This window comes from Winogradskyella costae (assembly GCF_013403865.1).
Classification (GTDB): domain Bacteria; phylum Bacteroidota; class Bacteroidia; order Flavobacteriales; family Flavobacteriaceae; genus Winogradskyella; species Winogradskyella costae.
In genome coordinates this window covers 1038086-1095756 of sequence record NZ_JABFDK010000001.1, presented here as the reverse complement: position 1 = coordinate 1095756, position 57671 = coordinate 1038086, and the positions used below count along the sequence as shown (strand labels likewise).

At 33.7% G+C, this 57671-nt stretch carries 50 protein-coding genes, 1 tRNA gene and 1 pseudogene (2 of these 52 running past the window's edge); 21 read left to right on the top strand and 31 right to left on the bottom strand.

The genetic code is table 11. From position 1 onward, the window contains the following. The 3 genes from HM986_RS04650 to HM986_RS04640 all read right to left on the bottom strand — a co-directional run. Positions 1 to 2355, bottom strand: the 5' portion of a protein-coding gene (locus tag HM986_RS04650) for a hybrid sensor histidine kinase/response regulator (RefSeq protein ID WP_179333892.1). It extends 9 nt beyond the left edge of the window; 2355 of the gene's 2364 nt are visible here — the first part of the coding sequence; its start codon is at positions 2353 to 2355; its stop codon lies off the left edge, out of view. 410 nt (positions 2356 to 2765) lie between these two features. Next, a tRNA-Ala gene (locus HM986_RS04645) sits at positions 2766 to 2842 on the bottom strand. A gap of 17 nt (positions 2843 to 2859) precedes the next feature. Continuing rightward, a complete protein-coding gene (locus HM986_RS04640) occupies positions 2860 to 3657 on the bottom strand; it encodes a universal stress protein (RefSeq protein WP_179333891.1) in 798 nt (265 codons plus the stop codon). Between the two features lie 40 nt (positions 3658 to 3697). On the opposite strand from HM986_RS04640, the gene HM986_RS04635 reads away from it, so the two are divergent. Next, positions 3698 to 4198, top strand: a complete 501-nt coding sequence (locus tag HM986_RS04635; RefSeq protein WP_179333890.1) for a GNAT family N-acetyltransferase — start codon at positions 3698 to 3700, stop codon at positions 4196 to 4198. A gap of 15 nt (positions 4199 to 4213) precedes the next feature. On the opposite strand, the gene HM986_RS04630 is transcribed toward HM986_RS04635, so the two are convergent. From HM986_RS04630 to HM986_RS04575, 14 genes are all read right to left on the bottom strand, one after another. Beyond that, positions 4214 to 5275: a polysaccharide lyase family 7 protein gene (locus HM986_RS04630; protein WP_179333889.1), complete on the bottom strand. Its 1062-nt coding sequence runs from the start codon at positions 5273 to 5275 to the stop codon at positions 4214 to 4216. Positions 5276 to 5313: 38 nt separating this feature from the next. Beyond that, positions 5314 to 6141 (bottom strand): hypothetical protein, encoded by an 828-nt coding sequence (locus HM986_RS04625; RefSeq protein WP_179333888.1) that lies wholly within the window; start codon positions 6139 to 6141, stop codon positions 5314 to 5316. A gap of 13 nt (positions 6142 to 6154) precedes the next feature. Continuing rightward, positions 6155 to 7912, bottom strand: a complete 1758-nt coding sequence (locus HM986_RS04620; protein ID WP_179333887.1) for a sodium:solute symporter family transporter — start codon at positions 7910 to 7912, stop codon at positions 6155 to 6157. Between the two features lie 12 nt (positions 7913 to 7924). Continuing rightward, complete coding sequence (locus HM986_RS04615; RefSeq protein WP_179333886.1) at positions 7925 to 9061, bottom strand: Gfo/Idh/MocA family protein; 1137 nt, start codon at positions 9059 to 9061, stop codon at positions 7925 to 7927. 88 nt (positions 9062 to 9149) lie between these two features. Further along, entirely contained in the window at positions 9150 to 9287 is a 138-nt protein-coding gene (locus tag HM986_RS17640) for a hypothetical protein (protein ID WP_218841390.1), read from the bottom strand. Positions 9288 to 9385: 98 nt separating this feature from the next. Then, the gene (locus HM986_RS04610; RefSeq protein WP_179333885.1) at positions 9386 to 10351 is read right to left on the bottom strand and encodes a leucine-rich repeat domain-containing protein; all 966 of its coding nucleotides are present in this window, start codon (positions 10349 to 10351) and stop codon (positions 9386 to 9388) included. 108 nt (positions 10352 to 10459) lie between these two features. Continuing rightward, entirely contained in the window at positions 10460 to 11212 is a 753-nt protein-coding gene (locus HM986_RS04605; RefSeq protein WP_179333884.1) for an SDR family NAD(P)-dependent oxidoreductase, read from the bottom strand. Between the two features lie 43 nt (positions 11213 to 11255). Next, positions 11256 to 11972, bottom strand: coding sequence for a FadR/GntR family transcriptional regulator (locus HM986_RS04600; protein WP_179333883.1), 717 nt, complete (start codon positions 11970 to 11972; stop codon positions 11256 to 11258). Between the two features lie 111 nt (positions 11973 to 12083). Further along, positions 12084 to 13463, bottom strand: coding sequence for a RagB/SusD family nutrient uptake outer membrane protein (locus HM986_RS04595; protein ID WP_179333882.1), 1380 nt, complete (start codon positions 13461 to 13463; stop codon positions 12084 to 12086). Between the two features lie 16 nt (positions 13464 to 13479). Next, a complete protein-coding gene (locus HM986_RS04590; RefSeq protein WP_179333881.1) occupies positions 13480 to 16539 on the bottom strand; it encodes a SusC/RagA family TonB-linked outer membrane protein in 3060 nt (1019 codons plus the stop codon). Between the two features lie 429 nt (positions 16540 to 16968). Continuing rightward, complete coding sequence (gene manD, locus HM986_RS04585) at positions 16969 to 18186, bottom strand: D-mannonate dehydratase ManD (RefSeq protein ID WP_179333880.1); 1218 nt, start codon at positions 18184 to 18186, stop codon at positions 16969 to 16971. Positions 18187 to 18644: 458 nt separating this feature from the next. Beyond that, complete coding sequence (gndA, locus tag HM986_RS04580) at positions 18645 to 20042, bottom strand: NADP-dependent phosphogluconate dehydrogenase (protein ID WP_246288449.1); 1398 nt, start codon at positions 20040 to 20042, stop codon at positions 18645 to 18647. Continuing rightward, positions 20039 to 20530: a gluconokinase gene (locus HM986_RS17705; protein WP_246288448.1), complete on the bottom strand. Its 492-nt coding sequence runs from the start codon at positions 20528 to 20530 to the stop codon at positions 20039 to 20041. The genes gndA and HM986_RS17705 overlap by 4 nt, the downstream gene beginning before the upstream one ends. Before the next feature lie 407 nt (positions 20531 to 20937). Further along, positions 20938 to 21651: a FadR/GntR family transcriptional regulator gene (locus HM986_RS04575; protein ID WP_179333879.1), complete on the bottom strand. Its 714-nt coding sequence runs from the start codon at positions 21649 to 21651 to the stop codon at positions 20938 to 20940. 218 nt (positions 21652 to 21869) lie between these two features. On the opposite strand from HM986_RS04575, the pseudogene HM986_RS17700 reads away from it, so the two are divergent. The 3 genes and pseudogenes from HM986_RS17700 to HM986_RS04565 form a co-directional block, all read left to right on the top strand. Continuing rightward, positions 21870 to 21995, top strand: a pseudogene (locus HM986_RS17700) (GNAT family N-acetyltransferase); the annotation flags it as partial. Continuing rightward, positions 21992 to 23326 carry an MATE family efflux transporter gene (locus tag HM986_RS04570; RefSeq protein ID WP_179333878.1) on the top strand — a complete coding sequence of 445 codons (1335 nt, stop codon included), beginning with the start codon at positions 21992 to 21994 and terminating at the stop codon, positions 23324 to 23326. The pseudogene HM986_RS17700 and the gene HM986_RS04570, both read left to right, overlap by 4 nt. 81 nt (positions 23327 to 23407) lie before the next feature. Continuing rightward, positions 23408 to 23629, top strand: a complete 222-nt coding sequence (locus HM986_RS04565; protein WP_179333038.1) for a hypothetical protein — start codon at positions 23408 to 23410, stop codon at positions 23627 to 23629. Between the two features lie 6 nt (positions 23630 to 23635). Here HM986_RS04565 and HM986_RS04560 read toward each other — a convergent pair whose 3' ends face one another. After that, the gene (locus HM986_RS04560; protein ID WP_179333877.1) at positions 23636 to 24265 is read right to left on the bottom strand and encodes a 2OG-Fe(II) oxygenase; all 630 of its coding nucleotides are present in this window, start codon (positions 24263 to 24265) and stop codon (positions 23636 to 23638) included. Between the two features lie 125 nt (positions 24266 to 24390). Between HM986_RS04560 and HM986_RS04555 the strand changes: the two genes are divergently transcribed. Both HM986_RS04555 and HM986_RS04550 read left to right on the top strand, forming a co-directional pair. After that, entirely contained in the window at positions 24391 to 24843 is a 453-nt protein-coding gene (locus HM986_RS04555; RefSeq protein WP_179333876.1) for a 6-pyruvoyl trahydropterin synthase family protein, read from the top strand. A gap of 10 nt (positions 24844 to 24853) precedes the next feature. After that, entirely contained in the window at positions 24854 to 25630 is a 777-nt protein-coding gene (locus HM986_RS04550) for a UDP-2,3-diacylglucosamine diphosphatase (RefSeq protein ID WP_179334393.1), read from the top strand. Here HM986_RS04550 and nrtS read toward each other — a convergent pair. The 5 genes from nrtS to HM986_RS04525 all read right to left on the bottom strand — a co-directional run bounded on the left by nrtS (position 25627) and on the right by HM986_RS04525 (position 30582). Further along, a complete protein-coding gene (gene nrtS / locus HM986_RS04545) occupies positions 25627 to 25851 on the bottom strand; it encodes a nitrate/nitrite transporter NrtS (protein ID WP_179333875.1) in 225 nt (74 codons plus the stop codon). The genes HM986_RS04550 and nrtS overlap by 4 nt on opposite strands. 66 nt (positions 25852 to 25917) lie before the next feature. Further along, the gene (locus HM986_RS04540) at positions 25918 to 27189 is read right to left on the bottom strand and encodes an MFS transporter (RefSeq protein WP_179333874.1); all 1272 of its coding nucleotides are present in this window, start codon (positions 27187 to 27189) and stop codon (positions 25918 to 25920) included. A 74-nt stretch (positions 27190 to 27263) separates the two neighbouring features. Further along, entirely contained in the window at positions 27264 to 28376 is a 1113-nt protein-coding gene (locus HM986_RS04535) for an OmpA family protein (protein WP_179333873.1), read from the bottom strand. 69 nt (positions 28377 to 28445) lie between these two features. Then, positions 28446 to 30137 carry a single-stranded-DNA-specific exonuclease RecJ gene (gene recJ / locus HM986_RS04530; RefSeq protein WP_179333872.1) on the bottom strand — a complete coding sequence of 564 codons (1692 nt, stop codon included), beginning with the start codon at positions 30135 to 30137 and terminating at the stop codon, positions 28446 to 28448. Positions 30138 to 30153: 16 nt separating this feature from the next. Beyond that, positions 30154 to 30582: an OsmC family protein gene (locus tag HM986_RS04525; RefSeq protein WP_179333871.1), complete on the bottom strand. Its 429-nt coding sequence runs from the start codon at positions 30580 to 30582 to the stop codon at positions 30154 to 30156. A 66-nt stretch (positions 30583 to 30648) separates the two neighbouring features. Between HM986_RS04525 and HM986_RS04520 the strand changes: the two genes are divergently transcribed. Together HM986_RS04520 and HM986_RS04515 are read left to right on the top strand one after the other, a co-directional pair. Continuing rightward, positions 30649 to 31251 (top strand): carboxymuconolactone decarboxylase family protein, encoded by a 603-nt coding sequence (locus tag HM986_RS04520; RefSeq protein ID WP_179333870.1) that lies wholly within the window; start codon positions 30649 to 30651, stop codon positions 31249 to 31251. A 17-nt stretch (positions 31252 to 31268) separates the two neighbouring features. Next, positions 31269 to 32042 carry a toxin-antitoxin system YwqK family antitoxin gene (locus HM986_RS04515; RefSeq protein WP_179333869.1) on the top strand — a complete coding sequence of 258 codons (774 nt, stop codon included), beginning with the start codon at positions 31269 to 31271 and terminating at the stop codon, positions 32040 to 32042. A gap of 341 nt (positions 32043 to 32383) precedes the next feature. Here HM986_RS04515 and HM986_RS04510 read toward each other — a convergent pair whose 3' ends face one another. The 6 genes from HM986_RS04510 to HM986_RS04485 all read right to left on the bottom strand — a co-directional run bounded on the left by HM986_RS04510 (position 32384) and on the right by HM986_RS04485 (position 36622). Beyond that, on the bottom strand, positions 32384 to 32959 hold the full coding sequence (locus HM986_RS04510; RefSeq protein ID WP_179333868.1) for a uracil-DNA glycosylase family protein: 576 nt from the start codon (positions 32957 to 32959) through the stop codon (positions 32384 to 32386). Positions 32960 to 32962: 3 nt separating this feature from the next. Continuing rightward, a complete protein-coding gene (locus tag HM986_RS04505; RefSeq protein WP_179333867.1) occupies positions 32963 to 34324 on the bottom strand; it encodes a dihydrolipoyl dehydrogenase family protein in 1362 nt (453 codons plus the stop codon). Positions 34325 to 34414: 90 nt separating this feature from the next. Beyond that, on the bottom strand, positions 34415 to 34759 hold the full coding sequence (locus HM986_RS04500; protein WP_179333866.1) for a HopJ type III effector protein: 345 nt from the start codon (positions 34757 to 34759) through the stop codon (positions 34415 to 34417). A 3-nt stretch (positions 34760 to 34762) separates the two neighbouring features. Next, positions 34763 to 35437 carry a 16S rRNA (cytidine(1402)-2'-O)-methyltransferase gene (gene rsmI / locus HM986_RS04495; RefSeq protein ID WP_179334392.1) on the bottom strand — a complete coding sequence of 225 codons (675 nt, stop codon included), beginning with the start codon at positions 35435 to 35437 and terminating at the stop codon, positions 34763 to 34765. Between the two features lie 40 nt (positions 35438 to 35477). Continuing rightward, positions 35478 to 35834: a DoxX family protein gene (locus tag HM986_RS04490; RefSeq protein WP_179333865.1), complete on the bottom strand. Its 357-nt coding sequence runs from the start codon at positions 35832 to 35834 to the stop codon at positions 35478 to 35480. Further along, complete coding sequence (locus HM986_RS04485; RefSeq protein WP_179333864.1) at positions 35834 to 36622, bottom strand: hypothetical protein; 789 nt, start codon at positions 36620 to 36622, stop codon at positions 35834 to 35836. Before HM986_RS04485 ends, HM986_RS04490 begins: the two co-directional genes overlap by 1 nt. A 190-nt stretch (positions 36623 to 36812) precedes the next feature. Between HM986_RS04485 and HM986_RS04480 the strand changes: the two genes are divergently transcribed. The 8 genes from HM986_RS04480 (at position 36813) to HM986_RS04445 (ending at position 47562) form a co-directional block, all read left to right on the top strand. Further along, positions 36813 to 37460, top strand: coding sequence for a thymidine kinase (locus HM986_RS04480; RefSeq protein ID WP_179333863.1), 648 nt, complete (start codon positions 36813 to 36815; stop codon positions 37458 to 37460). Continuing rightward, complete coding sequence (gene alr / locus HM986_RS04475) at positions 37453 to 38559, top strand: alanine racemase (protein ID WP_179334391.1); 1107 nt, start codon at positions 37453 to 37455, stop codon at positions 38557 to 38559. The genes HM986_RS04480 and alr overlap by 8 nt, the downstream gene beginning before the upstream one ends. An 81-nt stretch (positions 38560 to 38640) precedes the next feature. Further along, on the top strand, positions 38641 to 39042 hold the full coding sequence (gene mscL, locus HM986_RS04470) for a large conductance mechanosensitive channel protein MscL (RefSeq protein WP_179333862.1): 402 nt from the start codon (positions 38641 to 38643) through the stop codon (positions 39040 to 39042). 185 nt (positions 39043 to 39227) lie between these two features. Beyond that, positions 39228 to 40217, top strand: a complete 990-nt coding sequence (locus HM986_RS04465) for an aspartate-semialdehyde dehydrogenase (RefSeq protein ID WP_179333861.1) — start codon at positions 39228 to 39230, stop codon at positions 40215 to 40217. Positions 40218 to 40391: 174 nt separating this feature from the next. Next, positions 40392 to 42557: a prolyl oligopeptidase family serine peptidase gene (locus HM986_RS04460; protein ID WP_179333860.1), complete on the top strand. Its 2166-nt coding sequence runs from the start codon at positions 40392 to 40394 to the stop codon at positions 42555 to 42557. A gap of 155 nt (positions 42558 to 42712) precedes the next feature. Then, a complete protein-coding gene (locus HM986_RS04455) occupies positions 42713 to 44074 on the top strand; it encodes an Ig-like domain-containing protein (protein WP_179333859.1) in 1362 nt (453 codons plus the stop codon). A 10-nt stretch (positions 44075 to 44084) separates the two neighbouring features. Then, positions 44085 to 46556, top strand: coding sequence for an FG-GAP-like repeat-containing protein (locus HM986_RS04450; protein ID WP_179333858.1), 2472 nt, complete (start codon positions 44085 to 44087; stop codon positions 46554 to 46556). A gap of 91 nt (positions 46557 to 46647) precedes the next feature. Beyond that, a complete protein-coding gene (locus tag HM986_RS04445; RefSeq protein ID WP_179333857.1) occupies positions 46648 to 47562 on the top strand; it encodes an ABC transporter ATP-binding protein in 915 nt (304 codons plus the stop codon). Here the strand turns inward: HM986_RS04445 and HM986_RS04440 are convergent. After that, a complete protein-coding gene (locus HM986_RS04440; RefSeq protein WP_179333856.1) occupies positions 47545 to 49278 on the bottom strand; it encodes a phytanoyl-CoA dioxygenase family protein in 1734 nt (577 codons plus the stop codon). The two genes, HM986_RS04445 and HM986_RS04440, sit on opposite strands and share 18 nt — an antisense overlap. Before the next feature lie 136 nt (positions 49279 to 49414). On the opposite strand from HM986_RS04440, the gene HM986_RS04435 reads away from it, so the two are divergent. The 5 genes from HM986_RS04435 to HM986_RS04415 all read left to right on the top strand — a co-directional run bounded on the left by HM986_RS04435 (position 49415) and on the right by HM986_RS04415 (position 55820). Then, positions 49415 to 50020 carry a hypothetical protein gene (locus HM986_RS04435; protein WP_179333855.1) on the top strand — a complete coding sequence of 202 codons (606 nt, stop codon included), beginning with the start codon at positions 49415 to 49417 and terminating at the stop codon, positions 50018 to 50020. Positions 50021 to 50793: 773 nt separating this feature from the next. Beyond that, entirely contained in the window at positions 50794 to 51504 is a 711-nt protein-coding gene (prfH, locus tag HM986_RS04430; protein ID WP_179333854.1) for a peptide chain release factor H, read from the top strand. A 4-nt stretch (positions 51505 to 51508) separates the two neighbouring features. Beyond that, positions 51509 to 52048, top strand: a complete 540-nt coding sequence (locus HM986_RS04425; protein ID WP_179333853.1) for a tetratricopeptide repeat protein — start codon at positions 51509 to 51511, stop codon at positions 52046 to 52048. A gap of 1108 nt (positions 52049 to 53156) precedes the next feature. Then, positions 53157 to 54257, top strand: coding sequence for a slipin family protein (locus HM986_RS04420; protein WP_179333852.1), 1101 nt, complete (start codon positions 53157 to 53159; stop codon positions 54255 to 54257). 168 nt (positions 54258 to 54425) lie between these two features. After that, positions 54426 to 55820: an RtcB family protein gene (locus HM986_RS04415; protein WP_179333851.1), complete on the top strand. Its 1395-nt coding sequence runs from the start codon at positions 54426 to 54428 to the stop codon at positions 55818 to 55820. 518 nt (positions 55821 to 56338) lie between these two features. Here the strand turns inward: HM986_RS04415 and HM986_RS04410 are convergent. Continuing rightward, positions 56339 to 57671 carry the 3' portion of an amidophosphoribosyltransferase gene (locus tag HM986_RS04410; RefSeq protein WP_179333850.1) on the bottom strand. 566 nt of this gene lie beyond the right edge of the window, so the window shows 1333 of its 1899 coding nt (coding positions 567–1899); the start codon falls outside the window, past its right edge — the gene reads right to left on this strand; its stop codon occupies positions 56339 to 56341.

Below are 57671 nucleotides of genomic sequence, written 5' to 3'. Positions count from 1 at the left end.
GTTTAGATTACGTGTATTAATACACGCATTCATTTTTTCAAAAAGTAACTCTCTCTTCACCGGTTTAGTCATATAATCGTTCATGCCTAATCGTAAAACACGCTGCTTGGTTGCATCTGTAGCATCTGCAGTGACGGCAATTATAGGGATGTTACTATTTAACTCGCCTAAATCGCCACTTCTTATGATAGCAGTTGCTTCATAACCGTTCATAATAGGCATTTGTAAATCCATTAACACAAGGTTGTAAGCTTTAGTTTTAAGAGCTACAATCGCTTGTTTTCCATTTTCTGCAATTGTAATGCTGGCATTAGGATAGTTACTCAACAACTTTTTCATTACTAATTGATTAAGCTTATTATCTTCAACTACAAGGATTTCTATAGGTGAATCTGTGGTGTTAATTACACTAGATTTCTTGTCAGATAATGCACTTACGACCGTTTTAAGCGGAATTTCAATAAATACATCAGTACCTTTATTAGCAATACTTTCAACTTGTAATTTCCCATTAAATAAAGTAATTAAATGCTTTGAAATAGTAAGACCAAGACCGATGCCTCCAAATTGGCGTTTGTTATTTAAACGCATTTGATTAAAGCTATCGAAAATATGTGCCTTACTTTCTTGGTCCATACCGACACCTGAGTCCGAAATTTGAAAATAAAATCGTGAAATATCGTTAGGCTGTGTTAAGCAATTTAACTTTAAATGCACGTAACCTTCATTTGTAAATTTTACAGCATTAGCTAATACATTATTTACTATTTGAGTAAAACGTTCTGGATCACCACTCACTTTTGTAGGGATCTCAGAATCCATTTGAAAATTATAGTTTAATTGCTTTTTATTTGCTTCAAACTTCCAATTATTACTAATCTCTTTTAAAATTAACTTTGGGTTAAATTCTTCTTCATTTAGGTGAAGTTCGTTTTTCTCAATTCTTTCAAAATCTAAAATATCATTTACATTACTAAGTAAACTCAATGAAGCATTTTTAATAATTTGAAATTTATCTTTATTTTCATTAATATTATTGCTGTCTATAAGCGCAGATTCTGCCATTCCCATAATTGCATTGATAGGAGTTCTTAATTCATGACTAATGTTAGACATAAAAAATGTTTTTAGCTCACTAATCTCTTCTGATTTTTTTAGTGCTAATGCTTGCGCTTTTTCATTGTCTTTTCTTAATTTTTTTATAAGGTTAGTCATTGATAGTGATAATAGAACTACTTCTATCCCTGAGCCAAACTTAGAACTATTTAACGTGTAGAAATTGCTTGGTAAAACGCCTAAATTATTCATAACAAATCCAAACAATCCTATAACTAAAAACATTACTCCTAGACTGAAATAGATATCTACAGAAATACGTTTATACCGCATTGTAAACACGGTAGTTAGAATTAGTATTAAACTAAATAAGCCGTTTATGTTAGATATTGGATACGCTAGTTCAAAAGCCTTTGGGCTATAAAAAATCATTATTAGTACAACCGCTAAACTGATATAAATAGCATTAAATGCTTTTTTATAATAGGGCAAGTTAAATTTTACTTTTAAAAAATGTTCACAATATTTAAGTAAAAAGAAATTGGATGAAATTGCTGTAATTAGTACCATTCTACTATTAAAGAATCCACCATTTGGAAATACGTATTGGTAAATAAAACCGTCTAAAGCCGCTTGCATTAAGGCAATAGAAAACACATAAATGCCATAGTATAAGAAGGTTTTGTTTTTTAAGCTATTATAAAAAAAGAGGTAAATAAAACCCGCTAAAAGTAGAACACCATAAAAGAGGCCTAAGAATAATTGCTGCTTGTAGTTTGTAATTAAAAATGAGGACTCATCATATAAGGTAAGTGGGAGGTTTATAGCTTCTCCATCACTCGATATTTCCATAAAATATAATTGCTCACTATGCGCTTGAAGTGTTAATTTAAAAATAATTTGTCTATGCTCTACATTACGCGCACTAAACGCGTTTTGATCTCCATTTTGATATTTTATTATATCTGTATTTATTTCATATAAATTGATAATATCAGTAACTGGCCTACCTGTTTCAAAATAATAGGTTTTCTCTGCATTCGAACTGTTTTTTAGTGCAAATCGAACCCAGTAATTATCTGAAGTAAAACCAAAATCATGGTTAGCAGATTCTAAATTTTTATAGGATAATAGATCATTAGCTAAGACGTCTTCTATTGTGTAGATTGTTTTAGCTACATCTATATATTCAGAATATTGAAATAATTGACCAGTTGAACTTTCAGGGTCGAAAGCTGGTTTTTGAGCATACGAGGTATATGCTAATAAGTAGGTTATCAGTAGTAGAATTCGTTTCATGTAGGGGCATTAAACTTCTGCAAACATACAAAAAAAATGAGACTCTTACATTTTAACGGCAAAAAACGTTTTTAAACGATATTTTATTTCCACTTTGAACCAAAACTAAACAGTAGCCTCTTTAAACTTTACAGCTTCCATTAGCATGCATTATAGTTATCTCCGTTATATATTTCTGCTCTTGCACACCATACGATATTATCATCTCGATTTTTCGTTTGATTGTACGCTCCTTGCATAAACGTGTGGGATTCTATGGCATATACATTTTCTTGCTCAACACCTTCACCGCGGATAGGCGCATATAAAGCTAAGATTTGCTTTGGATAGTTCGATTTTTTGAGAATTCTAATATATTGAATATAAAAAAAGGTTTCAAAGTTAAAAAACTCTGAAACCTCACATTTTAGTGGTGGAGAAGATCGGGCTCGAACCGACGACCTCTTGACTGCCAGTCAAGCACTCTAGCCAACTGAGCTACATCCCCAAATTAATATAATCTCTTTATTTTAAACCACTAAGTACTAAAACAGGCATTTTAGTACTATGAAAATCTTTTTTGAGGATAGTGTTCTTTTCCCAAAGTTTTTGAAAGAACCCTCTTTTTCGTCTTACAACACATAACAAATCTGGATTATTCTCTTTGTGATGTTCTAAAAATGCCATAAACGTTGTAGGGCTTTCTGCTTGTTTTGTGTCTGTTATCAAAGATTGTAATTCTTCATTAATATAAAAATCGTTCTTTTTATGATGTGCTGTCTTCACCAAGAGCAAAGTTACCGCTGCATTAAATTGTGATTTTACCGAAGCTAAAGGGTATAAGACATTATCTTTTTTAATTATAGCTGATTTTAGAGCCAGTAAAAGTTTTTCAAATGGCTTAAAAGCGTAGCCTTCAGGTACAATTAAAGCCGGAATTTGTGTTTGCTTAATAATTTTTCCAGATGTTTTGCCTAAATATACCTCATCTTTAATAGAGTTGGTACGCGGTTCTAAGATTATTAAATCTACCTCTAAGGCTTTGCATACCTTCTCTAATGTATCTATTAATTTTCCTTTAAATGTTCTAGCAACAACATCAACACCTTTTGTGTCTATGGATGCAATATGATTGTCCAAAAATGATCTAGACTCAGCTTCTAAAATATGATCAATTTTAATCATAGTGCCTGCTTTCGTATAAACATTATATATTTGGACCACATAAACTTTAGCACCAAATTCTTTAGCAAAATCTACAGCATATTGTAAGTGTGATTTTGCATTTTTTGAGGAACCAACAGGAACTAATATCGTTTTCATCTTTATGGAATAAATATTGGTACAAAAATAAACATTATAAATGATTCGTTTAGCAGAAGAAAAAGATATTCAATCAATTTTAAACGTCACAAAATCATGTGCTAAACATATGATTTCCAAGGGTATTTTTCAATGGAATGAAAGTTATCCAAATAGGTCTGCTTTTCAAAATGATATAGATCGTAACGAGCTTTATGTTTTGGAGCTAGATAACGTTGTAAAAGGTTGTATTGTATTTTCTACCCTTATGGATTTAGAATATATACCTATCGATTGGCTGACGACAAATGAAAACAATATTTACATTCACCGTTTAGCAGTTCACCCAAAACTACAAGGCCAAGGTTATGCACAAAAATTGATGCATTTTGCAGAGCAATTTGCTATCGATAACCATTTTAGCTCTATTCGTCTGGATACCTTTTCGCAGAACAAAAGAAACCAAAAGTTTTACGAACTTCGCGGCTATAAACGATTAGGAGATATTCATTTTCCAAAGCAAAGTGAATTTCCTTTTCATTGTTATGAACTGGTATTGTGAGTGCATCTAGAATGATTACTTTTTTGGGTTTGTGCCAGGACCTATAGTAGCTTCTTTAAACCAAACTTCTGCGTAGCATCCATTTGCATATTGTTTATCTATATCTCCATTATAGGTTTTAGAACCGGTATGCCAAACGATATTGTCTTCTGGATTTTTACCGTTTGTTTGGTTATAAGCCCCTTGCATAAAGGTATGTAACTCATCTGCATATGCATTTTTACGTTCAACACCATCTCGAGCTATTGGTTCGTATAATGTTTTTATCTGTTGTGGAATATCAGATTTTCTTGAAAAATCTGATATCATTAAGTTTTTAGTAAACGTCTTTGTTTCATGCCCTTTACTTGAAAACGTTAGATACATAATGCCATTGTAAACATTTATTTCATAGAAAAATTCTTCACCCAATTCAATGCCTTCTTTTGGTTCTTTGGGATACGACGTCGGACTCTTACCTACAACAGACATATCATTTCCCCAAACGCCTGTTGAGAAATCCCATCTTCCTGAGTTATCACCTGCAGTATTTATTTCATAGTTCCAAAAAACAGAACCTTTTTGATGCCCTGGAAACTTCTTATAAAATAATTTTACAGGTTCGTTTTCATGTCCTTCCTTACTATGAATTTGCCCCACCACTACAGAGTATGCCGCAGCAACTCGTGCATCACCAGAGGTTGAAACATGCATTACTTTTAATGTACCAGATAGTTTGCCACCTTCCTGTGGTGTCCAACGTGTCATGTTTCTTAATTCTGTCCGTGTATTATTAGACGTTTTAGTAGTTACCCCTGCGTTGGGTGCTTTGAATACGACCCAATCGGATTCCTCGTCACTAATCGCATAAAAAAAGTTTTTGTGCTCAGTATTTTCTAAGGTTTTAAGGCTGGTACCATCTCCACAAAGAATACTACTCCAGCCATCCATAAATGGAATGACATCACTTGGATACTTAATAGTTTCATTAGGTTTAGTAATCGTTTTCTTATCCGAATTTCCGCAACTTATCAGCACTAATGAAATACTCATTATTAAATAAAAATGTACTAATCGTTTACTATGTTTTGGTTTCATTTTGAAGATGGTCTATTGTTCTTTCGGAATTAAAATGTTTAATTAAGTATATCTCTCACAGTTTTATCAATGTCTGCGTGCTCTGTTGACTCAACAAATCCTATGGAGAAAGTGTCTGCAGTCGTTAAGTGTTTAGTTGTAGTTTCACCGTTGTGTCTACCAAAGCCAAAGACGGTCATGTCGGGTCTACTCACATAATTATCAGAAAGACTATCATCCTCATGATGTAGCATATACAACATCCGAGATGACTTTATATCTCCGAAAGCCATCCACTCAGGAGCTGGCAGATCCCCCATAAAAGGCTCTACAATTGGATGTCGGTTTGTGTCGATAGAGGCATACCAAAAATCAGTTGTGTCCATCTCTCCACCGGGAACACCTTCGTATTGCACCCAATAATTATAACCTTCACTCACTTTAGTCATAGTAAAATCACAGCGATCTGGATAAAAATCCCATTGCCCTTGCCATTGTTTGTTTTCTGATGTAAAAATAATGCGTATATGCTTTTTAGATTCAATCTCCACAACGGAGGTTGAAGGTTCTGTGCCAGCATTCATAGCGTGAAAATAACTTCCATCTTGACGATGAATGGCATTCGGAAATCCACGATATTCTCCTTTATGTCCAGAGCCTTCTTTATTATGAAAACCTATCCAATCCACACCATCTTTATCAATCATACTAGATAATCCACCTCCATGTTTTTCTAAATAATAAGTAGCTGAAGGTGTATGTATTACATACGCTAGTCCACCTCCAGCAGATTCATCTATACCATGTGTTAGTTTCACTTTCTGTTCAGAACAGGAGCTAAACCCTAATTGAATTAATACTAATAAAATCAATTTGTTCACATTCATAATTAAACTTTTATTATTTGGTTGAAGTGGTATTGGTTTTAGCACTTCGTCTTAGTAAAAAGCCAATACTAAAAATGATTATTGAGCAAATTAAGAACATAATTCTACCCCAAAATGGATTAGGAATGAGCGTCATCAATAATATACCTGCACTCATAACCATAACCATATTACCTAATTTTCTTCTTTGCTGGCTGTCCACTTCATCTTGTTGATCATCTGCAATAACAGGCGTCACTAAATCTTCAAAGAAGCGGTCAGTTTCGAGCTTGTGATCGTCTTTAGCTTCCTTGTAGAATAAAGAGGTTGCCCAGAAAAATCCACCTGTAATAAATACATGACCAGCAATGGTTAAGATAATATTCATATCTACAATTTCACGACCAGTAAGAGAGTCTATACCAAACCAAGAAACAAAAACATCTGGTGTAATAACACTATCAACCATCCAAGATACTCCCAAGCCTAAAACAATAGTTACCCAAGGAGCCCATTTTGGTGTTTTCTTCACAACAATACCAACAACTAGTGGGACCATCATTGGTAATTGAACCATTGTTGAAACTCGCATCATAAGTTCATATAAACTTAATTCTTTAAGCGTTGCGAAATAAAATGCAACGGCAATAACTCCTATACCACTTATAAAACTAACTAACTGACTGATACGTAATAACTTTTTATCATCCTTTTCTTTACTTCTTTTAGCTAAAAAGGGTTGATAAATACTTCTAACAAAGATACCTGCATTCTTATTTAGTGCCGAGTCCATTGAAGACATAGAGGCTGCAAATAGACCAGCCATCAATAGCCCAACTGTTCCTATTGGCATTGCATTTTTTGCAAATACTAAATACACTGCATCTGCGGCTTTATTACCTAATTGTGCATAGTCTGCTGTAGCTTCTGGATAGAGTGTTGCAGCTGCCCATGGTGGAATAAACCAAATAATGGTTCCTACGCCCATTAGCACCATGGCTAATAAGGCAGCTTTACGAGCGTTAATGGTGTCTTTTGCACCAAGAAAGCGAAATGAATCATGAAGATTCATCATAGTTATAATTTGTTTCGGTAAAAAGAATATGAATGTACCAATTAATATTAAAGGGTAATTCATATCTGGGCCAACTAGGAAACCTCCTGGGAAATTTTCAACTAAATTGATAGGCCCATCAACCATTACCAAAGCGACTATTGCAGTCGCTACTGAAACAACAGCCACTACTAAAGTTTGAACAAAGTCTGAAGCAACCACACCCCAAGCACCTGATAGTACAGATACAAATACTACTGTTAAACCTATTCCTATAATAGTTGTGAAAATATCGGCATCAAAAACGGCACTAGTAAAAACACCTAGAGCATTTAACCAAACACCTGCATTTATAAAAGAAAAAATAATTAATGCCCAGGAAAAAAACAGTTCATTTTCTGAACCAAATCGTCTTTTTATGGCTTCTGTGGGTGTATCTACTCGCATTTGTCTAAAACGCTGAGCAAAAAATAAATAACCACAATAGAAGGCGAAAGTATTTCCAATATAAACAGCACAAATAGCAAAACCGTCGTTAAAGGCTTTACCTGCAGCACCAGTGAAAGTTACGGCTGAAAATTGTGCCATAAAAGCTGTAGAGCCTACCATCCACCACAGCATTCTTCCTCCACCACGAAAATAATCGCTCGTAGATTTACTTGCCATGCGCGAAAAAATCACACCAATTGCAAGGATTAATATAAAGTAGAGGGCAATAACAATATAGTCGTAAAACATCGTTTTGTTTTTTTATTGTAGATGACGAACATCCGTCCAGTTATTATTTTTTCTAATTAAATCGATAAGTCGCTGATAAAGACTACCTTCCTTAAAGGATTGGTAATATGCAACTTGTTCACCGTTAATATCTTTTGTGAATTCTCTTACCAAATAATGCCAATTCCTTTCAGTGTCACCTTTAACGTTTGGCTGATTATCTACAATAGCTTTAGGTAATGGTAACGCTTTCCAAGTGTTATTGCTCCATACATGAAGTGGCCCCATGCCATAATGACCTTCAATAAAAATGGCTCCTTTTGTTCCATAAAAAACGATATGATTTTCGTGGAACTTTGGGTTAAGTCCACCATGTTTAAACAATACAGAAACCGGTTTAGTAGCTATGTCGCTTTCTAACTGAGCGAGGACAGTGTATGACCATTCAACATTACTTTCTCCCCACTTAAGAGAAGGATCGGTTAGGTCTTTAGGAATAAAGTCTCTTCTTGTTTTAAAATTATGTACACCTTCAACAATTGGTGCCTTTCCTAAATCATCTCTTACTTCACCAATTATTGACAAGATTTTTTCGCCAATTACAGATGTTACGATAGACATCATATGAGTAAAGTTGTTATTTAATCTACCGCCACCATCTTCTTTTCTATGAGACCATCCAAAGGGAATATCGCGCTCTAAGTTAAAGTGAGACATACATTCTACTTCCGTAGGTTCTCCTATTTCCCCATCTGCAACAAGCTGTTTTGCATGTTGAATGTGAGGCATATATCGGAAGCTAGACGCAAATGCTGTTTTTACGTTTTTCTGTTTGGCTAGTTCGTATAATTCTTGAGCTGTTTCTCCTTCAGCTGTTAAAGGCTTGTCGCTAAATACATGACATCCAAATGCTATGGCTTGTTTGATGGGTTCATAATGTGCTCCGCCGGGAGTTGCTATAGAAACGATATCTGGTTGACAATCTTCTAATGCTTGTTGCCAATCTGTTCCAGAATAAGGAATGTTCATTTTTTTGGCGACTTCAACGACAACATTTGGTGTTCTGCCAACAATACCTACTATTTCAGCACCTGCAGCTCGAAAAGCATCTGCATGGCCTTGGCCAGCAAACCCAGTTCCAGAAACTAATACTTTTAATTTATGTTTCATTTTACAACGATTTTATTATCTGTTTGGTTATTTTTTTTTCTCAATTTGAAATTGGAGATTTTCTATTTTTTTGACCATATTAAACAACTTAATTACAGTATATGTTTGCTAATAAAGCGTAAATATTGCCGCTATTATTATATAGTAGAAACTTATAATAGTCACCACTTAAAACTGGTGCGCCAGATTGGTGTACCAAATGTACTGAATTTTTTTCGATTCTCATAGCAAAGAATTCTTACTTGTTTTTTTATGAATTGAGCTGCATTTATACGATCATTTTATGGCATAATATTCATCTTCAGCCATCCCAGCCCTATGACGTTAATTCCGTTTATAACTATATATGAAATTTACAGGGAGAATAACCTCTTTTGCATCTAAAACAGTTCCATTACTAGATTTCCATTGCACAGCACTATTAGCATTAGAACTCTTTGGCAAACTAATGCTGGCTAAACCACTATTAGTTTTAAAAGCATTTTCACCAACGAATGTTAGTCCGTTAGGCAACTCTACTGCGGTTAAGCGGTTGGCAAGGAAAGCACTAGGTCCGATAAAAGTAAGTCCATTAGGTAAATCTAAACTGGTTAAACGATTATCTCTAAAAGCACTATCTTCTATAGAGGTGATCCCATCAGGTAACTCAATATTTGTCAGGAAATTAACATTAAACGCCATCTCTTCGATAATTGTAATCTTAGCTGGAAAAATGATATGGGTTATGCGGTTATTTTGAAAAGCAAAACTTCCAATAGATGTAAGTCCTCCAGGTAAATCTACATCAACTAAACTGTTATCTCGAAAAGCACCATGACCAATAGATATAAGTCCAGAAGGAAAATTTACATTAGTTATGTTATTTGATTCAAAAACGCTATTCGCAATAGATGTCATTTCAGAAGGTAAAGCGACACTTGTGATGCGATTATTCTGAAAAGCGCTATCAGCAATTGTCGTCACTCCTTTAGGGAAATCTATACTAGTTAGTTTGTTATTTTTAAAAGCACTTTCGCCAATAAACTTAAGCCCATCTGGTAAAACGACACTCGTTAAACCATTTTCTTCAAAAGCATTTGCTCCGATACCTGTTACTGCTTGTCCATCTATAGTTTTAGAGATAATAATATCTGATTCATAATTATCTCCATTAGAATTTGTTAGCGTCGAGGTAATAATTACCCCATTTACAATCGTTACATCCGATGCTGTGAGGGTATATGGTATTTGCGCATTGCCTAAAAAGGATAATGCAAACAATAGGATTGTGCTTAATATCTGTCTACTCATAATATATATTTATTAAGATTTTAAAAGTCATTCAAATCGGGCTAATTTTACAGGTTTTAAATAGGAATAAATGACGGTTCCTTATCCAAAGTTTATTATTTAAAGTAATTAGCTAAAGGCTAATCCTCCGTTAATATCAACATTATTTCCTGTTACAAAAGACGCTTCATCACTTGCTAAATACGCAACTAAATTAGCTACTTCTTCTGCAGAACCTTCTCTACGTAATGGTGTACCATTTGCTACATTTGTACGCACCTCATTCTTTGTGAAATCATCATGAAATTTTGTAGCTATCATACCCGGACATACGGCATTAATTCTAATACCTTGAGGACCGAATTCTTTTGCCCAGTTTCTTGTTAATGTCATAACGGCTCCTTTAGATGCTGCATAAAGAACAGAGCCGGGACCACCTCCATCGCGACCAGCTTGGGACGCAAAATTTATTATTGAAGAGCCTTTTCCCATTAAAGGTTTGAAAGCTTGTGTTACAAAAACAGTTCCTTTAAAGTTAACATCCATCACTAAATTATAGAATTTTTCATCTAACTCCTCTACTGTTTTTCTTGCAAATAAACCTCCCGCAACATTCACTAAAATATCAACTTTATCCCCGAAAGCTTGTTTCGTTTTAGCCACCATCGTATGGATGTCTTCTTGTTTTGTTACATCTCCATAAACCGCAATTGACTCACCACCAACAGCTTTAATAGCTGCGATTGTAGCATCTCTATCGGCATCACTATCAAAATAATTTACAACTATTTTAGCTCCTTCTTTGGCTAATTTTATACATACTGCACGACCTATATCGCGACCTCCGCCAGTTACGACGGCTACTTTTCCTTTTAAATTCATTGTTTAGTTTTTTCTATTAATATTTTAATATTAATGTGAGACTCTATTTTTTATAATTATCGCAATATTGATAGAGCATTTTAAAATGTTTTACCATAGTTTGTTCTGCCAATTGCGGATCTTGAATTTCAATTGCCTTATATATTTCTTCATGTTCATTAACCCTTAATTCATCCAAGCTATCATAATCTGTATGATAGTTTTTAAAATCTAAAATTATTTGAGGCGTAATGGCAATCATAATTTGATTTATAGTGACGTTACCGCTAGCTTTCGCAATAGCCAAATGAAACAATAAATCTTCTTGTATAGCATTTCCTCCATTTAGTAGTTTTGAGCTGTGAGCATCTAAAGTTTTTTTTATCTTTTGTAAATCGTCTTCAGTTCTAATTTCTGCGGCTAATCTCACAGCCTTTAGTTCTAACAAAATTCTAGTCTCCACTAAGGATTTAAAATTTGGAGAACCAAGGTTTAAAATATCTTCTATCATACCATTCATTGCTATTTGACCAATATTTGCGAGATAGGTTCCACTTTGCGGAATAGATTTTAGAATACCATAAGACTCTAGTTTAAGGATTGCAGTTCTAATACTCCGTCTACTTACTTTTAAATTTTCGGCTAATAATCTTTCAGGAGGTAATTTGTCTCCTGGTTGTAAGTGACTGTCATTAATTAAATCGCGTATTTGAGCAATCAGAGTATTAACACGTGCTGTTATTTTCTGATTTTCTCTGTTTGAAAGTATATCTAAGTTCATATTATTGAATCATCTGCATTTGTAAAACACACCATCGTTATCAATGTTAAAAGTTTAACCGACCCATTGCACTAAGGCCGGATAACCTTTTAACTATAAAAAAGTAATTACTTAATAACCTGTATTTTGAGTAATTACTCCTTGACTAACATCAATTTCTCTTTGAGGAATAGGTAATAATAGATCATCTTCAGTAACGGTAACTCCTAAATGATTAGACATTACAGAAACCAATGTTCCATATCTTTGTAAATCAAACCATCTTTGTCCTTCGAAGGCCAATTCAAATCTGCGTTCGTCTCTAATGGCTTGTTCTAGTTCAGATGCATTTGCAAAATCGCCTATTGTATATGGGGTTAAATCTTCTCTAGCATGAATTTTATTTAACTCATCAATAGCAGGTTGCATATTAGCATCTCCATTTTCTACGTTTAACACCTCGGCATACATTAAAATAATATCCGCTAATCTTAATACGACCCAATCATTATCTCCTTCGTACTCAATAGCGTAATCTGGGTCGTACTTAATAGTTCTATTCTCCACACCAATAACAGCTAATGTAGCGTCATATCTCTCACCTGCAGGAGAAAGATCCATATGTTCTTGAGTTGGAACATAGCCTATACCATCTGTAAATATGTGGTATGCGAAACCATTTCCTTCACCATTTGAAGCCGATTTATACCCTACAGAAAACAAGATTTCATTATTGCTTTCGTTTGTTACAGAAAATACATCCTTAACGGTTGGCTCTAATGTATAACCCGCACCTAAAACGTCTTCTAAAAGAGGTTTAGCTAATGAATTTTGACCCAATGTTACATAAACCTTAGCCAATAAACCTTTTGCGGCACCTGAAGTCGCTCTACCTACATCATTACTTGCTGGTAACAAGTCAATGGCTTCTGTTAAATCTGCAATAATTTGATCATAAATAATTGAAGTAGATTGCCTTGTTAAATCTGGAAGATCTGAAGAAGATACTGTTGGTGTAATTGTTAACGGAATATCTCCATATAATCTTACTAAATTAAAATAAGATAAAGCTCTTACAAATTTTCCCTCACCTTCAAATTGATTTTTTAAACCTTCATCTGTAACAACTTCTAAATTTGCAATTAAATTATTGGTTCTAGAGATTGTGATATAACTGTTCTCCCAGAAGTCTAGCGTAATATCACTTGTGGCTAGCATATTTAGATTTTCAACTCTTCCCCATTCACCTTCGGACAAGAGAATCGTCATATCGTCACTTCTTACTTCGGTTAGACTCCATAGACCTCCCGCAGAGGCTTGTCTAGAATATGATAATTGTAGACCGTCATAAACTCCTGCAACAATTGTTTCAATTTCTGCTTCATTCGTATAAAATCCGTCGCTTGGTACCTGTGACTCTGGAAGTAAATCTAATTCTGAGCAACTTAAAGCACTAAATATAAGAAGTAGAACTCCCCATTTTTTTATTGTGTTTTGATATAAATTTTTCATGAGTATAATTTTTTTATTAAAACTTCGCATTGATTCCTATAGCAACTGTTCGTTGTACTGGGTGCGCTCCTCTTTGGTATCCGGTTACTAATGGATTATTCGAATATGTTCCTGGGAACGTAGTCGCTTCCGTAGATGCTTCAGGATTGAAACCAGTATAATTTTTTGCTGTGATAAATATTAAATTAGACCCTGTTAAGTAGAATCTCATACTTGATAAGCCTATTTTTTCATTAAGCGTCGATGGCAGTGTATATCCTAAAGTCATGTTTCTTAAACTAAAATAGGAAGCGTCTTGAACGTTGGCATCAGAATTAGAGCGTATAACCAATCGGTCCTTATCTGCTTGAGGTAAATTAAAACCTTCGATACTCTCATTTGCATACTGTGAGTTCTCGTAGTAAGAATCTATATTAAAGATCTTTGCACCGTGTGATCCCTGAAACGTTACCGCAAAATCGAAATTTTTATATTCTATATTATTTGTAAATCCCCAGGTAAAATCAGGATATGGACTCCCTAATACTTTTTTATCGTTTTCATCGATAACTCCATCATCATTTAAATCTTTTGCATAGACAAAATCAGTACTAGCATTAACAGGCCAAGTTGTGTTATGAGAACCATAAGGCACTTCTCCGTCAGATACGTAACCATAATATTGAACTAATGGACTACCGACTTCTGTTAAAAATTCGTTCGGTCTTTTAGGGTCTGGTACAGTTATAAGACGTTGTGTTCCTCCAAAATCAACTAACTCATTTTTATATCTAGATAGGTTAAAACCTGTTTTCCAAAAGAATTCTCCTGTGGTATTAATAGTTGTAAGATTTAGCTCAAAACCTCTATTATCTACTTTACCTTGGTTGTCTGTGAAGAATTCAAAACCAGAGACGTTAGAAAGTGGCACTTCTAATAATAGATCTTTTGTCGTTGTTTTAAAAATGTCAAATTCTAAATTTATTCTATTATCTAAAATAGCTAAATCAACCCCGAAATTAAATTCTTGCGTTTTTTCCCAACTAAGGTTAGGATTAGAAATATTGGTTGGTGAAAAGCCTGTAGTTGCACCACCGCCTAATATACTGTTAGTAATTCCAAGTAATCCGATATGACTATAATCTCCAATCGTATTATTTCCTGTGGTACCAATACTAGTTCTTATTTTTAGATTATTTATGATATCTAAAGACTCAAGAAATCCTTCTTCTGAAACCCTCCAACCAAATGATGCAGATGGAAAGAACCCGTATTGATTGTTTGAACCGAACCTTGAACTTCCGTCCCATCTAGAGCTTAATGAAAACAAATACTTATTACTTAAATCATAATTCACTCTAAAAAAAGCAGAATTTAAAGTGCTTTTACTTCTCGTAGAGCTACCACCAGATAAAAGACCACCATTTACAGTCTGAATATAATCAATAACAAAGTTATTAGCTGAGACGTTAGATGTGGTAACACTTGTAGCTTGTGTAGAGACACCTGCAACCACATTTAATTGGTGTTTATCATTAAATGATTTGTTGTAGGTTAAGACATTTTCATTCAACCAATCTGTAATTTTAATGGTATTATGATGGGCAAGAGTTCCGTTGGCTCCTTCTCTACTAACAATTGAAGATAAGTAGCGTTGGTCTTCGAATTGATTTAAATAACCACCAAAACTTGTTTTAAAAGTAAGATTTTCAGAGAAGTTTATTTTTAAATATGTATTGGCAAATCCTTCAAATCTATTTGTGGTATACCATTCTCCCTCTAACATAGCTATAGGGTTATAATCACTCTGTTCTCTAAGTCTAATGCCTGTGTAACCCGGGTTTCTTCCTATGTCAAAATCATTTTCATGTGCGTATTCTCCAATTTCTTTTCCTGTAATAGCAGCTGTTGCAGCTGTGTGATATACTGGAACCCATGGGGCCGTTCTAAATAATTGATGGTTTTCTCTATTAATTTTTCTGGTTTCACTATAGGTTGGATTAAGATTAATACCGAGTTCTAACCATTTATTTGCTTTGACATCTATATTTGCTCTAAAACTGTATTTAGTATAGTCATTGGTGAGCATAATACCTTCTTCGTCTACATAATTAGCAGATAAAAAATAGTTAACATTTTCAGTACCACCAGATGCACTTAATTGATGATTCATTATATAACCGGTTCTATAAACCTCGTCGTACCAGTTGGTATTCGTTCCAAAGCTCTCAGCTAAATTAATTTCATCTAAATTAGTTGCACCTTGAGAAACTACATAATCTTTCCATTCTGCAAGTGTTGGAAATTTATTTAAGCTAGAACTTATTGGATTTTTATCTAAGTTATCTCTTATACCATTTTTTAGTCCGCCGTAGACGTTATACTCTACTGTAACTTTCCCTGTTTTTCCTTTCTTGGTTGTAATAAGAATAACCCCAGATCCCGCTCTAGATCCGTAAATAGAAGCAGAAGCAGCATCTTTTAAAACATTTATAGATTCTACATCTTGCATGTTAATACTAGATAAGTCTCCCTGTATTGGATAACCATCAACAACAATTAAAGGTGAATTAGATGCGGATATTGAAGACAAACCTCTTATCTGAATTTTAGCCGGTTCTCCTGAATTACCACTGTTGGTTTTAATATTAACACCGGCCAGTTGTCCTTGAAGTGCCTGACCTGCAGTTGCGGTGGCTACTTTAGACACTTTATCTCCATCTATTTGAGCAACTGCACCTGTAGAATGTGATTTTTTTGTAGCACCATAACCAATTATTACGACCTCTTCCAATTCTGAAGTGTCTTCAATAAGCGTTAGATTTAATGCTTTCTGGTTATCAATTGTGATGGTTTGTGTTTTAAAGCCTATATAAGAAATATTTAAAACATCGCCATTAGCAACTTCGATTTCAAATTTACCATTAAAATCGGTTGTCGTTCCTTTTGAAGAGCCTGTTATTACAATACTTACTCCTGGAATTGGCATAGCCGATTCATCTAAAACAACACCTGTTAATGGATAACTATCTTGTGCTAAGAGTGTAAAATTACACAGCAATAACACAAACACTGTAAGTTTTATTTTTAAATTCATTTGTGATCTATTTTTTTAAATTAAGTAATCGTCAAGACACTATAGGTATTGACATAATGAGGACTAACACCTTAGTATACTACACACCACTAAGTGTTAATTAAATTTTTATGAATTTAAAAAACGTGTGTTATGAATAGTACAAGTAGTTATTTTAGTTCGACCTAATAGAAGAAGTAACTTGGAAATTGATCGACGCGAGGGAACCTACCTTTATGCTAGGTTGGTTTTAATTTCTGTTTCATAATTGATTAGTTTATTTGGTTAAATATTTAGTAATGTCTTTGAAACTGTAATGGTGCACTGATTATGTAATATCTGTAGAATAGATTCTAGAGTAAATCAAATTCTTTTACAAGTAAGTCGGTGTATTAATTGTATAGTGCTACCTGTTATTTATTTATAGCAGATAACACTATAGCTAATTATTTACCAGTTCCATAATGTACCATCTTCCAGCCTACTAACTGGGAGGTACGATCTTTTATAAGGGTATTTTTTAGCCAGGTCTTCATTAAATTCAATGCCGAGGCCTGGTGTATCATCAATGTAAATCTCTCCTTCTTTTAGCGTTGCATTATAAGTAAAGACCTCATTTAGTTCTGGTGTGCCAAATCCAATAAACTCTTGTACTCCAAAGTTTGGTGCCCAAAGATCCAAGTGCATATGGGCCATAAAACAGACAGGAGATAAATCTGGTGCGCCATGGGGTGCCATTCTTACATGATAAAGCGCCGCAAAATCTGCTAGTTTTTTTAATGGAGTTATGCCTCCTCCGTGAGTTGCAGCAGTTCTAACGAAATCTATATATTGATTTTCAATTAAAGGTTTAGCGTCCCAAATGGTGTTGAATTTTTCTCCTAATGCGATTGGTGTAGTCGTATGGTTTCTTATAATCTTATAGCCTTCGGGATTATCGTAAGTTGTGGTGTCTTCCATAAACTTTAAACGATAAGGTTCTAGCATCTTCCCTAATTGCGCAGCTTCAATAGGGGTTAATCTACTATGAATATCGTGACATAACTCAATATCATAGCCAAATTTTTCACGCGCTCTTTTGAATAATTCCGGAATAAAGTTGAGATATTTTGTGGTAGACCAAATTTGCTCTGGTGGTAAAGGTCTGCTGCCTTGTAACTCATAGTAATTCTTTTTACCATCTAATGTACCGTAAGTACCTTCTAAACTCGGAATTGCGGATTGCAATCTCACAACTTTGTAACCTTCCTTAATGGCGATCTCTAAATTATCAATAACCTCATCGATAGAAGACCCATTAACATGGGCATAAACCGTAACGGCTCTTCTACTTTTACCCCCTAATAATTGGTAAACAGGCAAGCCTGCAATTTTACCTTTAATGTCCCATAGGGCTACATCAATAGCTCCGATGGCGGCCATACTGATGGCTCCATTTTGCCAATAAGCGCCTTTGGATAAGTATTGCCAAATATCTTCTATTTGATGGGCATCTCTACCTATTAGACATGGAATTACATGTTCTTCCAAATAGGCTACAACAGCTAATTCTCTTCCGTTTACGGTTGCATCTCCTAAACCGTAAACACCTTCATCTGTAAAAATTTTTACGGTTACAAAATTACGCCCTGGAGAACATACGTAAACTTTTATATCTTCAATTTTCATAGTAATACTTTAATTATTTATATCATTTTAGGCTATACTTTCAATATTGAAAAGCATATATAGATATCATCTTGTTTTTTTATTAGACCAAGAAAGGATTGGGAACTTCCTTCTTGTTTTTAATGTAAATTGTAACTCCGTAATCTTGCACGTTGTACTAATTACTTTCTTTTAGTTCACCCTTCAATCTCTATAAATTCATTTTTTAAAGACTAAAATAAGTGCTTAATAATTCATAATTTCAAACTGGCGCACCAGATTGGTGTACCAAATATATAAATATTTATTATTTAAACAAACAATTAAATGAGAAATTAGTAGAATAAAGGGATTTAAAATCGCATTTTCTTAATAAGATGGCTATAGACCTATTAAATAAACACTTCTAGAACATTTTAATTTTGAGTTTCTCAGCATTTTTTCTGTAATTTTATTTAAGTTTAGATGTCGACCTTAGCTTAATTTATCCATTTGGTATGGTGAAATGCTTCCGTCTCATCATCTATTCTTTGGTAGGTATGTGCACCAAAATAATCACGTTGTGCTTGTATAATATTGGCTGGTGAATTGGCTGTAGTTAGACCATTAAAAAAGTTTATAGATTCACTTATACATGGTATAGGAATTTCGGCTAAGACACATTGGGCAACTGCATTATTGACTTTAGGTTTTAGTAAGTTGACTTGTTTAACGATGGCACTATGGTTTAAAATCGAATCCGTTTCTCTTAAAACCTCTACTAATTCTTCCATGAAAGAGGATCTAATAATACAGCCGTTGGTCCAAATTCTTGCTACTTCGCTCAAATTAATATGCCATTTAAATGTTTTAGAAGCTACAGCAATTAGTTTTATACCTTGATGGTGGTTGATAATTCTAGCAAATTGATATGCATCATAGACGTCCTTTGTGGTTATTGAGGGTTTTGTGGTTTGCTTGTTATAAAGTGTGTTTAATTGAACTCTATCTGATTTATAAAAGGAAGTATATCTTGCAAAAAGGGCAGAAGCTATTAATGAGCTAGGTACACCTAATTCTGCTGTAGCAATTGTTGTCCAATTTCCTGTTCCTTTATTACCAGCCTTGTCCATTATTTTATCGACCAACCACTCGTTGTGCTCCTTCTTCCGAAGTATATCAATTGTAATTTCTAACAAATAGCTGTTAGCTAAAGGCTGCCATGATTCTAGAATATTGGCAATATCAGTTGGGGTGTTTTCATTTGTTCTGAGTATATCATATACTTCTGCTAGTAATTGCATTTCAGCATATTCAATACCATTATGAACCATTTTTACAAAATGACCACTACCTTCTGGTCCAATATATGTACAACAAGGCAAGTTGGCTTTGTCTTTTGCAGCTATAGCCTCTAAAAAAGGTGCAACAGCATCATAGGTTTCTTTCGACCCACCAGGCATAATAGAAGGTCCTTTAAGAGCGCCTTCTTCACCACCAGAAACACCAACTCCTATAAAATAAATATACTTAGACTTTAAATATAGAGATCTCTCTTTGGTGTCTTTATAATTAGAATTTCCTCCATCAATTAATGTATCACCTTTAGATAAATAGGGAAGTAAATCCGCGATGACATAATCAATGGTTTTTCCTGCATTGACCATGAGCATAATTTTTCTAGGTGTTTGAATTGATTTAACAAAGGCTTCTAAATTATCAAAAGCTAGTGCATTTGTTAACTCGGTATGTTCATTCTTAAAATTAATAGCGACATGTTCCTCAAGACCTTTAATATGTCTATTAAACATTGAAACCGTAAAGCCGTTATTGGCTAAATTTCTCGTTAAGCTTTTTCCCATGACGCCTAGACCAAATAAACCAAATTCACTTTTCATATATTGTTTTTTATTGTTTTAATTATTTCCATAGGAGTTTTAGTTATAGAGACTTCTAATGCGTTTACAGGAACTTCTAAAATGTCGAATTGTGATTTTAACAATGCTCGCGGCATAAAATGATTTTTGCGTTCAGAAATTCTATTATAAACGTCATCAAAAGTACCTTGTAAGTATACCCATTTTGCCTTGGCTCCTAAATTGGTATTTAAGATAGATCTGTAATCTGCTTTCAGTGCTGAGCAGGCAATGACACACCCCTTATTTTTCGATTGGTCTATGGCGAGTTCATTAATTGTGTTTAACCAACTTGCTCTATCCGCATCATTTAATGGTTGTCCTACAGACATTTTTATTATATTAGTTTCAGGATGAAAATCATCAGCATCAAAAAAAGGAAGTGATAATTCTTCTGCTAATAGCTTTCCTATGGTTGTTTTGCCACAACCAGAAACTCCTATTATAAAGACTGTAGTATTCAAATTCATAATTATTTTATTGAAATATAAATTGGCGCACCAGTTTGGCGCACCAAATATAATGATAAATATTTATTTGAGCTTATAATGCAAATAAGAAGCCTTTTTAGAATTTATTTTTTTCGATCTCTTCTAAAACAGTGTTTAATACAGTATAGAATTAAATAATTTATTTAAAGCTTTATAGGTATTGTCGAGAAGTATTTAGCAGCCTTGTGAGTGTTGGGTAGGCTATAGTTAACCGAAGTGAATTGCTTAGTGCAAGGTTGCTGTGCTTATCACACAGGAGTAGAAATTTAGGACCTCAATTCTAACTGATTATTTTAGAAATTTCAGATAAGGGTAACGGCAGGGTGAACGTAAAATTTATATAGGTAATGCCTTATAAATTGGGAAATCTAAGCATTGAACGAATGCTATATTTGTCGTTGTTTAAAATCGTCACAAAACTCATTAAGTAATTCAAAGTGGAAATTCATAGCCTTAATAGCCTGTTCAGCATCTTTGTTCTTTATGGCCTCAAAAATAGCTTGGTGTTTGTCTATTTCGAAATTAAATCCGTCTTCATCACAAACTCTAGTTTTTACAAATACGGCTATTATTTTAGGAATAATTTGCAACATCATTGCATATATCGTCGTGTTTTTGCTTGCCTTAGCAATTGCCAAGTGAAACAGAAGATCTTCCTGTAAAGCATCTTCACTACTTAATATTTTAGCGTTATACGCATGGAGTGCTGTTTCTAAATTGATTAAATCATCTTCTGTTCTTCTTGTAGCAGCTAAAAAGACAGACTTATTTTCAAGCATTAATCGAGATTCTATAAGTGAAAGAAAATCCTCTTCTTCCATATTTAGCATACCATCAATCACTCCTGTAAAAGCAATTCGACCAGTATTCATAAATATCCCTGTTTTCGGAATTGATTTTACTAATCCATAAAGTTCAAGTTTATCGATTGCATCTCTAATACTTCTCCTGCTGACATCAAGTGTCTGACTAAGGATACGCTCAGATGGCAATTTATCGCCTTGCTCTAACCTCCTTAAATCTATAAAATCTCTAATCTTAGATAATATTAAACTATTAACTTCAATATTATCTTTAATTCTTACAGGGTTCAATTTCATTTATGATGATAAAATATTTATTGTAAATATACGAAAACTGCAGGATATAAGCTAAATGACTTCTAAACTGAACATTTTTTATCATTTATACTTTTTTCGCAAATGATTTTTTTTATTATCTGAAATCTTCTATTTAAAAATTCTCAATTCAATAATTTCATAGTCAAAACCTTTAAACGGAGTTTATTATTGATATCAGCTATAGCGCTATTTAATGAGATACCTTTTCACAGAACAAAAGAAACCAAAAGTTTTACGAACTTCGCGGTTATAAATGATTAGGAGATATTTACGTTCCAAAGCAAAGTGAATTTCCTTTTCATTGTTACAAATTGGTATTGTGAGCACATCTATAACGTTAAAACAAATTAACAAACTGGCTATTCCTGCATTAATTTCGGGAGTTTCTGAGCCTATTTTATCCTTAACTGATGCTGCTATAATTGGTAATATGGAACAGAATGCTACAACATCTCTGGCGGCAGTTGGTATTGTAACCACATTTTTATCCATGCTAATCTGGGTGCTAGGACAAACCAGAAGTGCTATTTCTTCTATTATTTCCCAATACTTAGGTGCGGGAAATGTAGATGCAGTGAAGAATTTACCGGCACAAGCTATTTTTGTAATTACAGCACTCAGTCTTGTAATTATAGCCATTACCTATCCGTTAGCTTCTCATATTTTTCAACTTTATAATGCTACAGGAGACATATTAAATTTTAGTGTAGATTATTACCAAATACGAGTTTTCGGTTTCCCGTTTACGTTGTTTACTATTGCTGTCTTTGGAACTTTTAGAGGACTGCAAAACACCTATTTCCCGATGCTGATTGCTATTTCTGGAGCATTGGCAAATATTGTCTTAGACATTATTTTAGTTTATGGAATTGAAGGTGTTATACCTGCCATGCACATCAAAGGTGCAGCTTATGCTAGTGTTATTGCACAGCTTATTATGGCTTTACTTTCTGCTTATTATTTATTAAGGAAAACAGACATTCCGTTAATTGCAAAGTTGCCTTTTAATCCTGAAATGAAACGATTCACATTAATGATTTTGAATTTATTCATTAGAACCATAGCTCTGAATATTGCCTTATATTTTGGAACTAGCTTTGCTACAAAATACGGCGAAAATTATATCGCAGCTTATACCATTGCCATAAATCTTTGGTTTTTGGGTGCTTTTCTTATTGATGGTTATGCCAGTGCAGGTAATATTTTATCGGGAAAATTGTTAGGTGCAAAAGACTATAAAAACCTTTTAGAATTAAGTAATAAACTGATTAAATATGGCATTGTTGTCGGACTTTTTATTGGAGCAATTGGTGCTGTGTTTTACTATCCATTAGGAAACTTATTTAGCAATGACGAAGCAGTACTTACTGAATTCTACAACGTATTTTGGATTGTTTTAGCTATGCAACCGTTATGTGCATTAGCTTTTATTTTCGATGGGGTTTTTAAAGGACTGGGTAAGATGAAGTATCTTAGAAACGTGTTGTTATTTTCTACGCTTATTATTTTCGTTCCAGTTATATTTTGGGTAGATAGCCTAGATTATAAACTCTATGGTATTTTTATCGCCTTTACATTGTGGATGATTGCTAGAGGCTTACCATTAATTATAAAATTTAGAAAAACATTTATTTCGCTAGCTCAAAACACTTAAATTTGATTATTAATTTTATTTCTATAATGAGCTTATTAATAACAGTATTACAAAACGTTGATATAGACGAAAAAATAAAGAATGCTCCTGATAGCAGTTATAGCATCGGCATTTTTATTGGCACACTCTTACCTTTGGTGGTTTTGGTTCTTATCGCTTTTGCAATTTATAGATATAATAAAAACAGATATAAAGACAGTTAATATGGATATACTTAGCTTTTTAGGCGGAAATGGCTTGTTTCTAATCTTAGGAGTGGTTTTAATTATTGTCTATTTCTATAACAGAAATAAGCGACGTTAACCTCTTTTAACGGGTTTTCAACCAACCTGTAATACTCAACCGTTGTGTATTTACGGGTTTTACTTCATGTTCTAATTCTTGGCTTTCAAAAATAACGACTTTGCCAGGAAATGGATAAATAACCTTGTCTTCACCGTCTAAATAAAGAACCAACTCACCTCCATTTTCAGGTTGCCAATCTTCACTGTTTAAATAACAAACAAACGATAATTTACGTCTATCATCATTTTGGAACGTATCTAAATGACGTTTGTAATACGTGTCTTTTGGATAAATGGCATAATGGAATTCCTTCTGATTAATACCAAGGAAACAGGTGCGATTGAGGTAATCTTTTAAATCATTAATTTTATTGAAGAATAATTCCTCAGCAGAATTTATAATCTGTTCATCTATCCAAAGAATAATATCACCGCGTACTGCTTTTTCAACGAGCTCATTGGTTTTATTACCAATAGCAGATTTTTTAAAGGCATCTTCCTCATACTTTAAAAGCAAGGAGTGCCGTAAAGCAATAACTTCATCTTCTGAAAAAAAATCATCAACAATACTATATTTTTGCGATGAAATGTCTGAAATAATGCGCTCATAAAGCGGGTTTTCAACAAACGGAATAGCTTCAAAAAGGCTACTCACCTTGACTTTTAAAGAAATTTAATAGTGTCATGCTTTTACAAAAATTAAAAAAAGTGCGCAAATGTAATCTAAAAAGCTATTCCTTTTACATTTATAATATCTTTGCAAGATAATTGTAGAACAACATGAGTAAAATTCGCATTACAAAACAGTTTTCTTTTGAAACAGGTCACGCACTTTATGGCTATGATGGCAAGTGTAAAAATGTACATGGCCACAGTTACCGACTTTATGTTACCGTAATTGGAACACCAATAGCAGATTCTAATAATGTAAAATTTGGAATGGTGATTGATTTTGGTGATTTAAAGAAGATTGTAAAGGAAGAAATTGTTGATGTTTTCGATCATGCTACCGTTTTTAATAAAAACACACCACATGTAGATTTAGCCAAGGAACTACAAGCAAGAGATCACAATGTTTTATTAGTAGATTACCAACCAACAAGTGAAATGATGGTGATTGATTTTGCCGAAAAAATTAAACAACGCTTGCCAAATAACATCAAATTACATTCATTAAGGCTTTCTGAAACAGCGTCTTCTTTCGCAGAATGGTTTGCAAGTGATAATGAGTAAACCGAATCATATACATATTGCCAACGGAAAAAAGATTTATTTCGCATCAGATAATCATTTAGGAGCACCAACTAGTGAAGCCTCTCGACCTCGTGAAAAAAAATTCGTCGCGTGGTTAGATGAGATCAAGCATGATGCTGCTGCTATTTTTCTCATGGGAGATTTATTTGATTTTTGGTTCGAATATAAAACCGTTGTTCCAAAAGGATTTACAAGAACTTTGGGGAAATTGGCCGAAATTGCTGATTCCGGAATTCCTATTCATTATTTTGTGGGTAATCACGATTTATGGATGAACGGCTATTTTGAAGAAGAATTAGGTATTCCTGTGTATCATAAACCTGAAGAGTTTACCGTTAGTCATGGCGATTCTACTACGCTTAGCGACCAAATAATTTTTATTGGTCATGGTGATGGTTTAGGACCTGGAGATAAAGGCTACAAACGCATGAAAAAGGTCTTTACGAGTCCTTTCTTTCAATGGCTATTCAATTGGATGCATCCTGATATTGGAATCAAAATAGGACAATATATGTCTGTAAAAAACAAAATGATTTCAGGCGATGATGATGCGAAGTTTTTAGGAGAAGACAATGAATGGTTAGCTGTGTATTGTAAGCGTAAACTCGAAGAGAAACACAGAGATTTCTTTGTATTTGGTCACAGACACTTACCTTTAGAAATTCAACTAAACGAGACCTCTAAGTATATTAATTTAGGCGATTGGATTCAGTATTATACCTACGGAGTTTTTGACGGTAAAAATTTTGAATTGAAGAAGTATTAATTACGTCCTGTTTTCACTTTAACGGATGCGTAAGTAGACACAGAATACGGCACCACAAAGCATAAGGCAAGTTTTAACCAACTTACGTTCTCAAAATTTAAATGGTATAAAAGATCCCCTTGATTGATGATATTTAAAATACAACCAACTACAATGGCGACTTTAATAGAAGAGATGACAATGTCTTTTTCTAAAGCTATTTTAAGCAGTTTTAGAATCATGCTAAATGAAAAATTAAAATATTCTAATGGCAAAAGTAACGAAAATGATTAGTCGTAATGGTTATTTTATACTTCTTCTTTTTCAAATTCTTCAATATCTACGGTAAGGTCCAAGTCTCTTAAGGTTTTATTTTTAATTCCAATTCCGGCTACGGTTATCAGTGTCATTACACCACCAAAAACAACAGCAATAGAAGGGCCAAGAATTTTAGCGGCTAATCCGCTTTCAAAAGCACCAAGTTCATTAGAAGAGCCTACAAACATAGAATTAACCGATGCCACACGACCACGCATATGGTCTGGTGTTTTTAGCTGTAAAATAGTTTGTCTTATGACCATAGACACTCCATCTGTAACACCAGAAAAGAATAAAGCTAAAACACTCAACCAAAACAATTCTGAAAAGCCGAAAATTATAATACATATCCCAAACCCAAAAATGGAAATCAGTAGTTTTTTACCTGCATTTTTATTCACTGGTAAATACGTTGTTATAAACATAGTTAATATACTACCTATAGAAACAGAAGCATTTAATATCCCAAAACCCTTAGAGCCAACATGTAAGATGTCTTGAGCAAAAACAGATAATAAAGCTACTGCTCCACCAAATAATACAGCAATCATATCTAAAGATAAAGCACCTAAAATAGCTTTATTGCTAAAAACAAATCGCAGTCCAACTTTTAAGCTTTCTTTTACAGACTCTCCAATCTTTGGGTTTAAAATCGGTTTCTTCTTAATAAAAAAGGTAACGCCTAAAGCTAGTGTTACTAAAGCAAAAACGATACAAAGGGTGGTGTGTACGCCAATCCAATCTATCGAAAAACCGGCGAATAAAGCTCCAGAAACTGTTGCGGCTTTCCAAGTACTGCTGCTCCAAGTTGCCGCATTTGGATAATTTTTTTTAGGAACAATTAAAGCAATTAACGAAAATATTGTGGGACCAAAAAACGAGCGCAAAAAGCCACCAAAAAACACTAAAATATAAACAAAAATTAAGATAGTTTGTGTTTCCCAATTTCCAACTATTCTGTCCCATGTTAAGAAAAATAAGCCTAAGCTAATTAAGGAAAACGCAGCAATACAAAGAGCAAAAAGATTGCGTTTTTCCTTTTGGTCTACAATATGACCAGCAAAGAGCGCCATAGAAAAAGCAGGAATTATTTCCATCAAACCAACTAAACCTAAATATAAGGGGTCTTTAGTTATAGAATACACTTGCCATTCTATAACAATAAACTGCATAGACCAACCAAACACTAATGCAAATCTAACTAGTAAAAAAATATTGAATTCTTTAATTCTTAATGCTGCGTATGGATCGTTTTTTGCCACTTTAATATAAAGATATGAGACCTAGCAGGTCTGCAATTGATTAGGTACAAATGTAAAATAAGCTGAGGTTTATTTTACATTTCAATTAACTTAAAAGTAACACGTCTATTTAATTGTCGTCCCTCTTCTGTGTCATTAGTTGAAATAGGTTGTGTACTTCCAAAGCCAAAGGATGTTATTCGAGTTAGATCTAAACCCTTTTCAATTAAATAATCTGAAACGGCTTTGGCACGTTGTTCTGATAATTCTTGGTTTCGGGTTTCTAAACCGATGCTATCTGTGTGACCATAGATTTCAACTTTTAACTTGAGATTAATTTCTAAATGCTTGTATAGTTGATTGAGTTCTTCTTTTGAAATAGCTAATAATTGGGCTTTATCAAAGTCAAATAACACATTTTTGAAGGTGTAAATCTCATTAGTTTTAATGGTGGGTGCTTTAACCGTTTTGAGTGTATCTTTTTTGACGTTCACTTCGCCTTTTTCTGAGGGTTCAATTGAAATGTCATCGATATAGTAATACGAAAACAAAAAAGGACTATTAGATAATACATCTTCTTTTTTTGTTTTAGCATTTCTATAAAAATTACCAATAGAAAAGTAGTTCTCATAACCTTCGGCTGTAAATTCGAAAGTATATGCCATCCAAGACTCTTTATTAGACAAATAAATATTATCAGGATTTGAATACATTTTAAACTTTCCTTCAGTCGCTTTAGATGGTTTAATAGCCTTATCACAAGCATTAGAATTATGACAAGGTTTTAATTTTTCTTCCGTAATTAAAACTTGAATATCCTTTAAAGCATAAGACGATTTATCTGCTAAACTCAAATAAAAAGTCATTGTGTATTTCTTTCCTTTTATTAATGTTTTAGAAAGTTCCCCTTGCACATATTCTCTGTAGTTTTTGTCTGTAAACAAATACATGCCAGCATAAGTTGTTCCTGCTTTAGCTTCTTGAAATCCATTATAGTTTCTACCTCCCATAGTCGCTTCGCATGTGACAAAAAAATCTGTTGATCCATAATTTGGTATAGACCAATTTGTAATATGAATATTAAAACCTCCTAAAATTGAAATGCAATGTTTTGTTCTATGATCCTCAAAACTGGGGTTGAGTACTAAGTTTTGACCTATGGAAATAAAGCCACAAAGAAGTAGGAGCAATACGATTGGTTGTTTCATACACAATCAACGGAGAGATAATCACTTATATTTTATACCTACAAGGTTTTTGAAACCTTGCAGGGTTTATTATTCTTTAATATCTTTTAGTTTCAACTGTAAGCTCACATTACCATTCCAATGGTTTTCATCGATGGAATACGCTGTGCTAAACGGTCTTTTACTTTTTATGATATCAATTTTATCTCCTAAACCAAAACCAATACAGACAATTTTATCATTGAATGATTGGGTTACAGTTAATCTAATATGTTTATCATCTTCTCCAACACATTTTCCCCAGCCTGTATCTTTTAAGTTTTGAGACATAAAGGTAGGCGACATATTTCCAGGACCAAATGGTGCAAATTGTTTTAGGATTCGCATTAATTTATCATTGATTTCTCCTAATTCAATGTCTAAATCTATTTTTAGTTCGCGAGTTAATAATTTTGGATCGATGGTTTCCTTGACGACACTTTCAAATTTGGCTTTAAAAGCCTCGTAATTTTTTGGATCTAAAGTTAAACCTGCGGCATATTTATGACCACCAAATTGTTCAATATGTTCGCTACAGGCTTCTAATGCATTATACACATCAAAACCAGAAACCGAACGTGCTGATGCGGCTAATTTGTCTCCACTTTTTGTAAATACTAATGTTGGTCTATAATAGGTTTCTATTAAACGAGATGCGACAATACCAATGACCCCTTTGTGCCATGATTCATCATAAACAACTGTGGTGAAGCCTTCTTGTTCGTTATTCTCTTCAATTTGAACTAAGGCTTCTTTTGTGATACGTTTATCCGTTTCACGACGATCTGTATTAAAATTGTCGATTTCTACGGCATATTTTGCTGCTAAATTAAAATCGGTTTCAGTTAATAGGGTTACAGCATGGTTACCGTGTTTCATTCGTCCTGCGGCATTAATCCGAGGTGCGATAATAAAAACGACATCTGTAATGGTGAGATAGTCCTTTTTAACCTCAGCAATAATCGCTTTCACTCCTGGTCTTGGGTTGGTGTTTATAATATGTAAACCCATGTAAGCCAAGGCTCTGTTTTCGTCTACAATTGGTACAATATCGGCACCGATAGCAGTCGCGACCAAATCGAGATATTCGGTTAAATCTTCAACGGTTTGCCCTTGGTTGGATGCTAAAGCTGTGATTAATTTAAAGCCCACACCACAACCACACAATTCTTTAAACGGATAATCGCAATCGTTGCGTTTAGGATCTAAAACAGCCACTGCATCCGGAATTTCAGCTCCTGGTCTGTGGTGGTCACAGATTATAAAGTCAACGCCTTTTTCTTTAGCATAAGCAACCTTATCGATGGCTTTTATACCACAATCGAGCGCAATAATTAGTGAAAACTCATTATCGTCTGCAAAGTCAATACCTTTATAAGAGACGCCATAACCTTCGTCATATCGATCAGGAATGTAAGTCGCAACAGTATCCGTTCTTGTTTTTAAATACGAAGACATTAATGCGACAGATGTGGTTCCATCAACATCATAATCGCCATAAACCATAATATTTTCACCTCCTTCAATGGCTTTTTCGATTCTAGCAACCGCTTTATCCATATCTTTCATGAGGTATGGATCGTGAAGCTCTTTGAAACTAGGCCTAAAAAAAGTTTTAGCAGCATCATAAGTGTCAATGCCACGTTGCAACAATAATGTGGCAACAATATCATCAACTTGAAGTGCTTTCTTCATTAATGCCACTTGAGTGGCTTCTGGTTTTGGTTTTAATGTCCAACGCATAGTATCTTAGGAAGCTTTATTTTGTGCTTTTATGAAAGTGAATATGGGTTTTAACGGTTGCAAACTGACGAAACATTTCCATCACTCCACAGTATTTCTCAACAGAAAGATTTACCGCACGTTCGCATTTTTTTTCGTTTAAATCTGCACCATAAAAATGGTAATCTACAACTACGGTATGGTAATATTTTGGGTGTTCGTCTGTTAATTCACCAGAAACATCCATTTTAAAATCATCGATTTCAACTTTCATTTTATCTAAAGTAGAAATCACATCTAAACCCGAACATCCTGCTAAAGAAGATAGCATCATGGCTTTAGGTGCCATTCCAGAACCTGTACCTCCAAATTCTTCAGAAGCATCCATCATAATGGATGGCCATCTTGGGTTATCAGATTCAAAAGTCATGTTACCCCTCCAATGTGTTGTTATTTTATCTGCCATTTGTTTTTAGTTTAAAAATTAGAACTAGTATCTTGTTCATTCAAAAATACTACTAAAAAAATAACTATGGCATTAGTAACACCATTGTCTGCTGACCACGATTTAGAAACTAAGGCATTAGCAGAATTCTTTAATGAAACCCTTGGATTTTGTCCAAATTCGGTTCTAACCATGCAGCGCAGACCAGCAATAAGTAAAGCGTTCATCAATTTAAATAAAGCGGTTATGGCCAATGAGGGTAGAGTAACCTCAGCCTTAAAACGCATGATTGCTTGGGTGAGTAGTAATGCAACAGGCTGCAGGTACTGTCAAGCACATGCCATCAGAGCAGCTGAACGTTACGGAGCTGAACAAGAACAATTGGATAATATTTGGGAATACAGAACGCATGCTGCTTTTTCTGATGCAGAACGTGCTGCACTCGATTTTAGTTTAGCAGCTTCACAAGTGCCAAATGCGGTTGATGCGGAGATAAAAGAACGTTTATATCAACATTGGGACGAAGGTGAAATTGTAGAAATGTTAGGCGTCATTTCTCTTTTTGGATACTTAAACCGCTGGAATGATTCTATGGGGACTAATATTGAAGAAGGAGCCGTTGAAAGCGGGAATCAATACCTTGGAAAACATGGGTTTGAATTTGGGAAGCATGATGGGTCTCAGTATTAATTACAATAAAATTGGTAATGAAGTTTTTAAAATTCACTTTCTTAATTTTAGTAAATTCGTTATTACTAATTGGCTGTAAGTCTTCTGAAAAGGATAAAAATGACGATTCTTTCACTTTTATAGAAAGAGGTGCCTACACAATTAATAACTATAATGGAATAGATTATTATATACTGAATAAGACTAAAGAGTTTATGGATGGCTATTTTGTTGTTGGAGATAAAATGTCTAAATGGGAGGAGTTTGAATTTAAAGAAGGGATATTAAATGGTGATTATATTGTTTTTCATCCCAATGGTGAAATGTTTTCTCATACAAAGTATTCTAATGGTAAAAGACATGGTGATGAGCTGATGTATTATTATGATGGAGTTCTAAACAAGAAGAGTAGTTATAGTAATGATATCTTGGTAGGTAGTCAATATTCATATTTTTATAATGGAAAAATACAATCGGAATCGAAAATTGAAGACGGAGAACCTATAGAAACCCAAAATTTTAATTTGTTAGGTCATATAGTGTCTCAGCGTTTTATAAAAGACAGTAGAACAATTACGCAAAAGATTGTTGAAGGGAGAATCTATTCCGAAATGGTATCATCTAATTATGATAATTATGAAACTGTAAAATTTTATAATGAAGATGGTACAACTCACTTGTACTTGCAACGTGTTGAAGAAAATGATACCATGTTTATACTTGAATTAAATGAGGATGGTAAGGAAATAAAACGCGTTGATTTGAAGGCTAATCCGCAAGACGGTTTGAAATATTTTAACTTGTTTAATTAAAATAAAAGCACAAGACTTTATAAATTACCTCACTAGAAATAGTGAGGTTTTGTTTTTTTTGAAAGAAAAGTTAGAATGAAATCCTTACAAAAAAGCAGTTTTTCCGTTATATATAAGTGATTAAGTGATGTCAAAATAATTAGAAGTCGCTTAACATAATTTAGTTTAAAACAACGAAATTATGGGTTTAATAGATATAAAGTTCAAAGGAAAGCATACACTTAAGTATTTAAAATTTATAGTCTATAAGGTTGTACTGGCGATATTCGGTTTGCTTTTCTATTTGATTATTTTTCAGACAGAAAAATTAAAAACAATTTTACAAATGGTGTTCAATCCAATTACAGGTTCAGGATAGTTTTTACCTTCTTTCGCAATTCAGGCACCACCAATTCCTCAAACCAAGCATTCTTACTTCTCCAAAACCGATTCGTGGGTGAAGGATGTGGAATTGGAAAATAGGTTGGTAAATACTCTTTATAATCACCTACAGTTTCTGTCAAGGTTCGTTTTGCGTTCTCTTTCAAATAATATTTCTGCGCGTAAGCTCCAATTAAAATAATCAATTCTACATTTGGCATTTTATCAAATATTTGTTGATGCCATTGAGGCGCACATTCTGATCGTGGTGGTAGATCGCCCGTTTTCGCTTTCCCTGGATAGCAAAATCCCATAGGGATAATGGCGAAGTTTTCTGTATTGTAGAATTGTTCGTCGGTGACATTAAGCCATTGTCTTAGTCTTTTTCCACTTTGGTCGTCCCAAGAAATCCCAGATTGATGCACTTTTGTACCTGGTGCCTGACCAATAATTACAATCTTAGAATTAATATGTGCTGTTGCTACAGGTCTTGGACCTAATGGCAAATGTGCCTTACAGAGGGTACATTGACTTATATTATGAAGTAATTCTTTCATGTTTTAATCATCATCCTTCAACATGCTTTTTAAATCGTTGGTATAAGAAGGGTACGTAAATATTTGTTTTTTAAATTCACGTATAGTCATACCTGCGTTTATTGCCATGGCTAAAGTATTAATCGTTTCATTGGCGTGCGTACTCAATAAATGGGCTCCTACTATTTTTTGAGTGCGCTCGTTAACCAGAATTTTATAGGCATAAGCTTCTGCATGTTCCTTTTTTGCATTAAACCAGTCAGAAGTATCTCCTTTATAAACTATGACGTTTTTATATCGGCTTTTGGCTTCCTCTTCGGAGTAGCCAACACTTGCTAATTGTGGTTTCGTAAAAACAATGGAAGGTACTAAAGGGTTTTCGAATTCTTTAGAATTGCCATTTATGATATTATGGCCTGCAATATAACCTTGCAAACCAGAAAGCGGTGTTAAAGGTAGCGATTTACTGGAGACGTCTCCACAGGCGTACACTTCTTCATGACTTGTACTTTGCATAAAATCGTTGACCAAAACTCCAGATGCATCAGCTTTTATCCCCGCATTTTCTAAATTTAATTTTTCTACTGCTGGCACGCGACCTGCGGTATTAAATATTTTTCTGGCTTTTATCGTTTTTGATTTACCGTCTTTTTCATACGTCAGCTTTAAGTTCTTCTTCAATTTTTTAACCGCCGTGGGCTTCGTGTTAAACATAAATTTTACACCATTGTTCTCTAAAACCTTGATGAGTTTTTCAACTAAAAATGAATCGAATTGTGTAAGCGCAGTATCACTAACTTCAATCATAGTGACGTCGCAACCTAATGTTGAAAGCATGTAGCAAAATTCCATTCCAACATAACCCGAACCAATAAATATGGCTGATTTCGGGATTTTTTTCAAATTAAGAATGTCATCACTAGTTTTTAATAGGTCTGAACCCTCAAACTCTAATGGTCGTGCGACATAACCTGTAGCAATTACAAATTTGTCTGCAGAGATGGTTTTACCTTCAACTGTAATTTCATTTTTACTGATGAATTTTGGAGATTGATGATACAAATCAATACCTAAATCTTTTAAATCACTTTCTGTAGATGACGGAACGGGTTTGGTAAAAGACGTTTTAAATTTCTGAACGGCTTTCCAATTAATTTTAGGTGATTTTTTAATTCCGAAACCTTTAAGTTGGTTAGAGTGTTGTGCTAAGTCTGCAAATTGAATCACTATTTTTTTAGGATCACAACCTCGTGTAGAGCAGGTGCCTCCAAATTCTCTTTTATCTGAAATAGCAACTGTTAATCCTGATGCAACGCAAGCTTTTGCTGCTGTTTGGCCTGCAATACCACTACCAATAACAAATACGTTATAATGTTTAGTCTTCATAATTTTAGTTTGAAATAGAAAATTAAGGAAAGTAAACGATAACGACTGATGCTGTAGGTGTAAAGGTTAACCCAATTACGAAAAGTGCTGTTATTTCTTTTTTAAAGGAAAGGCTTTAAAGTCTAAGCCTTCAAATCCTGTTGCTATAAAATTTCGGATGTTTTGATGTCCTGTTCCTTTTGGGTTTATAAGGACATCTTCAAAATAGTAGGTCCCAAAACAAGCTAAGGTTTCTTCTGCTGTTAATTTTTGATCAACAGCAAAGGCAAATAGTTTACAAGAGCCTGAGTTTTGGTCTTCAGAATTTTCTAAAGTTCCATTTGTGAATGCCGTTGGTGTAAATTGGTAATAGGTTTCTATTACAGCCGTGGTTTCAGAAAAATCAATCTGTTTAGGATTAGATTTTAATTTGGCTAAAAAATCTTCTAAAATCATATTCTATTTGTGTTTTCCGTCTACGACAATTACAATTTCGCCTTTAGGTGGTTTGTTGGTGTAATGATCTAAAACTTCTTTTGCGGTTCCTCTAATCGTTTCTTCGTACAACTTTGTTATTTCTCTAGAAACAGAAACCAAGCGATCTTCACCAAAATATTCGCAAAAATGGCCGAGCGTTTTTATGAGCTTATGAGGACTTTCGTAAAAAATGATAGTTCTCGTTTCTTCGGCTAAAAGTAAAAGTCTTGTTTGTCTTCCTTTTTTAACAGGAAGAAAGCCTTCAAATACAAACTTATCATTTGGTAACCCACTATTTACCAAAGCAGGTACAAATGCGGTTGCTCCGGGTAAACAATCCACTTCAATCCCATGTTCTACAGAAGCTCTTACCAATAAAAATCCAGGATCTGAAATGGCTGGTGTACCAGCATCACTAATGACTGCAATGGTTAAACCGGCTTTTAGTTTTTCAATTAAATGATTCACCGTTTTATGCTCATTGTGCATATGGTGGCTTTGCATGTGTGTGGTAATTTCAAAATGCTTTAAAAGTTTACCTGAAGTTCTGGTGTCTTCAGCCAATATTAAATCGACTTCTTTTAAAACGTCGATAGCTCTAAAAGTGATATCTTTTAAATTTCCAATTGGTGTTGGTACTAAGTATAGTTTACCCATATTTATTTCCCGAGACATCGAGAATATTTTAAGTTATAATTTAGTCTCTTAAATATTTACCTAAAAAGTAAGACGGAAAAAGGACTATTAATCCGTAAAACGAAAAGCCAAAAATACCATGGCCAGCATAATGATGTGCTGCTGTTGCTAAAACTAAATCGAAAAAGAAACCTGCATAAGCCCATTCTGTTAACCATTTACTTTTTCTCCATAAAACCATTGCAATACCAAGAAGTTTTAAAATAGCGAGTGGTATAACAAAATAACTAGGATAGTTGAGGCTTTCAAAATAACCCTTTGTCATTTCTGTATTTAACAGATACATCTGTGCTGAATACAGAAAAATTAGGCATAATACAATGGTACAAAACCAATAAATAATTTGTTTGACTCTCATTAATTAAATTTTCCTTCTATCAATTGAAGAAAGCGTTCTTCGTATTCTTCTTTACCTTCCCAGTTGTTATAATCTGGTTTTACCATTTCTAAAATTAAAGATTTAGCTTCTGGTAAAGTTGCTGTGGTATTAATTTGAGAAATTACACGGTCATAATCTTCACTTTCTCCTTCAAATAAATGTTTAATAAAAGCTAATTTATCATTTAATCCTATTTTTAGGTTTTGACCTTTTAATCTATCATTTAATGATTTGTTTGTAATTTCTACCGCTGTTTTTTCAACCTCACGTTTTTGTGCTTCTTCAATAGGTTCGAATTCTGGTATTTTATCAAAACCAGAAGTGATAGTTTCAAATTCAATAAAAGATTGTTCTTCTTTAGATGCTTTTGGTAAGACTTTTTCTGGTGTAGGAGTTTCCTCTGGTATAGGTTTTTCTTCAATGTCTTCATCAGGCATATGCGATACCAAGTTTTTAATCTTAGTCATCACAGGTTCCATTATACCATCATCTTCAGTTTCATCCAAATGCACATAGGTTTTGTCTTCGACCTCTATATTGTCACTATATTTATTATTAAATGCCGCATCTAGCATATCGAAAAATGAAGAGTCATGACCAATCGTTGGAATTCTGTCTTCAAAATTATCCTTTGCAAATTTTAAAACAGTTAATTTTTCATAAAGCACAGCAACTTCTTCATGAAGTTTATTGATATCTTCTCTGCCTGTTAATTTTAGAATCCTATGGGCAATACTAACTAATTCTGACTCTAATTTCTTTTTCATAGTTCTAAATTTTTATAATGAAGCACTTTAGCGTTTTTTTCGGTTTTGAAAAACAATTCTTATACTAAATAAAAGAGGAATATAATCTCTTTATTATGTTTTCGTAAGTTTTGCTTTCTATTTTTTAATAAATTTGTCTCACCTTTATAAAATCGAAGATCGATCTTTGATTTAGTGCTAAAATTACAAAATGTTTCTCGAAAATACAGTAAATCAGAAAGAACAATTTGGGTGGATTGAAGTCATCTGCGGATCTATGTTTTCCGGTAAAACGGAAGAATTAATTCGGAGATTAAAACGTGCCCAATTTGCAAAACAACGGGTGGAAATTTTTAAACCAGCTGTGGATGTGCGCTACGACGAAGAGATGGTTGTTTCTCACGATGCCAATGAAATCCGTTCTACTCCGGTACCTGCTGCTGCTAATATTCCAATTTTAGCGGATGGTTGCGATGTGGTTGGTATTGATGAAGCGCAATTTTTCGATGATGAAATTGTTCGTATTTGTAATGATCTAGCGAATAAAGGAGTTCGTGTTATTGTTGCGGGTTTAGATATGGATTTTAAAGGTAATCCTTTTGGACCAATGCCTAATCTTATGGCAACGGCAGAATACGTTACTAAAGTACATGCTGTTTGTACAAAAACTGGGAATTTAGCACAATACAGTTACAGAAAAGCATTGAGTGATGATTTAGTTTTACTTGGAGAAGTGAATGAATACGAACCTCTAAGTAGAGCTGCTTATTATAAAAGTATGCAACGCGATAAAGTAAGGCAAATGAAAGTTAATGATGCCGAGGAAATAGACTCTAAAAATGACAACCAAAATGTCTAGGGCTCTAGAAACTATTCTTGAGATTGATTTAGGAGCGCTGACACATAATTTCAATTATTTAAAATCGAGACTTCAACCAGAAACAAAATTTTTAGCCGTAGTTAAAGCCTTTGCTTATGGTAGCGATTCCGTAGAAATAGCTAAACATCTCGAGACATTAAGCGTCGATTATTTTGCTGTGGCTTATACGCAAGAAGGTATAGCGTTAAGGGATGCTGGCGTTAAAACCCCAATATTAGTTTTGCATCCGCAAGCTATAAATGCTGAAACGTTAATAGACCGATGTCTAGAACCTAATATTTACAGTGCTAAACTTTTAAATGACTTTATAACCGTAGCAGAGGAAAAAGGTCAAAAAAATTACCCCATACATCTTAAGTTTAATACAGGTTTAAATCGTTTAGGCTTTGATCCAAACGATGTAAATGCTATAGTGGCCATGCTAGAGTCTACCAAAGCAGTATCTGTAAAAACCATGTTTTCTCATTTGGCAGCAAGTGAAGACCTAAATGAAAAGGATTTTACTAAACAACAGATTGAAACTTTTAAAGCTATAGCTTCAAACTTTAAATTAAAATCCGGAATAGAACCTTGGTTGCATCTTTGTAATACTTCAGGTATTATTAATTATCCCGAAGCTCATTTTAATATGGTGCGAAGTGGGATTGGTTTATATGGATTTGGAAATTCAGAATTAGAAGATAAGAATTTTAAACCTATAGTAAGTTTAAAATCTGTTGTGTCTCAAATGCATGAGATAGAAAAAGGGAGGTCTGTCGGTTACAACAGAGCGCATACGTCTAATCGTACTGAAAGGGTTGCCACAATACCCATTGGTCATGCAGATGGTCTAAGTCGTATCTATGGTAATAAAAAAGGCTTCGTTTTTATTAATGAAGAGAAAGCTTACATCATTGGTAATGTTTGTATGGATATGATTATGGTCGATGTAACAGATATTAACTGTAAGGAAGGTGATGAGGTTATTATCTTTAATAAAACTCATAAAGCCAATGAAATTGCGGAGTCTGCAGGTACAATTTCTTATGAAATATTGACCGCATTATCTCAGCGGATAAAGCGTGTATTTCTACCTTAAAAATATTTTTTAACATCTTGTGACTTTTTTAGTAACTTGGTGTCTTATTAGTAACCTAACTAAAAATTAAAATACTAGATTATGTTAAAAGAATTTAAAGAATTTGCAATGAAGGGTAACCTTATAGACATTGCTGTTGGTTTTGTAATGGGTGCCGCTTTTAAAGAAGTTGTTACTGCATTTACAGGAGGTATAGTATCTCCGTTAATTGGTATGATTTTCGACTCAGATTTTAAAGCATTGAGATACCAGTTAAAAGAAGGAACGTTAAATGACGCTGGAGAAGTGGTTGGAGATGTTTTCTTAGAATACGGTACATTTTTAACGAATGTAATTGACTTTATCATTGTGGCATTTGTAATGTTCCTTGTTGTAAAGGGAGTTAATAAAATGAAGAAGAAAGAAGAGCCTGCGCCAGCTGCGCCTGCAGGACCATCTGAAGTTGATTTATTAATTGAAATCAGAGATTCATTAAAAAAGTAAATGACGTATAGCCTCATCGCTACACTACTATTTTTAACAAAACCCAGACTGTAATAGTCTGGGTTTCTTTTTTTAATTGCAAAATCAATAATTAAAACGCTTTATTTTTATTACATTTTTAAGACTAAATAGAACCATATACTTAAAGAAATATTATAATTTTGAAAGTTCTAAAAATATGTTTTATGAAAGTAGCAATTGTAGGTGCAACAGGCATGGTTGGTAATGTAATGCTTAAAGTATTAGAGGAGCGTAATTTTCCTTTAGACGAATTATTATTAGTAGCTTCAGAGCGTTCTGTGGGCAATAAATTAAAATTTAAGGGTAAGGATATTGAGGTGATTAGTATTCCTACTGCTATCGAAAAACGTCCGGATATTGCTTTGTTTTCTGCGGGTGGTAGCACGTCTTTAGAATGGGCGCCAAAATTTGCTGAGGTTGGTACAACGGTTATCGATAACTCTTCAGCTTGGAGAATGGACTTAACAAAAAAGTTGGTCGTTCCTGAAATTAATGCTAATGAGTTAGCAAAAACAGATAAGATTATTGCTAATCCTAATTGCTCTACGATTCAGATGGTGATGGCATTAGCTCCGCTTCATAAAAAATATAAAATTAAACGTATTGTGGTGTCAACCTATCAGTCTGTATCTGGTACAGGTGTTAAGGCTGTTGAGCAAATGGAAAATGAAATTGCAGGTATAAAAGGTGAAATGGCATATCCGTATCCAATTCATAAGAATGCAATTCCACATTGCGACGTTTTTGAAGAGAATGGGTATACCAAAGAAGAGATGAAATTGGTAAATGAAACTCAAAAAATTCTTAATGATAAATCCATTGCGGTAACTGCAACAGCAGTTAGAATTCCAACAGCTGGTGGTCATAGTGAAGCAATTAACGTTGAGTTCCATAACGATTTTGATGTTAGTGAGGTAAGACAATTGCTTAACGATACAGATGGCATTACAATACAAGACAATTTAGATGTTAACGTATATCCTATGCCTATGTATGCTAATGGTAAGGATGATGTTTTTGTTGGTCGTATTAGACGAGATGGGTCTCAACCGAACACTTTAAATCTTTGGGTTGTTAGCGATAATCTAAGAAAAGGAGCCGCAACAAACACGGTTCAAATAGCAGAATATCTTATAAAAAATGCTTTAGTGTAGTTTTATAAAAGCAATTTAGATTATTTTAAAATAGCGTATATTCAAGAATTTCAACTGATTATTTATGTAGTTAGTTGAAATTCTGTATATATTGTCATTCCAAATTTACTTTTAGTGGTTTATTATTAAACCCTATACTTAAGGTGGTGATGCTTATTTCAAAAAAATCTAATTATGAAAAAAATACTTATTTCCGCTTTAGTGCTAGCAATTTTTGGGTCTTGTAAAAATGAAAGCGATACTGTGAAAACGACTACTATAAATTACCCTGAAACTAATAAAACAGATACTTCCGATACTTATTTTGATAAAGCTGTAGCGGATCCTTACCGATGGCTAGAGGATGACAAAAGTGAAGAAACCGAGGCATGGGTTAAGAGCCAAAACGGAGTTACTTTTGGTTATTTAGAGCAGATTCCTTATCGCCAAGAATTAAAAGAACGGCTTACAAAACTTTGGAATTACGAAAAAATAGGTGCGCCATTTGTAGAAGGGGATTATACCTATTTCTCTAAAAATGATGGTTTGCAAAACCAATCGGTTATTTATAGATATAAAACAGACGAAGATCCAAAAACCGCTAAGGTTTTCTTAAATCCTAATACATTTAAAGAAGACGGAACAATTTCATTAGGAGGTATGAGCTTTTCTAAAAACGGAAAGACATTAGCTTATGCGATTTCTGAAGGAGGAAGCGATTGGAGAAAAATTCTTGTAATGAATGTCGAATCTAATGAGATTGTTGAGGATACCTTAGTCGATATTAAATTTAGCGGCATGTCTTGGTATAAAGATGAAGGGTTTTATTACTCTAGTTACGATAAGCCAAAAGGAAGTGAGTTGTCGGCAAAAACAGATCAGCATAAGGTATATTACCACAAACTAGGAACTAAACAATCTGAAGATCAATTGATTTTTGGAGGAATTCCTGAAGAAAAACATAGATATATTGGAGGTGGAGTCACAGAAGATGATAAGTATCTTATTATTGCGGCAAGTATTTCTACCTCTGGAAATAAACTGTTTATTAAGGATTTGTCAAATCCAAATAGCAAGCTTATAACTATTTTAGACCATACCGATAGTGATTCTAACATCATTGAAAATGTAGGTTCAAAGCTTTATATTATGACGAACTTGGGTGCTCCAAATCAACGAATTGTAACTGTTGATGCTTCAAATCCAACTCCAGAAAATTGGGTAGATTTTATTCCCGAAACAGAAAATGTTTTAAGTCCATCAACTGGTGGAGGTTACTTTTTTGCAAATTATATGGTTGATGCCGTTTCAAAAGTACTGCAGTATGATTATGACGGGAAATTAATACGAGAAATTGAATTACCAGGTATTGGTACAGTTGCTGGTTTCGGAGCAAAGAAAGATGATATGGAGCTTTATTATTCATTCGCAAATTATGTCACTCCTGGAAGTATTTATAAATATGATATAGAAAACGGAATTTCAGAGTTGTACAGAAAGCCAAGTATTGATTTTAATCCGGAGGATTACGAAAGCAAACAAGTTTTTTATACGTCAAAAGATGGAACTAAAGTACCCATGATAATTACACACAAAAAAGGACTTGAACTCAACGGTAAAAACCCAACAATACTTTATGGATATGGTGGGTTTAATGTGAGTTTAACGCCAAGTTTTAGTATTGCAAATGCAGTTTGGATGGAGCAAGGTGGTATCTATGCGGTACCAAATTTAAGAGGGGGAGGTGAGTATGGAAAAGCATGGCATAACGCCGGAACAAAGCTTAAAAAGCAAAACGTATTTGATGATTTTATCGCGGCAGCAGAATACCTTATCTCAGAAAAGTATACATCATCAGATTTCTTAGCTATAAGAGGCGGATCTAATGGAGGTTTATTAGTTGGAGCAACAATGACACAACGTCCAGATTTAATGAAAGTTGCTTTACCTGCTGTAGGTGTTTTAGATATGTTGCGTTACCATACATTTACAGCGGGAGCTGGTTGGGCATACGATTATGGAACGGCAGAAGATAGTAAAGAAATGTTTGACTATCTAAAAGGTTATTCGCCTGTTCACAATGTAAAAGAAGGGGTAAAATACCCTGCAACACTTGTTACTACAGGAGATCATGATGATCGCGTAGTGCCAGCACATAGTTTTAAGTTTGCTGCAGAATTACAAAGTAAGCAAACTGGCACTAACCCAACGCTTATTAGAATTGAAACAGACGCGGGTCATGGAGCGGGGACACCTGTAAGCAAAACAATTGAAGAGTATACGGATATTTTTGGATTTACATTATATAATATGGGATTTGAAGCTTTGCCAACTAAGACACAGGAAAAAGTAAAGGGCTAATAATTAGAGCTTTTAAACCCAGTATATTGAGTTAACTTCAAGTGTGGTATTGCAGTTTTTGGTGCAAAAAGAACTTAAAAATATTAAATAAGAGGTATTTTTTTTAGGACTTCTAAATCTTAAACTGTCTTATTACTAGTGTATAGTTATTACAAATGAGAAAACAGTACCTTTTAATTTTTCTTTCTATTTTCTTTCTATTTTCATGTGGCAATGATGATGGCTTAATTCCTTTGGTTATGGAAACTAATCCAGATACTTTAACGATAGTACAAGATTCGGAGATTGAGATTTTTATATTTCTAAACGATTCTAATATTCCTTCAACGGGAGAATTATCATTAAGCCAACCTATCAAAGGTAATGTTGTAATTATAGATTCTAATAATACACCTAATAATCTAAGTGACGATCATCTCAAATATACTGCAAACCCAAATGAAGTGGGTTTAGATAATTTTGAATATACTATTTGTAGTGTCTCGGGTGATTGTAAAACAGAAACAATATCAATTACCATCACAACAAGCTCTAGTGTACTTTATGATATTAGCAATATGCCATTTCAAACCCTGTCAGCGTATCAGTTTTTTGAAGGTGATTTACAAAATTTAGAGCCTACTACTGGCGTTATTCCTTATACTTTAAATTCTACACTATTTAGCGATTATGCGAAGAAGAAACGTTTTGTATGGATGCCAAATAATAATAAAGCATCGTTTGTAAATGAAAACGAACTTTTAGATTTTCCTGTTGGAACCATTTTAATAAAGAACTTTTATTATGATAATGTGTTGCCAGAAAACACAACTAAAATTATAGAAACACGACTAATAATTAAAAAATTAGACGGCTGGGTTTTTGCAAATTACGTATGGAATAATGAGCAATCTGAGGCGGTTTTAGATTTGAATGGAAGTTATGTAGATTTACAATGGCTGCAAGAGGGTATAACTAAATCTGTAGAATATAGAATTCCATCAGGAGCTGAGTGTCATACGTGTCATAAAGTGAACGAAATAGCACAACCTATTGGTCCTAAGGTTAGAAATTTAAATTTACCTTATATTTACAATGATGGAGCATCTAATCAATTAGAAAAATGGGTGAGTTTAGGATACTTAGAAAATACACTTCCTTCAACAATAGCAAAACTCCCAGACTATAATGATTCTAATGAGTCACTGAATCAAAGGGCAAGAGCTTATTTAGAAATAAATTGTGCACATTGTCATTCTGAAAGTACACATTGCTCATATAGGCCAATGCGATTAGATTATTTGTCTACAGTAGAATTAACAAATATGGGTGTGTGTGTAGAGGCAGATACAGAGCTTGGACTTGGTCTCGGGCACATTGTAGAGCCAGGAAACGCTAGGAATTCTGTATTATATTTTAGAATTAATTCTACTGAAGTTTCAAATAGAATGCCGCTGTTGTCCCGTACAATTGTGCATAAAGAAGGTGTTCAATTAATAGAAGAGTGGATAAATACATTAAACATAAACTGTAATTAATAAAATTGATATGAAGAGAACATTACTCATTACATTGCTTTTAACGTTGTTTTGCGCTAACAGCTATGGACAACAATTAAATCAACTAGCGAATTGGCCTAACAGTCAGTGGGTGCTAACAGGAATTTATGATACAGCTTATTTAGATGAAGACCCAACAACTTCTGGTGTATCATTCTCATTTAATGATGATCAGGCAGGAGGTTCTTCGGATAACACTGTTGCAGCTGAGTCTCCTATTATTAATCTTACTGATGCCTATAATGCCAATGAAATTGAAATAAAAGTGACATTTGCGTATGTTTATAATATATACCAAGATGATCAATCATTATTTTTACAATATTGGGACAGTAGCACTAATCAGTGGGTTAATTGGGGAAGTGAACTGGTTTCTAACTCACCAGCTACTGATAATTTTTGTAATGCTAGTTCTACAAACTACACTAGCGAAATATTAAACATCTCTGCGTTTTCAGACACGCAATTAATAGGGTTTAAATACCGCATAGTATATGATGATAATGATACTTTCGGATGGGGTTTTTGTGTTGACTCTCCTAGGATTAATTCTTCAGCAATATTGCCTTGTCCAAATGTTACAGCAGTTTCAATAAGTAATATTAATACGGTTAGTGCAATGGTTAATTGGGGATTAGGTGGATCAGAGTCGTCATGGGAAGTAGCAATTCAGTTGGCTGCAGATGGTGTGCCAATATCGGGTGTTACCTCACTAGTTAATAACTATATCTTTACAAGTCTTTCTCCAGGAACAGCTTACAGTATTTATATAAGAGCAAACTGTGTTGCTGATGGTTACAGCAATTGGGAAACTTTTAATTTTACAACTGGTACTGATATTGTTGGTTATCCAGTATCATTCACAACTAACCCAATAAGTACTAGTGGTGTATACGATATTGCACTAGTAGATTTAAATGGAGATTTTTTAGATGATGTTGTTTCTGTAAGCACTAATAATTTAAATATACATTATCAATTGGAGTCAGGAGGTTTTAATACGACGAACATCGCAACACCAGGAGTTAGCAATTCTCCAAACTGGAGTTTGGCTGCAGGTGATTTTGATCGTAATGGATATAATGACCTTGTATATGGAGGTGGATCAGGTGTCACCTTTATGAAAGCCAACAGTACAGGTACAGATTATACGGAAATATCAGGATCAGAATATGTGTTTTCTCAACGTTCTAATTTTGTAGATATTAATAACGATGGTCATTTAGATGCCTTTGTTTGTCATGATGTAGATCCTAATGTCTATTATATTAATGATGGTTCTGGAAATTTGGCATTCTATCAAGGTCAAAGTGCCGAATTGCCAAATGGAGTCGGTTTAGTGCCAGGTGGGGGTAATTATGGTACTGTTTGGATAGATTTCGATAATGATAGAGATATGGATTTATTTATTGCTAAATGTAGAGGTGGTTCTTCAATTAGCATCAATGAACTATGGAGAAATGACGGTAATGGTGTTTTTGTAAACGTTGCAGATAGCAATGATTGGTACGATAATAATTATCCAAGTGCAGGTCACAATAATTCTTCTAATTTAGGTGACTTAGTGCAAACATGGTCTTCTGCTTGGGCAGATTTTGATAACGATGGAGATATGGATGTTTATGTTGGTGCAAGTAGTACTTCTGATGGCGATTCTAAATTGATGCGCAATAATGGAGATGGAACCTTTACCGATATCACTGCTGGTTCTGGCGTTTTAGATGCGGCATTGGGTGTAGAAAATGTCCCAGTTGATTTCGATAATGATGGTTATGTAGATATTTTGAGCAATGGAGATATATTGTTTAATAATGGTGATTTCACATTTACTAATTACTCAGCTAATATACCGCCTAGTGGTGCAATTGGAGATGCAAACAATGATGGCTTTATAGATGTTTTTCGTAATGGAAATATTTACTTAAATAATACAAATGCTAATAATTGGATAAAGATAAATACTGTAGGAACAAGAAGTAATATTAACGGTATCGGAGCAAGAGTGGAGATAGAAACCACTAATGGAACGCAAATAAGAGATGTAAGAAGTGGAGAGGGGTTTGAGTTTATGAGCTCATTAAACACTCATTTCGGAATTGGCAATTCAGAGAGTATTAATAGTATCACCATTTACTGGCCATCTGGCACGGTAGATTTTATTTCAAACCCAACTATAAATACAGCACATACCATTATTGAAGGTTCTGCATTAAGTGTTATAGATGAAACTTTAGTAGATGTTACTATTTACCCTAACCCGGTTGAAGCACAACTTACAATCAAAACTTCTACGGATGTTATTAATAAAATCGCCACAGTTTTTGATATTAACGGGAAGCGCATGCTTAACTTAAAACTGACATCAAATGCCATTGATGTATCAAATTTAACAACTGGAGTTTACTTTTTAAGATTAGAATCTGAAGGAAAAATTATAAAACGAAAGTTTATAAAGAGATAATTTAGAGTCTCTAAATAATTCCAAACCGTCGCGATGTTAATCGGGACGGTTTTTTTATGACAATTCTTTAGCGATGTAGTATTTTTGTAATATGCTTCAAGTAAAAAACGTCACTTTCGGGTATTCTAAAATTAAGGTTTTAAAAGCTGTTGATTTTAAAGTTAAAGCAGGAGAAAACCTTGCTGTCATTGGAGAAAGTGGGTCGGGTAAAAGTACGCTGTTAAAACTTATATATGGCGAGCACGATTTAAAACAAGGACAGATTATTTGGAAAGATGAAGAAATCTTAGGGCCAAAATATAATTTGGTTGTGGGTTACGATTTTATAAAATACGTGACACAAGAATTCGATTTAATGCCAGTAACTTCAGTTGAAGAAAATATAGGAAAACACTTATCTCGCTTTTACCCTGAAGAAAAGCAGAAACGTACAGAGGAATTAATAAAAGTCGTAGAGCTTGAAGCCTTTGCTAAGACCAAAGTGAAACTCTTAAGTGGAGGTCAAAAACAACGTGTTGCCATTGCAAGAGCATTAGCAAAAGAACCCGAAATCTTATTATTGGACGAGCCGTTTAGTCATATTGATAATTTTCAAAAACAAGGTTTACGACGTAATGTTTTTAATTACTTAAAATCAAAAAATATAGCTTGTATCGTTGCTACTCACGACAGAAATGATGTGCTTGGTTTTGCAGACCAAATGATTGTGCTTAATGAAGCAGAAATCATAGCTAAAGACACTCCTCAAAACTTGTATAAAAATCCTCAACGCCCATTAATTGCATCGTTTTTTGGGGAATTCAATGTCATAGAACCATATGGACTTGTTTATGCTAATCAGGTTAAGATTGTAGCACAATCCAATTTAAAAGCCATTGTGAAAAGGTCCTATTTTAATGGTAATTCATGGTTGATTGAAGCAATGTATAAATCAGAATCTATTTTTATTGAGCACTCAAAAAACCTTAAAACGGATGAAGAAATTTTCCTAACTATTACTAAATAAATTTTCTCTTTCGGCATAATTCAATCCTTTAGGTAACTCTATAGACGAAAACTCTAAATGTAAAACACGCCGTCTTTTTTGAGCCGTTGTTTCTGAAGATGCATGTAACAATAATGGCTTTAATAATTGTACACCTCCAGATGATACTTCGCTCACAAAAGGAATAGAATTCGTGCTAATTAATTTAATTTCTTCAGTACTCAACTGTTTATTATGAGAACCTGGAATCACTTTAAGTGCTCCATTTTTAATAGTGGTATCATCGAGATGAATTCGCATTGAAAATGTGTTTTTAGAAATTTCCTCTGGCGGACGTGCACTTATAACCCCTTTTTTATTTGTCCAAGATGAAAAGCCTTTTGTATCAATTTTCTCTAAAACATTAATCGGTACGTCTTGATGCCATGTCACATACCAATTGTCTTTTGGTGATTTGTCAAAATATATGGCTTTGGTTAAAAAGGCGTGTTTATCAATGGATTTTACCACTTTTCTAAAATTCTGATTGAATAGAATATCTTTTAATTCGGGCATCTTTTTTAGCACTTCGCGCATACCAAAAGTCTGCTCATTATGTTCCTTAAAATAAGTATCAAATCGCGATTTTAATTTTCTAATGTCACGTTTGGTGTAGACATGATTGAGTATTCCAAAACCTTTATGTTCTAAGCGTTTTGCAATCGTTCTTAGGCTTTTGTCATTAATCTCAGTTTCGTATGTATCAACGGCATCATATAAGCGTTCTGTTATATTTCGTTTTAAGCGTTCTGGTGCAATCACTTTTATGCCTTCACCCAAACCTAAAATCTCTTTTTCTAATTCAAAATTTAATTGAACATCTAAAGAAATGGTGACACCATAATGATCTCTATCGACCTCTTTTTGCGAATGATGAAAAGGTTTCGTTAGCACATAAGGAGCTTGTTTGTGGGTGATGTAAAGGACTACTTTTTCGGGTTGTAATGTAGGGCTTACAGAAACTCCGATAGCATTTTTGTAATACGTGTCAATGTCAAAATTTGTATCAAAGATATAAGGAATATTGCTTTTTTTGACGGAGATAATTCGGTCTAAAGCTAAATTCATGATACCTTCATTTTTTCTGCGTTTTCCAATTAAAAACCATCGGTTTCTAAATTCTTTTAGTAGATAAGAATGAAATATAAAAGTACTTTCTTTTCGTGCTTTAAAAGATTGATACGTGATTTCAATCGCTTCCTTTTTTAATATAAATTGATACAACTGATCTAAAAATTCTAAGCCTTTTAAATTATCGTTCTTTTCGAAATCTATTAAGGACCTCTCGTGCGTTTTTTGGGTATAAACATGATCTTCCAATTTCTGAACCATACTGCCTAATTCATTAAAATGAGAAAAGCCTTGAAACTGTTTTAAAAAAGAAACTGCTTCAGATAATTTATTCAAATCATGATTGGAAATTGGACTATTGGTAATACTATAATCTGCATCCTCATACTTATAAAACTTGCGATCATAAACTACAATTGGTGCATTATATCCCAACTTATCGCTACGCATCATTTGCAAATCTAATTGCACAGTTCGCTTACTGACATCTACATCTTTACCTTCATAGTCGTAAAGTGCATCAGAAACCGCGTCAATTAAATCGTTAAGTGTCCATTGTCTAAACTGATTTTGAAGACATTTATCAATGGTTTTATATCTAATTAATGCGTTTTTGTTTACTGCCATAAGACTTCTTTTGTCGGAATAAGACCTTGCAGGTTTTAAAAATCTAGCAGGTCTAAAACATTAAATTTAAAAGAAAATAGTAACTACGCAAAAAGATTGCGTAATTCTACCTGAAATTTGCTTCAAATAATAAAAAATGGAAGTTTTAAAACTAAAAATATTTGATGTATTGGTTAACAATATTACAATAGAAGAATTTGAAAATTGGTTATATAATTCAAAATTATTAGAAGAAAAATTAAAAGAGGATTCTTTAATATTTGAAGTCGTTAATATTAATTATAGACTAGATAATTCAATGAAAATGTTGAGAAATATGGCTTACAACATTTTTGATGAAGACGATTTTCTAGTCATGAAAATTGAAGAAAATTGTAAAAAGATAGTAAGTACTGATGACCCGAAAAGTATAGAGAAATATGTCCTTAACATTGTTCAAGATTACAATTTTGATTCTGAGTCTAATGTATACTGGGAATTTTATAATTTACATTACTCATTAGATGGATATGACTATATGAATTACTCAAAAGGTTCAATAGATAAGTTAAATACTAAAACAATAGAATATGCAAAAAGTGTGCTGAATATTTTAAATAAGTGTAAAAATATTGAAGAAAAGAAACAAGTTCGAATAATGGAAATAGACTCTGAAAAAGTCATATATTACAGTAGTCCTATTGTCGCTAAAACTAAAAATATATCCTTGAAAAACAGACTGTTTTCGTTTTTTAGAAAATGAGTTTAGTGAATAAATGTTATCCCAAGTTTGTAACTTATCCATTAATTCTTGCATATTTGCACAATAAACAAAGAAAAAAGGAACCTATGACAATACATTTTTTACAAAATCGGATGCTGAAAAGCTATTTCTGTAGTGTAGAGAAATAGGTAAAACTAGAAATATTCAAGTTAAAAAAGCATCCTCATAAAAAAGGATGCTTTTTTTATTAATTTTTTTGAAGTTGATACTCATGTATGCCTAAAGCGCAAATAACTGCACTTCAATTTGTTAGATAATCTGCCATTTGCGGACAGGTATTCTATACTCTAAAAACAAAGCTAAACATTTGATTAACAGTAAATTAATTTAAAATTAAATTTGGAAGTTTAAAATATTACCGTTTATATTTGCATCGCAATTCAACCAAAAACAAACGTTGAATTAAAAATTAGAAACTATGAGTTTATTTATAACATATCAAAACGATCCAAAAGGAATACTGCCTTTTGTGATGCTTCGTGATTATCGTTAGATAAACTTTTCAAATTTATAAATGAGAAATCCGAAGCCAATTAAAAACTGTTTCGGATTTTTTGTTTTCCATTCTTAGCAAGTCTGCTAAACACATTATTCAAAACAATTATTACAAAATCAAGACACTTGTAGTATTGATATTTCCTGCGCTTAGTGCGCTCGAAATATGGCATCAATATCTCATATCGTCACAAATTAAATTATCTAAAAGCGCCATTACAATAGGAGCTCAAGGATTTTATTAGAAAACATATATCATGGGAAAACCATTAATAAATACTAAAATAATACAAATAACCTCTGGTAGGGGACCAGCAGAATGCAGTTGGGTTGTGGCTCAAATTCTAAAACATTTCTTAGAATCTGTTAACAACAAGGATATTGAATATAAAATCCTACATAGAGAAAAAGGTATTGAAAACATGACGTTGCAATCTGTAACCGTTCAGCTCAAAGGAAACAACCTAAGTCGGTTTTTAAGTCAGTGGATAGGTACAATTCAGTGGATTGGCACTTCAACTTTTAGACCACAACACAAGCGGAAAAACTGGTTTGTTGGTTTATATGAAATACGAAAAAGTGAACAATTTGAAATTCTTGAAAAAGATATCACCTATCAAGCCACTAAGAGTTCTGGACCTGGAGGACAACATGTAAACAAAGTAAGTTCTGCTATTAGAGCAACGCATCTACCTACAAAAACACAGGTGTTGGTTATGGATAGTCGCTCGCAACATCAAAACAGAAAAATAGCAAAAGCACGCTTACAGGAAAAAGTAACAGTAGTACAATTAGAATCATTAAAATCTGGCGTAAAAAACCAATGGAAAAACCACTTAACATTAGAAAGAGGTAATCCTGTACAGGTTTTTAAAGGCACAGATTTTAAGAAAAATACAATTGTAAAAAAATTTAAAAAACAACGTTGCGCATTAAAAAATGAATTGCGTAATCAATTAAATAATTAAAACAATGGATACGAATTTGTTAAACAACTACGTGCTTAAAGCCATAGATGCTTATCCATACGAACTAGAAGAAACTGTAGAAAATCTAAACTACGCCTTATCCTACGAAGCAGACAACGCTTATGCTTTGTATTTAATGGGACGCTTACAAGCTGAGCAGTTTGGTGATTATGAAAAAGCCAAACACTATTACGCAGAGGCTTTGGCTAACAAACTAGATTTTCACAAAGTGTATTCAAAATACATTCTGGTTTTAATGTGGAATGAAGACTACGACGAAGCTCAAAAACTTATTGACTTTTCTCTAACCGTTAAAGGCTTAAACAAAGGGGAAGTTTACTTGTTTCAAGGGCAACTTTTTGAAATTCTTCAAAAATACAAGAAGGCATTAAAGACTTTAAAGCTCGCAAAAAATCACGTTTACAATAACAGTTTTATAAGCTTCATCGATTCTGAAATTAAAAGAGTTAATGATAAAATGAAACCTGAAAAGACTAAAAAAACTAAGAGCAAGAAGAAAAAAAAGAAGAAAAACAAAAAATAATTTAACTACGCAAAAAGATTGCGCAATAGCTCAGAATATTTGCAGTGTAATTAATTAGAAGTCTTTTCGGAATCAGACTTTTAAAAGTAGCGCTCTGCTAGAAAAAGGAATCTAGCAGAGCTTAATATAAGTTCTTTAAACTATTAGGAAGCATTGAGCAATTGGATGGCTCGCCAGACTGAAATGCGTTTTTACGCATTCAACGAATCTTATTTATAAAAATAAAAATTGTTGAGTTAAAATCTTGTTTCATAATGAACATGTAGGTTCGAAATGCGTAGCATTCACGAACACCAAAATAAAATATTAAAGCAGTGAGTAATCCTACTGCTTCCACATCAAGCAAGTCTTGTTAAGTGTTTCGGTATAGCACTATTGTATAAATCCTTACTGTTTAGTATGAGGTTTTTATATTCAACTTGACTTGAAGGCTTCGGTTATTAGCCAAATAATAACCACCATCTATGTACACAGGTTCGAATCCTGTCTTCTCTAACGGGAAGTAGCTAAGTTCGGTTAAGCAGTAGATCAATGTGTAGGTTCGAATCCTACCAAGACCAAATGGTCTTGTGGCGAAACTGGTAGACGCGCAACACTTTAGATGTTGTATTTGAAATGGACTCATAATCCATCTTTAGGAAAGAAGACTAACTTTTAAAAATAAGTCTCCAAGTGCGTCACACTTTAAATGGCAAAAACAAAGTGAACTAAAACTCGCAAAAGCAATTCGTTGTTTATGCAGTCGAGAAAACACCTTGAAAACTGATGTATTAAAAGATGCTGTAGGTTTTCTTTTAAAGATTCATTTTTTAATTAACGAGCACCAAAAAAGTTGTTTCAAAATTGATAAATCGTCTAAAGAACAAAGCTTAAAAACGCTTTAAATCAATTGTATTTCCGTAGTAAGAAAGATGGTTTTCTTTCACTCTGTTAGTGAAACTCATATTTGAAAAGTCTTAAAGACGCATTCAAATATGGCAGTTGAACTAATCCCGCTGAAAAGCGGGATCTTTTGAATAGTCATTCTCAAAAAAGAGAATTCTATTATAAATGTTTAACCGTTCTGAAATAAAAATTAGAAACTTCAGAACAAAAAAAAATAGAAATCATGTATAGAGAAAGAATTCATGCAGGTACAGTAGGTTTAGTGTTCAAAAATGGTAATTACACGCGTGTTATTACTGCAGGAAAACATTGGATAAAATTTAGTGAGCAAGTCTTAAGATTCGACTTATCACAAGCTTTCAGTGCACCTAAAGCATTAGAAATCTTGCTTAAAGATGAAGTCTTAGCAGCAAAGTTAACTATAATTGATGTAAAGGATAATGAAATTGTTTTGGTTTACGAAAACAATAACTTTAAACGCATCTTAACTGCTTGTCGTTATGCATTTTGGAACAGCTTAATTGACTACAAATTTGTCACTGTAGATTTAAGTAAAATAGAGATTACAGAAGACATCAGTAAAGCGTTGTATAGCAACATGCAATTGCGTCAATACATTAGAACGTTTGAGGTATCCGCATACGAAAAAGCAATTATGATTGTAGATGACGTGTTTGTTAAAATCCTAGAACATGGTACCTACCATTTCTGGAAAAATGAGCAAAGCATTAAAATCTTAAAAGCAGATTTGCGTCAATTGCAATTAGAAGTTGCTGGTCAAGAATTATTGACCAAAGACAAAGCAACCGTTCGTATTAATTTCTATGCACAATACAAAGTGACTAACGTAGAAACGGCGTTAATGCATAGCAAAGATTACGAAAAGCAATTGTACATCACGTTGCAATTGGCATTACGAGCTTTTGTTGGTGCTTATACTTTAGACGAATTGTTAGAGCAAAAGGAAACGATTGCCACCGCAGTTTTACATGATGTAAAAACGCAAGCTGAGAAATTAGGTGTAAACGTATTGCACGCAGGTATGCGAGATGTTATTTTACCAGGTGATATGAAAGAGATTATGAATCAAGTTTTGATTGCTCACAAAAAAGCGCAAGCTAATGTGGTGACAAGACGAGAAGAAACAGCCTCTACACGAAGCTTGTTAAATACCGCGAAATTAATGGAAGACAACAGTATGTTGTTTAAATTAAAGGAGATGGAATATGTTGAGAAAATTGCCGACAAAATTGGAGAAATCACAGTAGCTGGTAACGGTAACGTTATTGAACAATTAAAGGATATTTTCTCTGTGAATAAGTAAATTATTTAATACCTACAAGGTTTCAAAAACCTTGTAGGTATTAATAACAGGTCAAAAATCATACCTACAAGGTCAAAAAAAGACTTTGCAGGATAAGTGAATTTTACTACGCAAAACTATCGCGTAACACACTATAATATTTGTAGTGTAATTAAGAAATTAGAAAACATGAAAACAAAAGTAACAGGCCATACATTAAAAGCATTAGGTTACAGGCAAGGCAAATGGATGAAAGAAGCCATTACGCACATCAACGAAAACAACCTTGATGACGAAGCAATGGAAACCTATTTAGAGCAATTTAAATCACCAGATCCAATAGCCCTACATAAAACAGCAGTTGAGTTTTCAATAAACATTAAAGCAGAAAACGAAGAAGAAAAAGACAACGTCGATAAGGTGATTAATTCCATGCAAACCTTAATGAAAACACCAACATTAGTTGGTGGATCCATTATGCCAGATGCTTGTCCTGCTGGTCCAGATGGAACAATCCCAGTTGGAGGCGTAGCGGTAGCAAAAAACGCCATTCATCCAGGTATGCATAGTGCAGATATTTGCTGTTCAGTAATGTTAACCGATTTTGGTAAAGCAGACCCTAAAGACATCTTAGATGTTGCCCATGCCAACACCCATTTTGGTCCTGGTGGACGCGATAGAGATTCGCAATTCAGATTTCCTAAAGCATTATTAGATGCTTTTGAATCTAACTATTTTCTAAATGATGGTAACATGATTCAAATCGCAAGGTCACATTTAGGAACACAAGGCGATGGTAACCATTTCTTATTTGTTGGCACTTCTAAGAAAACAGGAAACACAATGATGGTAACACATCATGGTTCAAGAGGCCCTGGGGCAAGATTGTACACCAAAGGAATGAAAATTGCAGAACGTTTTAGAAAGGAATTATCACCAGATACTAAAAGACAAAATGCATGGATTCCGTTTAAAACTGAAGAAGGCCAGGCCTATTGGGACGCTTTGCAAATTATAAGAGATTGGACAAAAACCAATCACGAAGTGTTGCATAATTCTGTGGTAGAAACTTTAGAACTAGAGATTGAAAACCGTTACTGGAACGAACATAACTTTGTCTTTAAAGATGGTGATTTATTTTACCATGCTAAAGGCGCAACACCATTAAATGCTAAGTTTATGCCAGACATTACAGGGCCAAGATTGATTCCGTTAAATATGTCTGAACCTGTGCTTATCGTTGAAGGCAATACCACAAAAACCAATTTGGGTTTTGCACCACATGGAGCAGGTAGAAACGTGAGTAGAACACAACATAGAAAAAGTAAAACAGGAACCACAATGCAAATCTTTAAAGAAGAAACACGTGGTTTAGATATTAGATTCTTCTTTAAAGAAATTGATATCACCGAGTTGCCTTCTGCTTATAAAAACGCCAAAGCGGTTAGACAACAAATGGACGAATTTAATTTAGGTAAAGTCATTGATGAAGTGATACCTTATGGTTGTATTATGGCTGGCGATTGGCAGAAAAATGCACCTTGGAAAAATAAAAGGCGCCAAGATAAACGTGGTAGGAAGTAAGTCCTAGAAAGAGGGAAAAGCGGATTGATTTAGGTCAGTCTGCTTTTTTTGTTTATAGTTGTGCTGTGTTTGGAAAGTTGTTGGTTATGACGTTTTTAAAAATGAAAAAGGATGAACAGTTGTTCATCCTTTTTGCCCCAAATCTACCATAAACTTAACCTACTTATGTTATGGTGAGTCAAATATAAGTGGACAATGTTGTAAATAAAGTATTTTTTGGATAAACGACATATAAATTAGTCTAAGCGTGGAAAGAGTAATGTTTATAAGATAATTACTGTATAAGCGCGTTTTTAGTTGAGTTATAGAACTTTAAATGATGCTCAATAGAGGACATAAAAAAAGGTGAACGAAGTTCACCTTTTTTTGCCCCAAATCTACCATGAACTTAACCTACTTATGTTATGGTGATGCCAATGTATATTTAATTTGCTAAAACAAACTAGTATTCGGATTAAGTACATATTTACCCGATTAAATACACGTTTAATCGGGTGAAAAGCTTTTTGTGTTTGATTTTAATAAGCGCGTTCTTTATTTCCTTCGAAAAAATTAATAAAAGCTCTATTGACAACTCTATTTCCTCCTGGAGTTGGATAATCTCCTGTGAAATACCAATCCCCTAAGTTTTTAGGACATGCTTTGTGGAGATTTTCAACGGGTTGAAATATAATTTCAACATCAGCTTTTATGTCTTCTCCACCTAATAATTCTGAAATTTTATTAGAAATCTGTTCATCTGTAAAATTATCATAGATTTCTTTTACATAATTTACGATATTCTTATCCTTCATATGGACTTGTGCTATACATTTCTTATAGACCTCTTCTACAATATGATATTGGTTAGTGTCTTTTAATAATGCTAAAGCCGCTTTAAAAGCAATTAGAGTTTCAAGATTAGCCATGTCTATACCATAACAATCAATGTAGCGTATTTGAGGAGCTGATGAAACCACAACGATTTTCTTCGGGTTTAATCGGTCCATCATTTTTATGATACTCTTTTTAAGCGTTGTTCCTCTTACAATACTATCATCAATGATAACTAAATTGTCTGTTGGCTTTATAACACCATAAGTAACATCATAAACGTGTGCTACTAAATCATCTCTACTGCTATCTTCTGTAATAAAGGTTCTTAATTTTACATCCTTAATAGCTATTTTTTCAATTCTTGGGCGTTCAGATAAGATATCAGTAACCTTTTCTGCTGATAGTTTTCCACCTCCATTAAGTATTGATTCTGTTTTCTTTGTATTAAGATGTTCTTCAACCGTTTCAATCATACCAAAAAATGACGTTTCTGCCGTATTTGGTATATAGGAGAACACACTGTTTTTGGTGTCATTATTAATCGCTTCGAGCACTTTGGGCATTAACAAACGACCAAGCATTTTCCGTTCTTGATAAATTTCAGCATCACTACCACGAGAAAAATAAACACGTTCAAAAGAACAGGCTTTACGTTCTAAAGGCTCTAATATTTTTTTGATTTTTGTTTCACCAGATTTTTTTGTGATAATAGCATGTCCGGGATCTAATTCTTTTACGGCTTCAAAAGGAACATTAAACACGGTTTGAATTACAGGACGTTCTGATGCTACAACAACAATTTCGTCATCTTTATAATAGTAAGCGGGTCTAATTCCGGATGGATCTCTAAGTACAAAAGAGTCACCATGACCTAGTAAGCCTGCCATAGCATAGCCACCGTCCCAGTTTTTAGCCGCGCGCTTTAATATTTTACTCACTTTTAAACGTTCTGCAATTAATGGAGAACATTCATTTTTATTATAGCCTTCTTTTTTAAGATCTCTATAAATTTTTGAAACAGCATCATCTAAAAAA

Bases quoted from the DNA above. Each gene is read 5' to 3' on its own strand.
- HM986_RS04485 (WP_179333864.1), bottom strand. From the start codon at position 36,622: ATGAAAAAGAAATTAGAGTCAGAATTAGTTAGTATTGCCCATAGGATT.
- recJ (WP_179333872.1), bottom strand. From the start codon at position 30,137: ATGCGTTGGACATTAAAACCAAAACCAGAAGCCACTCAAGTGGCATTA.
- HM986_RS04595 (WP_179333882.1), bottom strand. From the start codon at position 13,463: ATGAAAAATTTATATCAAAACACAATAAAAAAATGGGGAGTTCTACTT.
- HM986_RS04565 (WP_179333038.1), top strand. From the start codon at position 23,408: ATGCTCCTGATAGCAGTTATAGCATCGGCATTTTTATTGGCACACTCT.
- HM986_RS04440 (WP_179333856.1), bottom strand. From the start codon at position 49,278: ATGGCAGTAAACAAAAACGCATTAATTAGATATAAAACCATTGATAAA.
- HM986_RS04615 (WP_179333886.1), bottom strand. From the start codon at position 9,061: ATGAAACATAAATTAAAAGTATTAGTTTCTGGAACTGGGTTTGCTGGC.
- nrtS (WP_179333875.1), bottom strand. From the start codon at position 25,851: ATGATTCTAAAACTGCTTAAAATAGCTTTAGAAAAAGACATTGTCATC.
- HM986_RS04510 (WP_179333868.1), bottom strand. From the start codon at position 32,959: ATGAAAGAATTACTTCATAATATAAGTCAATGTACCCTCTGTAAGGCA.
- HM986_RS04460 (WP_179333860.1), top strand. From the start codon at position 40,392: ATGAAAAAAATACTTATTTCCGCTTTAGTGCTAGCAATTTTTGGGTCT.
- alr (WP_179334391.1), top strand. From the start codon at position 37,453: ATGTCTAGGGCTCTAGAAACTATTCTTGAGATTGATTTAGGAGCGCTG.
- HM986_RS04505 (WP_179333867.1), bottom strand. From the start codon at position 34,324: ATGAAGACTAAACATTATAACGTATTTGTTATTGGTAGTGGTATTGCA.
- gndA (WP_246288449.1), bottom strand. From the start codon at position 20,042: ATGAAAAGTGAATTTGGTTTATTTGGTCTAGGCGTCATGGGAAAAAGC.
- HM986_RS17705 (WP_246288448.1), bottom strand. From the start codon at position 20,530: ATGAATTTGAATACTACAGTCTTTATAATAGGAGTTTCTGGTTGTGGC.
- HM986_RS04435 (WP_179333855.1), top strand. From the start codon at position 49,415: ATGGAAGTTTTAAAACTAAAAATATTTGATGTATTGGTTAACAATATT.
- HM986_RS04625 (WP_179333888.1), bottom strand. From the start codon at position 6,141: ATGAATGTGAACAAATTGATTTTATTAGTATTAATTCAATTAGGGTTT.
- HM986_RS04600 (WP_179333883.1), bottom strand. From the start codon at position 11,972: ATGAACTTAGATATACTTTCAAACAGAGAAAATCAGAAAATAACAGCA.
- HM986_RS04465 (WP_179333861.1), top strand. From the start codon at position 39,228: ATGAAAGTAGCAATTGTAGGTGCAACAGGCATGGTTGGTAATGTAATG.
- HM986_RS04455 (WP_179333859.1), top strand. From the start codon at position 42,713: ATGAGAAAACAGTACCTTTTAATTTTTCTTTCTATTTTCTTTCTATTT.
- HM986_RS04630 (WP_179333889.1), bottom strand. From the start codon at position 5,275: ATGAAACCAAAACATAGTAAACGATTAGTACATTTTTATTTAATAATG.
- HM986_RS04575 (WP_179333879.1), bottom strand. From the start codon at position 21,651: ATGAAATTGAACCCTGTAAGAATTAAAGATAATATTGAAGTTAATAGT.
- HM986_RS04500 (WP_179333866.1), bottom strand. From the start codon at position 34,759: ATGATTTTAGAAGATTTTTTAGCCAAATTAAAATCTAATCCTAAACAG.
- HM986_RS04605 (WP_179333884.1), bottom strand. From the start codon at position 11,212: ATGAATTTAAAAGGAAAAGTAGCCGTCGTAACTGGCGGAGGTCGCGAT.
- HM986_RS04425 (WP_179333853.1), top strand. From the start codon at position 51,509: ATGGATACGAATTTGTTAAACAACTACGTGCTTAAAGCCATAGATGCT.
- HM986_RS04515 (WP_179333869.1), top strand. From the start codon at position 31,269: ATGAAGTTTTTAAAATTCACTTTCTTAATTTTAGTAAATTCGTTATTA.
- HM986_RS04480 (WP_179333863.1), top strand. From the start codon at position 36,813: ATGTTTCTCGAAAATACAGTAAATCAGAAAGAACAATTTGGGTGGATT.
- HM986_RS04415 (WP_179333851.1), top strand. From the start codon at position 54,426: ATGAAAACAAAAGTAACAGGCCATACATTAAAAGCATTAGGTTACAGG.
- HM986_RS04635 (WP_179333890.1), top strand. From the start codon at position 3,698: ATGATTCGTTTAGCAGAAGAAAAAGATATTCAATCAATTTTAAACGTC.
- HM986_RS04445 (WP_179333857.1), top strand. From the start codon at position 46,648: ATGCTTCAAGTAAAAAACGTCACTTTCGGGTATTCTAAAATTAAGGTT.
- HM986_RS04640 (WP_179333891.1), bottom strand. From the start codon at position 3,657: ATGAAAACGATATTAGTTCCTGTTGGTTCCTCAAAAAATGCAAAATCA.
- HM986_RS17640 (WP_218841390.1), bottom strand. From the start codon at position 9,287: ATGAGAATCGAAAAAAATTCAGTACATTTGGTACACCAATCTGGCGCA.
- rsmI (WP_179334392.1), bottom strand. From the start codon at position 35,437: ATGGGTAAACTATACTTAGTACCAACACCAATTGGAAATTTAAAAGAT.
- HM986_RS04555 (WP_179333876.1), top strand. From the start codon at position 24,391: ATGAGTAAAATTCGCATTACAAAACAGTTTTCTTTTGAAACAGGTCAC.
- HM986_RS04490 (WP_179333865.1), bottom strand. From the start codon at position 35,834: ATGAGAGTCAAACAAATTATTTATTGGTTTTGTACCATTGTATTATGC.
- HM986_RS04520 (WP_179333870.1), top strand. From the start codon at position 30,649: ATGGCATTAGTAACACCATTGTCTGCTGACCACGATTTAGAAACTAAG.
- HM986_RS04535 (WP_179333873.1), bottom strand. From the start codon at position 28,376: ATGAAACAACCAATCGTATTGCTCCTACTTCTTTGTGGCTTTATTTCC.
- HM986_RS04420 (WP_179333852.1), top strand. From the start codon at position 53,157: ATGTATAGAGAAAGAATTCATGCAGGTACAGTAGGTTTAGTGTTCAAA.
- HM986_RS04620 (WP_179333887.1), bottom strand. From the start codon at position 7,912: ATGTTTTACGACTATATTGTTATTGCCCTCTACTTTATATTAATCCTT.
- HM986_RS04610 (WP_179333885.1), bottom strand. From the start codon at position 10,351: ATGAGTAGACAGATATTAAGCACAATCCTATTGTTTGCATTATCCTTT.
- prfH (WP_179333854.1), top strand. From the start codon at position 50,794: ATGGGAAAACCATTAATAAATACTAAAATAATACAAATAACCTCTGGT.
- manD (WP_179333880.1), bottom strand. From the start codon at position 18,186: ATGAAAATTGAAGATATAAAAGTTTACGTATGTTCTCCAGGGCGTAAT.
- mscL (WP_179333862.1), top strand. From the start codon at position 38,641: ATGTTAAAAGAATTTAAAGAATTTGCAATGAAGGGTAACCTTATAGAC.
- HM986_RS04590 (WP_179333881.1), bottom strand. From the start codon at position 16,539: ATGAATTTAAAAATAAAACTTACAGTGTTTGTGTTATTGCTGTGTAAT.
- HM986_RS04525 (WP_179333871.1), bottom strand. From the start codon at position 30,582: ATGGCAGATAAAATAACAACACATTGGAGGGGTAACATGACTTTTGAA.
- HM986_RS04450 (WP_179333858.1), top strand. From the start codon at position 44,085: ATGAAGAGAACATTACTCATTACATTGCTTTTAACGTTGTTTTGCGCT.